The organism is Bacillota bacterium, from assembly GCA_009711825.1.
Classification (GTDB): Bacteria; Bacillota; Proteinivoracia; order UBA4975; family VEMY01; genus VEMY01.
Window position 1 is genome coordinate 57,278 of sequence record VEMY01000009.1, and the last position, 57,671, is coordinate 114,948.

Annotated in this window: 51 protein-coding genes and 1 pseudogene (2 of these 52 running past the window's edge); 36 read left to right on the top strand and 16 right to left on the bottom strand. The window is 48.4% G+C overall.

The genetic code is table 11. The features are described from left to right. The 4 genes from FH749_04265 to FH749_04280 all read right to left on the bottom strand — a co-directional run. Nucleotides 1-547, bottom strand: partial view of a hypothetical protein gene (locus FH749_04265; protein ID MTI94692.1) — the 5' end (the start) only. The gene continues 1,001 nt to the left of window position 1, outside the view; only the first 547 of its 1,548 coding nucleotides appear in the window; it begins with the start codon at nucleotides 545-547; its stop codon lies off the left edge, out of view. Between the two features lie 121 nt (nucleotides 548-668). Further along, nucleotides 669-2,084, bottom strand: a complete 1,416-nt coding sequence (locus tag FH749_04270) for a DUF1116 domain-containing protein (GenBank protein MTI94693.1) — start codon at nucleotides 2,082-2,084, stop codon at nucleotides 669-671. Next, a complete protein-coding gene (gene fdrA / locus FH749_04275) occupies nucleotides 2,080-3,636 on the bottom strand; it encodes an acyl-CoA synthetase FdrA (protein ID MTI94694.1) in 1,557 nt (518 codons plus the stop codon). The genes FH749_04270 and fdrA overlap by 5 nt, the downstream gene beginning before the upstream one ends. Nucleotides 3,637-3,796: 160 nt before the next feature. Next, nucleotides 3,797-5,410 carry a hypothetical protein gene (locus FH749_04280; GenBank protein ID MTI94695.1) on the bottom strand — a complete coding sequence of 538 codons (1,614 nt, stop codon included), beginning with the start codon at nucleotides 5,408-5,410 and terminating at the stop codon, nucleotides 3,797-3,799. A 232-nt stretch (nucleotides 5,411-5,642) separates the two neighbouring features. On the opposite strand from FH749_04280, the gene FH749_04285 reads away from it, so the two are divergent. From FH749_04285 to FH749_04300, 4 genes are all read left to right on the top strand, one after another. Further along, nucleotides 5,643-7,256 carry a hypothetical protein gene (locus tag FH749_04285; protein ID MTI94696.1) on the top strand — a complete coding sequence of 538 codons (1,614 nt, stop codon included), beginning with the start codon at nucleotides 5,643-5,645 and terminating at the stop codon, nucleotides 7,254-7,256. A gap of 272 nt (nucleotides 7,257-7,528) precedes the next feature. Continuing rightward, nucleotides 7,529-8,605, top strand: a complete 1,077-nt coding sequence (locus FH749_04290; protein ID MTI94697.1) for a beta-lactamase family protein — start codon at nucleotides 7,529-7,531, stop codon at nucleotides 8,603-8,605. 47 nt (nucleotides 8,606-8,652) lie between these two features. Then, nucleotides 8,653-9,519, top strand: a complete 867-nt coding sequence (locus tag FH749_04295; protein ID MTI94698.1) for an AraC family transcriptional regulator — start codon at nucleotides 8,653-8,655, stop codon at nucleotides 9,517-9,519. Nucleotides 9,520-9,723: 204 nt separating this feature from the next. Then, nucleotides 9,724-10,407 carry a class I SAM-dependent methyltransferase gene (locus FH749_04300; protein MTI94699.1) on the top strand — a complete coding sequence of 228 codons (684 nt, stop codon included), beginning with the start codon at nucleotides 9,724-9,726 and terminating at the stop codon, nucleotides 10,405-10,407. Nucleotides 10,408-10,471: 64 nt separating this feature from the next. Here the strand turns inward: FH749_04300 and FH749_04305 are convergent, their stop codons facing one another. Both FH749_04305 and FH749_04310 read right to left on the bottom strand, forming a co-directional pair. After that, complete coding sequence (locus FH749_04305) at nucleotides 10,472-11,086, bottom strand: TetR/AcrR family transcriptional regulator (protein MTI94700.1); 615 nt, start codon at nucleotides 11,084-11,086, stop codon at nucleotides 10,472-10,474. 12 nt (nucleotides 11,087-11,098) lie between these two features. Continuing rightward, nucleotides 11,099-12,094 (bottom strand): alpha/beta hydrolase, encoded by a 996-nt coding sequence (locus FH749_04310; GenBank protein ID MTI94701.1) that lies wholly within the window; start codon nucleotides 12,092-12,094, stop codon nucleotides 11,099-11,101. A gap of 183 nt (nucleotides 12,095-12,277) precedes the next feature. Between FH749_04310 and FH749_04315 the strand changes: the two genes are divergently transcribed. The 3 genes from FH749_04315 to FH749_04325 all read left to right on the top strand — a co-directional run bounded on the left by FH749_04315 (nucleotide 12,278) and on the right by FH749_04325 (nucleotide 15,713). Then, nucleotides 12,278-12,799: a hypothetical protein gene (locus FH749_04315; GenBank protein MTI94702.1), complete on the top strand. Its 522-nt coding sequence runs from the start codon at nucleotides 12,278-12,280 to the stop codon at nucleotides 12,797-12,799. Nucleotides 12,800-12,926: 127 nt separating this feature from the next. Beyond that, nucleotides 12,927-15,317, top strand: a complete 2,391-nt coding sequence (locus FH749_04320; GenBank protein ID MTI94703.1) for a restriction endonuclease subunit R — start codon at nucleotides 12,927-12,929, stop codon at nucleotides 15,315-15,317. Then, entirely contained in the window at nucleotides 15,318-15,713 is a 396-nt protein-coding gene (locus FH749_04325; protein ID MTI94704.1) for an HIT family protein, read from the top strand. 112 nt (nucleotides 15,714-15,825) lie between these two features. Here the strand turns inward: FH749_04325 and FH749_04330 are convergent, their stop codons facing one another. The 5 genes from FH749_04330 to FH749_04350 form a co-directional block, all read right to left on the bottom strand. After that, nucleotides 15,826-17,664 (bottom strand): DUF1998 domain-containing protein, encoded by a 1,839-nt coding sequence (locus tag FH749_04330; GenBank protein ID MTI94705.1) that lies wholly within the window; start codon nucleotides 17,662-17,664, stop codon nucleotides 15,826-15,828. 2 nt (nucleotides 17,665-17,666) lie between these two features. After that, a complete protein-coding gene (locus FH749_04335; protein ID MTI94706.1) occupies nucleotides 17,667-21,098 on the bottom strand; it encodes a hypothetical protein in 3,432 nt (1,143 codons plus the stop codon). Next, nucleotides 21,091-22,833 (bottom strand): DUF2075 domain-containing protein, encoded by a 1,743-nt coding sequence (locus FH749_04340; protein MTI94707.1) that lies wholly within the window; start codon nucleotides 22,831-22,833, stop codon nucleotides 21,091-21,093. The genes FH749_04335 and FH749_04340 overlap by 8 nt, the downstream gene beginning before the upstream one ends. A 10-nt stretch (nucleotides 22,834-22,843) precedes the next feature. Beyond that, nucleotides 22,844-25,429, bottom strand: coding sequence for a hypothetical protein (locus FH749_04345; protein ID MTI94708.1), 2,586 nt, complete (start codon nucleotides 25,427-25,429; stop codon nucleotides 22,844-22,846). 187 nt (nucleotides 25,430-25,616) lie between these two features. Beyond that, complete coding sequence (locus tag FH749_04350) at nucleotides 25,617-26,894, bottom strand: DNA cytosine methyltransferase (protein ID MTI94709.1); 1,278 nt, start codon at nucleotides 26,892-26,894, stop codon at nucleotides 25,617-25,619. Between the two features lie 1,458 nt (nucleotides 26,895-28,352). Here FH749_04350 and FH749_04355 point away from each other — a divergent pair. The 27 genes and pseudogenes from FH749_04355 (at nucleotide 28,353) to FH749_04485 (ending at nucleotide 50,983) form a co-directional block, all read left to right on the top strand. Continuing rightward, nucleotides 28,353-30,404, top strand: a complete 2,052-nt coding sequence (locus FH749_04355) for a BglG family transcription antiterminator (protein MTI94710.1) — start codon at nucleotides 28,353-28,355, stop codon at nucleotides 30,402-30,404. Further along, nucleotides 30,395-30,850 (top strand): PTS sugar transporter subunit IIA, encoded by a 456-nt coding sequence (locus FH749_04360; GenBank protein ID MTI94711.1) that lies wholly within the window; start codon nucleotides 30,395-30,397, stop codon nucleotides 30,848-30,850. The genes FH749_04355 and FH749_04360 overlap by 10 nt, the downstream gene beginning before the upstream one ends. Further along, the gene (locus tag FH749_04365) at nucleotides 30,847-31,113 is read left to right on the top strand and encodes a PTS sugar transporter subunit IIB (protein MTI94712.1); all 267 of its coding nucleotides are present in this window, start codon (nucleotides 30,847-30,849) and stop codon (nucleotides 31,111-31,113) included. The genes FH749_04360 and FH749_04365 overlap by 4 nt, the downstream gene beginning before the upstream one ends. Before the next feature lie 18 nt (nucleotides 31,114-31,131). After that, a complete protein-coding gene (locus tag FH749_04370; GenBank protein MTI94713.1) occupies nucleotides 31,132-32,418 on the top strand; it encodes a PTS ascorbate transporter subunit IIC in 1,287 nt (428 codons plus the stop codon). Then, complete coding sequence (gene trpA, locus FH749_04375) at nucleotides 32,418-33,137, top strand: tryptophan synthase subunit alpha (GenBank protein ID MTI94714.1); 720 nt, start codon at nucleotides 32,418-32,420, stop codon at nucleotides 33,135-33,137. Before FH749_04370 ends, trpA begins: the two co-directional genes overlap by 1 nt. Before the next feature lie 84 nt (nucleotides 33,138-33,221). Beyond that, complete coding sequence (locus FH749_04380; GenBank protein MTI94715.1) at nucleotides 33,222-33,404, top strand: hypothetical protein; 183 nt, start codon at nucleotides 33,222-33,224, stop codon at nucleotides 33,402-33,404. After that, a complete protein-coding gene (locus tag FH749_04385; protein ID MTI94716.1) occupies nucleotides 33,397-34,431 on the top strand; it encodes an aminoglycoside phosphotransferase family protein in 1,035 nt (344 codons plus the stop codon). The genes FH749_04380 and FH749_04385 overlap by 8 nt, the downstream gene beginning before the upstream one ends. Before the next feature lie 243 nt (nucleotides 34,432-34,674). Continuing rightward, nucleotides 34,675-35,406: a GntR family transcriptional regulator gene (locus tag FH749_04390; protein MTI94717.1), complete on the top strand. Its 732-nt coding sequence runs from the start codon at nucleotides 34,675-34,677 to the stop codon at nucleotides 35,404-35,406. A 93-nt stretch (nucleotides 35,407-35,499) separates the two neighbouring features. Beyond that, nucleotides 35,500-36,228 carry an SIS domain-containing protein gene (locus FH749_04395; GenBank protein MTI94718.1) on the top strand — a complete coding sequence of 243 codons (729 nt, stop codon included), beginning with the start codon at nucleotides 35,500-35,502 and terminating at the stop codon, nucleotides 36,226-36,228. 52 nt (nucleotides 36,229-36,280) lie between these two features. Beyond that, nucleotides 36,281-37,009 carry an SIS domain-containing protein gene (locus FH749_04400; protein ID MTI94719.1) on the top strand — a complete coding sequence of 243 codons (729 nt, stop codon included), beginning with the start codon at nucleotides 36,281-36,283 and terminating at the stop codon, nucleotides 37,007-37,009. Nucleotides 37,010-37,027: 18 nt separating this feature from the next. Next, entirely contained in the window at nucleotides 37,028-37,765 is a 738-nt protein-coding gene (locus FH749_04405; GenBank protein MTI94720.1) for a PIG-L family deacetylase, read from the top strand. A gap of 35 nt (nucleotides 37,766-37,800) precedes the next feature. Beyond that, nucleotides 37,801-39,165 (top strand): PTS sugar transporter subunit IIC, encoded by a 1,365-nt coding sequence (locus FH749_04410; GenBank protein MTI94721.1) that lies wholly within the window; start codon nucleotides 37,801-37,803, stop codon nucleotides 39,163-39,165. 58 nt (nucleotides 39,166-39,223) lie between these two features. Further along, on the top strand, nucleotides 39,224-40,354 hold the full coding sequence (locus FH749_04415) for a DUF871 domain-containing protein (GenBank protein ID MTI94722.1): 1,131 nt from the start codon (nucleotides 39,224-39,226) through the stop codon (nucleotides 40,352-40,354). Further along, nucleotides 40,351-40,821: a PTS glucose transporter subunit IIA gene (locus FH749_04420; protein MTI94723.1), complete on the top strand. Its 471-nt coding sequence runs from the start codon at nucleotides 40,351-40,353 to the stop codon at nucleotides 40,819-40,821. The genes FH749_04415 and FH749_04420 overlap by 4 nt, the downstream gene beginning before the upstream one ends. 219 nt (nucleotides 40,822-41,040) lie before the next feature. Further along, nucleotides 41,041-41,802 (top strand): creatininase family protein, encoded by a 762-nt coding sequence (locus FH749_04425; protein MTI94724.1) that lies wholly within the window; start codon nucleotides 41,041-41,043, stop codon nucleotides 41,800-41,802. 97 nt (nucleotides 41,803-41,899) lie between these two features. After that, nucleotides 41,900-42,169 (top strand): hypothetical protein, encoded by a 270-nt coding sequence (locus FH749_04430; GenBank protein MTI94725.1) that lies wholly within the window; start codon nucleotides 41,900-41,902, stop codon nucleotides 42,167-42,169. Next, nucleotides 42,126-43,649, top strand: a complete 1,524-nt coding sequence (locus FH749_04435) for a sodium:solute symporter family protein (GenBank protein MTI94726.1) — start codon at nucleotides 42,126-42,128, stop codon at nucleotides 43,647-43,649. Before FH749_04430 ends, FH749_04435 begins: the two co-directional genes overlap by 44 nt. 108 nt (nucleotides 43,650-43,757) lie before the next feature. Beyond that, nucleotides 43,758-44,420: a Crp/Fnr family transcriptional regulator gene (locus tag FH749_04440; GenBank protein ID MTI94727.1), complete on the top strand. Its 663-nt coding sequence runs from the start codon at nucleotides 43,758-43,760 to the stop codon at nucleotides 44,418-44,420. A gap of 210 nt (nucleotides 44,421-44,630) precedes the next feature. Further along, a pseudogene (locus FH749_04445) lies at nucleotides 44,631-44,780 on the top strand (integrase). A gap of 180 nt (nucleotides 44,781-44,960) precedes the next feature. Then, nucleotides 44,961-45,614, top strand: a complete 654-nt coding sequence (locus FH749_04450; GenBank protein ID MTI94728.1) for a helix-turn-helix transcriptional regulator — start codon at nucleotides 44,961-44,963, stop codon at nucleotides 45,612-45,614. Between the two features lie 244 nt (nucleotides 45,615-45,858). Next, nucleotides 45,859-46,194, top strand: coding sequence for a hypothetical protein (locus FH749_04455; protein MTI94729.1), 336 nt, complete (start codon nucleotides 45,859-45,861; stop codon nucleotides 46,192-46,194). A gap of 69 nt (nucleotides 46,195-46,263) precedes the next feature. Further along, nucleotides 46,264-47,127 carry a hypothetical protein gene (locus FH749_04460; GenBank protein MTI94730.1) on the top strand — a complete coding sequence of 288 codons (864 nt, stop codon included), beginning with the start codon at nucleotides 46,264-46,266 and terminating at the stop codon, nucleotides 47,125-47,127. A 31-nt stretch (nucleotides 47,128-47,158) separates the two neighbouring features. Continuing rightward, nucleotides 47,159-47,527: a hypothetical protein gene (locus FH749_04465; GenBank protein ID MTI94731.1), complete on the top strand. Its 369-nt coding sequence runs from the start codon at nucleotides 47,159-47,161 to the stop codon at nucleotides 47,525-47,527. 337 nt (nucleotides 47,528-47,864) lie between these two features. Continuing rightward, nucleotides 47,865-48,593, top strand: a complete 729-nt coding sequence (locus FH749_04470; GenBank protein ID MTI94732.1) for an ABC transporter ATP-binding protein — start codon at nucleotides 47,865-47,867, stop codon at nucleotides 48,591-48,593. Continuing rightward, nucleotides 48,593-50,173, top strand: coding sequence for a hypothetical protein (locus FH749_04475; protein ID MTI94733.1), 1,581 nt, complete (start codon nucleotides 48,593-48,595; stop codon nucleotides 50,171-50,173). The genes FH749_04470 and FH749_04475 overlap by 1 nt, the downstream gene beginning before the upstream one ends. Next, complete coding sequence (locus tag FH749_04480; protein ID MTI94734.1) at nucleotides 50,154-50,552, top strand: MGMT family protein; 399 nt, start codon at nucleotides 50,154-50,156, stop codon at nucleotides 50,550-50,552. Before FH749_04475 ends, FH749_04480 begins: the two co-directional genes overlap by 20 nt. A gap of 146 nt (nucleotides 50,553-50,698) precedes the next feature. Then, on the top strand, nucleotides 50,699-50,983 hold the full coding sequence (locus FH749_04485) for a type II toxin-antitoxin system Phd/YefM family antitoxin (GenBank protein MTI94735.1): 285 nt from the start codon (nucleotides 50,699-50,701) through the stop codon (nucleotides 50,981-50,983). A 60-nt stretch (nucleotides 50,984-51,043) separates the two neighbouring features. Here the strand turns inward: FH749_04485 and FH749_04490 are convergent, their stop codons facing one another. Continuing rightward, on the bottom strand, nucleotides 51,044-51,340 hold the full coding sequence (locus FH749_04490) for a hypothetical protein (protein MTI94736.1): 297 nt from the start codon (nucleotides 51,338-51,340) through the stop codon (nucleotides 51,044-51,046). Nucleotides 51,341-51,505: 165 nt separating this feature from the next. On the opposite strand from FH749_04490, the gene FH749_04495 reads away from it, so the two are divergent. Next, a complete protein-coding gene (locus FH749_04495) occupies nucleotides 51,506-52,042 on the top strand; it encodes a VanZ family protein (GenBank protein ID MTI94737.1) in 537 nt (178 codons plus the stop codon). Between the two features lie 567 nt (nucleotides 52,043-52,609). Next, the gene (locus FH749_04500; GenBank protein ID MTI94738.1) at nucleotides 52,610-53,266 is read left to right on the top strand and encodes a hypothetical protein; all 657 of its coding nucleotides are present in this window, start codon (nucleotides 52,610-52,612) and stop codon (nucleotides 53,264-53,266) included. Nucleotides 53,267-53,528: 262 nt separating this feature from the next. On the opposite strand, the gene FH749_04505 is transcribed toward FH749_04500, so the two are convergent. The 4 genes from FH749_04505 to FH749_04520 form a co-directional block, all read right to left on the bottom strand. Further along, complete coding sequence (locus FH749_04505; GenBank protein ID MTI94739.1) at nucleotides 53,529-54,740, bottom strand: DUF3798 domain-containing protein; 1,212 nt, start codon at nucleotides 54,738-54,740, stop codon at nucleotides 53,529-53,531. A gap of 31 nt (nucleotides 54,741-54,771) precedes the next feature. Beyond that, complete coding sequence (locus FH749_04510; protein ID MTI94740.1) at nucleotides 54,772-55,953, bottom strand: DUF3798 domain-containing protein; 1,182 nt, start codon at nucleotides 55,951-55,953, stop codon at nucleotides 54,772-54,774. Between the two features lie 36 nt (nucleotides 55,954-55,989). Next, on the bottom strand, nucleotides 55,990-57,147 hold the full coding sequence (locus tag FH749_04515) for a hypothetical protein (GenBank protein ID MTI94741.1): 1,158 nt from the start codon (nucleotides 57,145-57,147) through the stop codon (nucleotides 55,990-55,992). Between the two features lie 106 nt (nucleotides 57,148-57,253). Next, on the bottom strand, nucleotides 57,254-57,671 hold the 3' portion of the coding sequence (locus tag FH749_04520) for a hypothetical protein (protein ID MTI94742.1). It continues 128 nt past the right edge of the window; 418 of the gene's 546 nt are visible here — the last part of the coding sequence; its start codon lies beyond the right edge, outside the window; it ends in the stop codon at nucleotides 57,254-57,256.

The following is a 57,671-nucleotide window of genomic DNA, read 5'->3' on the forward strand; positions in this document are numbered from 1 at the left end:
CAAGGCCGAGACTGACAAAGGCGATGTAGGGAACTTCCCAAGTTTCAAAGGCTGGCCGCATTGCAATCAGGGTCAAAGATAACCCGGCTACAACACCAAGCATGGCAGCGCGAGGTGTGTGTTTGCGGACAAAAGGACCAATTGCGAAACCAAAAATCTCAATGAATGCTTCAATTACACACCAGGCAATACCCACCTGCCAGGCCAGAACCGGATTCCCGGTGCTCCAGAAAACAGGACCAATTATGAGGAAGGAAACGATAAACATGTGGCCAACAGTCGGGCCATAGGGCAGAGCGGTAACATCATCACGTTTTTCCTTGTGGGCCAGTCTACGGGCAGCAAATCCATAGTACACGTTACCAATGATTAGTGCGACACCGACTGCAGGCATTACCCGTCCAAATACGATGTTTGCGGGAATGCCTACGGCAAAGAGTAATAATCCGGACATAACCATCAGGTTGGTGATAATGTTGGTGAACAGGCCGAAAAATCCGTTCCAGTCACCTCGTGTCCACCAGGAGAAATACGTCTGTTCTTTCACAGCGATTTGCCTCCTTATTCCTATAATTTTGTATTACTTTTAATATTTGACACCATACCAGCCACTGAGTCAGCCGGGGTGATCAAGCCCGGCGCTGGTGGCCGTCGTCAAATAGAAAAGCCTAAACCGAACTGTGTAATGCCTTCAGGGCTGTGACAAAGCATTCCAAGGGGATTTCCGTAATTCCGGCCCCGACAATACCATGGCCCGGTTCGCGATGGGCGATGCCGGTATTGATTTTCGGGTGAATGCCCGTTTCCACAACCTTGCGGATATCTATACCGGTGGGGGCGCCGATAAAGTCCAGGGCAGGGATGGTGTACGCCTTATTTTCAGCATGAGTTATTTCCGCCATGGACTTTGTAAAGCCAATTGCTTCTGAGAGCTTACCGCCAACCAACTTGACCATTGCTGGCGCCGCTGCCATTGCGAAGGCGCCGATGCCGCATGTCTCGGTGATGGTGCTGTCTCCTATGTCTGGGTTGGCATCTTCCTTGGTAAATGGTGGGAACATTATCCCTCGAACGGGCGGGGCTGGTGCGGTAAACCATTGGTCACCCAATCCACTGACCCGGACACCTGCTTCCACCCCATTCCGCGCCATCGCAGTGACGATGGTGCTCATTGGGATTCCATGGCCCGCGTCTAGGGTTGCTTTGCAAGCGGCCATAGAAAAGTTGAGGAAAAACCAGTCATTATGCTGCATGTAGTCTGCCAACTGGGCCAAATGTTCGCCTGGTCTCTCCAGCCTAGTCAGGAAGGGCATAATCTCCCGCAGGAGCAGCGATGTTGAGGCGACATGCCTGTTATGGCATTCATCACCCATGTGCAAAGCGCGGGCTGTAATTGCTTTGAGATCGATGCCGCCGCTCTTGCGCACTGCTTCGCCCAGCATCGGCCCCATTACATCCCGCTGCCAGGCCAGGATATCCTGGACGTCAGAGTCAAAGGCGCCGAAGCTTAAGGCCTTACGGTTTTTCTCGCTATTGAAATTGCTATACGCCCGGTTGCCATCGGTGCGGTTCTCAACTACCATAATAGGCATTGATGCGGTAATTACACCGGACATAGGGCCAACGGTATTGAAATGGTGACAGGGAGAAAAGTTCAGCACACCGGAAGCCGCCAGGGCCATCGCTTCATCCTTGTCCTTGGCCCGGCCCTCAAAAATCAGGGCACCGATGACCGCACCCTTCATCGGGCCACACATATTCTCCCAGCTAACCGGCGGGCCGGCATGGAGGACTGTGTCCGGGGTAAACCCGGGTATTACATCCAGTGCTGGTCCCACATCAATCCAGACGGGCTGGGCGTTTAGTATTTTCTCCAGGGCTTTGTCATTGGCCTCCTGAATCGCCTCGTAGTGGTCCTCCAGGGCCAGCAGAATACTATTTAATTCCTGGTCTCCCTGGGCGGGTGGGCGCCAATCCACCTGAACACTGTCTGAACCGGCTGATTTCACTGTTTCCCCAAAGCTGTCCACACCGACGTTGACGACCTTTGGCTTGGACCCTAAAAGCTTGTCAGACATCTCAATCACTCCTTTCCAATATTTCGCTAATTATTCTCCCAGCTACTTGAGCAGCGTACGCGTTGGAAGGTAGCACCAGCACTCCAGCGTCAGTTAGCAAAGATTCTTGAGCAGAGAGCACCTGGGGATCTTTCTCGGTCCCACAGACTGATGCCACAACAGTCACACTTTCACCATACTGTTCCCGGGCCTTTTTAACTGCTTCAGCAAGAGGCGCGGCAGGATTTGGATGGGAGCCGTGGCCTAAGACAACATCGCAGAGAATTACCGCCACCTCGGGGTCTGCCCATTCTTGCAACAATTGCTCTGCCCGGAAACTGGGATCAATCATGGGGTGGGGCCGGCCAAGGGTATACTGGTCATCACCCAAATCTAATAGCACATGTCCAGATGTATTTTGAAAGTCAGTGATTCTCAGCTCGGGGTTATGATGAATATTGGAATATATGGGAGACAGGTTCTCGCCCAGTATCAGCAGGGCTTCGTCCGCCAAACTGCCGCCGGTGTAGAGCCCGCGGATATATCTTCTTTTTCCTGTAAGGTTTTTGGCGCTCGCCGCTAAAATTTTCGAAATGTTGTCACGGCTGAACGCATTCATTTCAGGCACTGCGTCCTTTCCTGACTCAAGAGCGACGGCCATCGCCGCGGCCTCTTCAAGGTTGGCTGCAGCATAGCTGGCGCCGGAAACGAGCTCAGGGTCACCGCCCAAGAAGGCCAGGACCACCGGTTTAGTGCAGGATTTAACTCGCTCGACGATCATTTTCCCGGTGTTGGCGCCAGGTGGCTTGGAAACCAGAACGATTACCTTGGTCTGTGGATCAGACTCTAGATAATCTAATCCCATGCCGACAGTAATCCCCCCTACCTCATCGGAGAGGTCGCGCCCACCGGTGCCGATTGCGTGAGATATACCTGAGCCAAGGCGATCAATCAAGACTGTTACTTGTTGGATCCCGGTCCCGGAGGCCCCGACAATCCCAATAGCTCCAGATGCTACTTCGTTGGCAAAACAAACTGGCACGCCACCGATGATCGATGTTCCGCAGTCCGGTCCCATTACCAAAAGTCCTAACCGTTGTCCAAGCTTTTTAAGCCGAACCTCCTGTTCAACAGGCACATTGTCACTAAAAATGTGGACATTCATGCCCGAGCGCAAGGCTTTAAAGGCTTCCAGGGCTGCATATTCACCCGGCACTGAAATCAGGGCCAGATTTGCCCCCGATAAAGTCTTTTCTGCCTCGCCAAGCGAGCGGAGGCCGACATCTTGAGCTCCTTCGGTTTGGCCGTGCTCGTCCAACAGGGCCTGGTAGCGGTCCAAAGCCGCATCCGCCTGCTCTTTAGTTTCAGCCTCGACCAGAAAAAGCACGTCGTTTGGACCGGCGGCTTCCAAATCTGCCAAGTTGAATCCGCCTCGCACCAGGGTCGCTTTGTTGTTTTCTGTACCCATGATTGCTGCTGCGCGGGAAATACCTGGCAAGTTTTTTACTTGCTCTGTCAGCTGCATTAACTTTACCGAATCCTGGTATGTGTTCTTTCGAACAACTACATGCATCGCCAAATTCAACACTCCTTTCCCAAGAATAAACCTGTTGCTAAAATTGTAACAAAAACTTAACTTGACAAGATATATCTCCCGGTGCCAAAAAAAGAACCGCTTTTTTGGCACATACAGACAAAAAAAGGGCGACTAGTGCCCAAGATTTTGTAACTATTATTCTCTATTTACGATTTAGTTGTTTAATCATCAAGGCTAATTGTAAGTTCAACCGACCTTCAGATGTGCCCAAGTCTTCACCGGTAATCTCCTGTATCTTGTTGACCCGGTAGCGCAGGGTGTTGTAATGAACATACATTGAACGGGATGCTTCCCGCAGATTGCCGTTATGGCTCAGCAGGGCTGACAGGGTTTTAATTAGGTCATCATGTAAGCTCAGCTCACCAAGCAATTCAGTTGCAAAACGCTCCAGCTCCGGGTTTTTCCGATTGGAGGCAAGCAATCTATAGGCACCCAGGTCATCAAAGAAAGTAATTCTGCCAGAACCCTTAATCATTTTCCCAAGCTCCAGGGCCTGGGAGGCTTGTTTGTAACTGCCCTTGAGGACCATAACATCTTCCGCTTGCCTGCCCACCCCGGCAGAAATAGTAACATTGTCTTTTAATCCCTGTTGCATCTTTAAAATCAGGTCCATTATCTGCTGTTTCGGGGAATCACTGGCGGGTTTAGTCAGCACCAACATGCGCGTGCCCATCTCCACCCCAATTGATCCGGGCGCATAAGACTTGATCGCTTCACTAACCAGGCCCCTGAGGTTTCCCAATATCCGGGCGGACTGGTGAGTGCCCTGAATCAGGGTGTCAAAATCATCGATTTCTATCAGTAGCGGGACAAAGCCTCCAGACAAGTCCCAGCCATACTTTTCCCCCCGGGACAGCACTTCTGTTTTTGACGCTAACCTGCCAAAAACAAGCTCCTCCATAAAATGGCTGCGAAACCGCCGCTCAACTTCATTAACTGCCCGCAGCTTGGCTGTTTCCAGGGCAACAATGGTTGCAGCCTGCTCTATAACGTTAAGCTCACATTCTGCTCCCGGCTGGAGCCAGATTCCGAGAATCGCATAATCCTCTCGGGCAACAGTGACCGGATGCGCCAAAAACTCCAATGCGCTCCCCTGATTATCAACTTTAAATCTGCCTCTCCTGTTCGCAGCTAAACGTTGCAGGTAATCAGGTTGGCCCGCCAGGTCAGAAGCTAACTCAACCCAGTCGTAACCGGCAAGTTCACCGCCATCAAAGGCCAGCAGGCGCCAACTGGTGGAGTGAACAGAAACCGGGGTCTCGAGGATAACTGCGAGCATATGGGCAACTTCACAGATGCTTCCTCCACCAAGCACTATGTCGGTAAATTTTTGATGAATTTCTTCGTTTCGTTGCAAAATCCGCGTTTGCCTGTTGAGGATTTCTCCGAGAACAGGGTTGAGGATATCATTAAACGACGCATCCCGAGGCAGGCAAATTATTGGAAAGTCCGCTTCATTTGCCTGCTCAATCATAAGTTTGGGAACAGCGTTATCATAGAACACAGGCTTAATTGCTAGGGCTGCCACGCCATGCTTAACCAATGTGGGAATCAAGGTTTCTTGGGCATCTTTATCAGTTCTAATTGGGTAGGTGGTGGTCACCAATAATTCGTCTCGCTTGATAAAGCGCTTAATATCTGGGACCTCCATAATATTAACAGACTTAATCAGCCGGTGCCTGCCGTTTTTGCCTGCCACGAGTGTAGCGTTTTTGAGGGCCTCCATCTGCATTGCTTCCGCAACTGTAATCCTCATTGCCTGCACCTCCTGAACATGTTAGGGTAAATATTCTAGCTAAATAGTGTTTATCCTGCCCGGCTTTTCGCACACATTTTGGAAGCCTACAAAATTAACGGATTAAATTTTTACATAAGCCAAGCTCTCCAAAGCTCTAGAACAATCTGAGTAAAGGGTTAGCGATAACTACGTTGAATAGTAATAATAGTGCAGAAACTTCGCGTAAAAAGAATACTCGGTGGAGGTGACAATGCTGAAGCGATTTCTTGGTGTAACTGTTTCCCTGTTGCTCCTATTTACAATGGTCGGCTGCAAGGGCTATGAAGGCAGCACAGATACTGTCAACAGTGTCCAGCTCACTGACGACGGCGGCTATATCCTCGCCGGAGATACTGTCTACCGCAATCAGGGGCGGGAGGCCCTAATTATTAAGACTGATGCGGATGGCAATGTGGAGTGGCGCCTTAATTTTGCGGGCCTTGGTCTCGCTATCGCCCGTGACGTTCAACAGGCGGACGATGGCGGCTACATCGTGGTGGGAACTACACAGCTTTCTGAAGCAAGCAATAATGATGTTCTGCTTGCCAAGGTGGACGCCCAGGGAGATAAGGAGTGGTTCCAGACCTATGGTGGCGACGGAGCTGACTATGCTTACTCTGTGCAACAAACCCCCGACGGGGGCTATGTTTTGGCTGGTAGCACCAATTCTTTGGGCACCGGCAATACTGATGCCTGGCTGATCAAGACCGACGCCGGGGGGGAAGAGGAGTGGTCCCAAACCTACGGTGGCCCAGAAAGAGATTACGCCAGCTCACTGCATATCTCTCCCGACGGCGGCTATATCCTGGCCGGAACTGCGACCAAGGATAGTGTCAACGGGTGGTTAGTCAAGACCGATGTCCGGGGCAATAAAGAGTGGGACCAAAGCTATGGCGGCGACGAAAATGACTATATCCTCTCCATGCAGGCTACCGCAGACGGCGGCTATGTCCTGGCAGGCAGCTCGTGGTCTCTGGGCGACGATTATTCTGCCGGCTGGTTAGTAAAGACTGACGCCCAGGGGAATGAAGAGTGGGGCCAAAGCTTTGGCGGAAATGCAGGGGATGTGTTCACCGATGTCCGCCAAACCCGAGATGGGGGATATATTATCTCGGGCGATACCCGCTCTTATGCAACTGAGGACGCATATGTCGTCGGTTGGTTGGTGAAGACCGATGCCGGAGGTAATGAGGAATGGTCGCGAACTTTCGAGGAACCCCTGCTGAGCTTTATTTATGCAGTCCGGGAACTTCCGGGAGATGGCTATATTCTCGTCGGTACAGACCACAGCACCAGCCTGGCGACCAGCTATTTGCTGAAGGTAGACCCTCAGGGGGATGTGGAATGGTTCCAGACCTTTGAAGGCGCCGCAGGTGTAGCCGATACAATTCTGTTGCTTGCCCTGCTCTTAACTGTGCTGTTGTTTAGCGCGCTCTACTTCCTTACTTACTATCGGGACATGGAACAGAGGGGGGAACGTAAACTAATCTGGCTGCTCAAATTCTTGTTCCTCGGCCCCATCGCCGCCGCCTGGTATAAGGTGTACCGCAAGCAGGAGGCGGAAACGGATCAGGGAAGCAATATTTATCGGTTGGCCAAGGGTTTTCTCTTGCCCTGGAGCTTGTATGTGTTGGCGCTACCGGCCTTGCTCTTTGGGATAATTGTGCTCTTTGACACCTCGGTGGGCGTGGAGCATATCGGCGAGTCGGCCTTCTGGGGCGTAGTAGTCTACATGCTTTATATCTTGCCATTCTGGGTGCTTTCGTTAATTGTCCCGATTGCTGTCATGATGTTTAGCAGGGGGCCAAAGAAAACAAAATTGTAGATGAAGACACCCCCAACCACAGCGGTTGGGGGTGTTTAGATGGTGGTACTAATGCCATGTAGCAACTAGCTTGCGGATGAACAAGACGCCCGTAGAACTATCATGCAATACAGCTTATGCTGCGAAGAAAGCGTAAAGAATTTGCTTGGCTGCCCGGGAAATGATGGGAAATAATCCCTGCAGCAAGACACCAATAATGAAATTCTGCTCATATAGCAAGAAAAGTATAACCTCCCGGTAGCCTGTGGGTCATAATATAAGCAGGCTTATCAATGGGGGGAGATATAATGTTATCAACAGATGAGGCGCTGTGGTTTATGGATGAACGGATGCATCACCACCATATCCCGGGGGTGAGTGTTGCTTTGCTCTCTGGGGGCCGGATGCAGTGGGTAAAGGCCTGGGGCCAGGCTGACAGCCGCACCAAGGCCCCGCTGACCGAGCAGCATCTTCTGTATGCTTGTTCCATGACCAAATTCATCACTGCTCTGACAACAGTTGCCCTTGCCCAGGCAGGAAAAGTAGATCTGGACGAAGATGTAAGCCGGCTTCTGAAGAGTTGGCAGCTGCCACTTGGCTCAAGCAGCCCGACTTTGCGGCAGCTTCTTGGCCATCAGGGCGGCATCATTGATGGGGAGGATTGTTTCCTGCCCCTAGAGGACGGCCAAAAAGTGCCTGCGCTTACTGAAATCCTGGCAGGAAGTAGCCCGGTAAACACCAAGGCTCTGACTGTGGAAAGACCGCCTGGCAGCACCTTCGCCTACTCAGACAACGGCTATTGTTTGGTGCAGCAGGTGCTGGAGGATGTAACGGCAAAATCCCTGGCCAGTCTAGTCCAGGAGTATGTATTTGCGCCGTTAGGCTTCGGGGCAAGTTTCCTTGAGCAACCCTTGAGCCGGGAGCGGCATCACTATGCCAGCTCCGGCCACAACCCTCATGGCAGTGTCATTGCCGGCAAGTTCCCAGTTTACCCTTTCCTAGCTTCGGCCGGTCTCTGGTGTGCAGCGGAGGAATATGCCCTGGCTGTTAACGAGCTGTATAATGCCCTGCAGGGCCGGGGTAAAATCCTCAGCACAGATAGCGCCAAGGCGATGATCATCCCTGATAATGTGGATTGTATTGGTCTTGGTAACTTCTCCGGTGGCAGTGGAGAAGATCGGCATATTTATCATCTTGGCTGGGGGGAGGGGTTCCAGTGCGCATTTGTAGCTTGGCCCTGGCTGGGTAATGGGGTTGTGGTGATGACCAATTCCCAGCCCGGTGTGCCCCAGGATCAGTCGCTTGTTGGCGCTATAATCAAGGCCCTGGCCCAGGAATATGATTGGGGATCAGTGAGCTGGCTACCATAAGCATAAAACATCACCCCGTGCTATAATTTACACGGGGTGATTAACGTATGGCAGATAATGAATACCTAAACCGGGTTCAATTAGCGATAGATTTTATCGAGGCGAATATTACCGAGCCCCTTACTTTTCAGGCTGTGGCCCGGCAGGTGGCGTTGTCTCCCTACCATTTTCACCGGCTATTTAGGGCGCTGGTAGGAGAAACCGTAACTGATTACATCCGAAAGCGTCAGCTTAGTGCAGCGGCCCAAGAGCTACTATCTGGTAGACGCCGTATTCTGGACATTGCTGTGGATTATCAGTTTGGCTCCCAGGCTGCCTTTACCCGGGCTTTCAAGCGGGTTTATAACACTACTCCCCATGCTTATCGCCGGCAGGGCCAAGCCCATATCCTGCTGGAGCGAAAAGTTCTCACGCCCCAGGTTTTGACCCATCGGGCAGGGCAGATAACCTTGGAGCCAAGGATTGTCCAGCTGGCGGGTTTTTCGGTTACAGGTATGGAATACAGGGGGAGGAACACCAACCAAGAGATCCCCGCTCTGTGGAGTGAGTTCGCAAAACGGGCCAACGATATCCCCGGGCGTATAGATCATCGTGTTACCCTGGGAGTGTGTGAGATCCTTATTCCCTTCACCGAGAGTAGTGTCTTCACTTACTTGACCGCTGTGAAAGTAGAAGAGGATAGTCCGGTGCCCACAGGTATGAGGAAGATTTATATTCCCGCCCAGTCCTACGCTGTGTTTACCCATACCGGCTCTCCAGAATTGCTGGGCCATACCTATGAGTATATACACGGCGCCTGGCTACTGAAGTCCGGGTACGAACTGGTAGAGGCGCATGATTTTGAGTGGTATGATCAGCGCTACTGCCCACAAGATAAGCACTCCCAACTGGATATCTATGTGCCAGTAAAATAAATAGGCCAAACTCAAACTCGGGCGCTGTCCTCAAACTAGGTTCCTTGGGTACAGTTTATGGCCTTAGATACGACAGGATTTAGGTTTTAATCGTCAGGGGGCCCCTTTGTTACTTAGGAGCAAAGGGGAAGTGGTACGTTTTTACAAGGAAGGAGTAGTTGGCCTATTTAGAGAACTTGTGATTCAGAAAGGGAGTGTTATAAAATGCCTCACGAGCAGTTAAGAACAATAGAAGGTGGAAGGGTTCTCGATCTTTGCACAGGGGATGGTGGTTTTGTCCACCATTATATAAAACAGTATATTAATTATACAGAGATAATTGGTATCGACACAGATGAGCAAATTCTACAGGCAGCAAGGGAAAAGTTTAAAGACGAGCAAATTTCCTTCGAGTTTGCCGACATATACAACTTGGCTTATCCGCAGGAGAGTTTTAACACTGTTTGTTTGTCCAATTCCCTGCACCACTTACCGGAACCCCAAAGGGTCTTAGAAATTATGCAGGGCCTTGTTCCCAAGGGGGGATACGTAATAATCAATGAGATGTTTAAAGATAACCAGACGCTGCAGCAACAGTCCCATGTGGATATACACCATTTCTTTGCCCAAATCGATGAGATTAGGGGGATGTATCACCAAGAGACTTACAGAAAACAGGATATCTTAGCTATGGTAAAGTCCTTGGAATGGGAATCCCTGACCTGGTATGAACATATGTGGCCCAAGACCTCTGACGATGTGGAACCCTTGTTGGAAAGTTGCTATAAGTTTCTGGAGCAGTTTCAGGAACACCAAGGATTAAAGGCAGAGTTTGACTCCATCGCTAGCCGGATAAGGAAGAACGGGTATGCCTTTGCTACCCAGCTAATGGTGATCGCAAAAAAGTAATCTCCGAACCAAGTCCTCACAGCCCTCTTCCATACAAAGCCCGGGAAAGGAAATAATGCGGTCGTCATTGCTCGGATTGCAACAGGCGGGCAAAAAAGTCAGCGTTTCGCAGCATCTTTTTCACGATCGGCGCCACATCATCAGCCAAGGCATATTCCTCGGTGAGGGCTGCCAGTACATAATTGTATTGCTCAGCATAGAGTTCGAAGTCCACAGGTCTAATCAGGCCAAGTTCAGCCATCAGCGCAAAGACATGGACATAATAGCCGGCTGGTTCCCTAAACACAGTTTCTATATACAGTTCCTTCGCCCGGGCATTGCGGTATTTCTCGCCGTAGATGACCCGGGCTGCTTTGTCCATGTCTTCACCCAATTGTTTGCCCACCTGCATCACCAGATACTTCAAAAACTCTTCCGGGGATAGATAGCTCAGCAGTTCCCGGGCCTCGGCCTGGGAAGGGCGGGCGCTCTGCACTCTTGCGACAAAGAATTGAAAAATCTGCTCCAGAATCTCTTCCTTGCTGGCATAGTGATTATAGATGGAACTCTCCTTGATGCCTACGGCGCCGGCAATCTCCCGGATCGAGACAGCATCATAGCCCCGTTGGGAAAAGAGCTCCAGGGCGGCTTGAAATATCGCTTCCTTTGTCTGTTGGCCACGCCGGGTTCTTGTTGTCATAAGCCCACTCCTCTATTCCACATATTCACGCAGAAAACGATCAATTTCTCTTTGCACAAGGTCTTCGCTGCCAAACATCAGGTGACCGCCTTTTTCAATCGTCACCAAGCGGGCATTTGGTATTCGTTGCTCCATTGCCACTGCAGCCTCATACTGGGCGGCCGGGTCATCCTTGGCGTTAATCAGCAGGGTGGGGACAGTAAGTTCCTCCAATTTATACTCCTCGCTGTTCTTAACAGTGTCTGTGTTGGAGACATAAAAGTCAAAGAGAAACCCTTCCCGGCGTGGGCGCATTGGCAGCAGACTGCCGATTATCTCCGCCGCCTGTTCGTCTTGTTCCGCAGACAATTCGTAGTTGGCCTGGATAAACATTCTCTGGGCCAGCGGGCGGAAGGGGTGGGTCATTAGCCAGAACATAAAGTCAGAACCGGCCACCCAACTCATCACTGCCTGGGGCGGCAGTGATATTTCTTCGCCCTCTGAGAGCGCGGTAGAAATGAGGATTAGGGCAGAGACTCGCTCTGGATAGCGATTAGCAAGCTGGAAGGCCGAGGCCCCGCCTGCAGAATATGCTATGACTGCCACCTGCTCCAGGCCAAGCTCATCCAGCAGGGCAATATAGGCATCTGCCTGCATTGCCACGGTTGCATCCTTCGGTAAAGATGTGCCCAGATAGCCGAAGCGAGAAGGGACAATTGCCTGAAAGGTAGCGGGGACATGGTCAGCGGCCAGGTTCAGGCCCTGGTCGAAGCCTCCGGCGGCTCCATGGAGCAAGAGGACCGGAGCACCGGAGCCACGGACACCATATTCGATTGGGCCATGTGGAGTGTCTACCACTTCACGCTCCAGGTTGTCTAGGCGTGAATAGGCCGTCTTGATTGCAGGGCCATAGAAAAAAAGGCGGATGAAGATGCCAGCAATGACAAGGGTGATGAGGACATAGAGAAGAATTTTGATACGGCAGGACCCCTTTCCTGGTGGGATTATAAGCGATAGTTTTATCCTCATATTAACTAACGTTTGTTAGTTTGTAAAGAGTGCCTGCTTGCTGTTGCGGATTTGTAATATAGTAGCCTTGTTAGGCTGTTTCTAGCATAGGGCCTCAGAAATGAAAGGATGTTCTGGGAAAATGTAGAATATCTTAGTATGTATACATCTATATTCGGATTACTGGTATGAGGGGGTATAGGGATGTCAGGGAAATTGGGTGCAGTACTGAAAAGGTTATTTATGGTCGCCTTGGTAGCTGTCATGGTGCTTTCGATTGTTTATTCAATTCAGTTCTACCGTGTAACCGATAATGTTCAGAGGCGTTTTGTCCTCAATAGTCAAGGTGCATATGCTCAACTATCAAATGCAATCCGAATGGTTGAGGCAGGAAGTCTTCATAGTGCTGTATGGTATTTGACTGATGCCAGAACATATGCGTTTTCCAATCATCAAGTTTTGTCCGAAAGTGGTATTTTCTCAGGAGTATGGTTCTTTAAGCCCGTTTCTCATGAGGCAATAATTCTAACAGATGACACTATACAGGCCGTTGATAGTGCTATGACGGGGTTTTATAATGGCAGCGGCGAACTGAACCCGGGGGATATGGCGCGGATTGAGCAAATCCGCGAAAAGTATAAAGCCTTTCTGGATTATATCGACATTTCATCAGAGCCATCTTACTTTACACTGAGGCGTAAGTTAAGAGATTATGCCAGTCCTTAAGCAGCGAAGGTGCCGACTCCGGGGGAGGGAGGTGGCACCTTTTTATTTGCCGTGCTGCAGGCAGTTTTTGCTACAGAGATTTTGGGAAATGAAAGGATATTCAGGCAAAATGTAGAATTATCTTACTATGTCACGGGTTTGGTTTAAAATTGATAGGGGTGGTTTAGTGCGTAACTCCATCGTTGGTCTTGATGACCACCTTATTTTGCATCTGAGTGATTCCATCAGGCGGGCAAGGCGCATCCGCTTTATTGTCGCGTTCTTAATGGAGTCTGGATCCAAATTGTTGGCAAGCTATCTGGCAGAAGCAGCCCAGAGGGGTGTACCCATCCAGATTCTCACTGGCAAGTATATGAGCATCACTGAGCCCTCAGCAATATACCACTTGTATAATGTGCTGGGTAACAATGTAGAAATCCGTTTCTTCGATGAGAAGGTTCGGTCTTTCCACCCCAAAGCTTATTTGTTCGATTACGACGATGACAGCGAAATTATAATTGGGTCATCGAACATATCCCACTCCGCGCTGACAACAGGTGTGGAATGGAATTACCGGTTTAAAAAGAGCATCGCTCCTGAAGACTATGAGATTTTTAGCAGAACATTTGATGATATGTTTGCCAACCGCTCTGTCCCCGCAACAGCTAAAGAGTTGACCGCATACTCCTTGAACTGGCGGAAGCCGAGATTAGTAGTAGTTGAGTCTCCTACTGCTTTACCTGAGGCCCCAGAGCCCTTTGGTGCCCAGGTAGAGGCTTTATACCACCTGAACCGAGCCCGAGAAGAGGGAATTGACAAGGGACTTGTTGTGGCTGCCACCGGGGTGGGTAAAACCTATCTTAGTGCATTCGACTCAGAGAAGTTTAAACGGGTTTTGTTTGTGGCTCACAGGGAAGAAATTCTACGCCAAACCGAAGCCACCTACAGAACTGTTAGACCAAATGCACACATCGGCTATTACACGGGTACCCAAAAAGACGAGCGTATGGATGTTTGCTTGGCTACGGTCCAGACCTTGGGCAGGGAGAATCATCTGCTCAACTTCCCACCGGATTACTTTGATTACATGGTTGTTGATGAATTCCATCATGCCGCAGCTGACAGTTATGTGCGGATAATAGAGCATTTTAAGCCTGAGTTTCTGCTGGGGCTTACTGCCACACCTTACCGAACTGACAACCGGGACATTTTCGCTCTCTGCGATGACAATGTTGTTTATGAACTGTACCTTAAAGATGCCATCAACAGGGACATGCTGGTACCGTTTCGATACTACGGCATTTATGATGCCACCGACTATTCGGGAATTGCTGTCAGAAACGGTCAGTATGTAGTAGAAGAGCTGGAGAAAGAGCTGTCCCAAAAAGAAAGGGCCAATTTGGTGTTGGAGAAATATAAGGCTCTGGCTGGCCAAAAGACCCTGGGTTTCTGCGCCAGTATTGCCCATGCAGAATACATGGCTAGATATTTTCAGGAACAGGGGATTGCTGCCTATGCTGTCCACAGCGGGGAGGATACGGAATATACGCTTGAACGCAAACAAGCTGTGAAGGCGCTGGAAGATGGGAAGATAAAGGTGATATTTGCTGTAGATATATTTAATGAAGGCGTTGATATCCCTGCTCTGGATACCGTCCTGTTTTTGCGACCGACAGAGTCTTTTGTAGTCTTTCTGCAGCAACTGGGACGGGGGTTACGGAAGTATGACGGCAAGGACTATCTGACTGTCTTGGACTTCATTGGCAATTACAAACGTGCCCATTATATTCCTGCCCTGTTGGCGGGGGAGAATCCCCAGGATGAAAGCGGGCGCAGAAGACGGCCCCAGGAGCAGGAGTATCCAGCAGAATGTCATGTGCAGTTTGATTTCCGTGTTCTGGATCTTTTCCGGGAGATGGTCAAACGGGACCCGCTCGCTCAACGCATGCGTGATGATTATTACCGGATTAAAGATGAACTGGGCAGGCGGCCTACGAGGGTGGATGTCTACCTGGGTTCTGACATACCGATGCGAGAATTCCTTAAACAAGGTTGGTTGGCTTTTCTCAACAGTGTTGAGGATTTAAGTTCTATTGAGCAAGCATGGATTGATACCGAAGCAGAGAAGTTTTTGATAAATATCGAGAAGACGTCAATGTCCAAGGCCTATAAGTTGCCTACCATCGGTGCTCTGCTGCAGGGCGGGACAATTAGAAAACAGGTCAGTATGGACGAGGTTGGTAAACGGTTCATGGATTTCTATGTGAATAAGAAACTGCACCAAAAGGATTTGCAGGATAAGAGCAATCGGAATTGGCCAAAGTGGAGCCAAGAGCAATTTACGAAACTGGCCCGGAAAAATCCGGTTCACTTCCTGTCCAAAGGCAAGTTCTTTAACTACGACGAGATAAACCGGACTTTCTATCTGGATTCCGAGCTGGAGGATTATTTATCGCCGGCGCTGGCTGAGCACGTGCAAGATATTCTGGAGTATAAGCGGATTGATTATTTCCGCAAACGTTACCGGGAGGATGATTAAATGAAGGAATGTATTTTCTGCAAGCTGCCGGAGACAGAGCTGCTTTGCGAGAACGATCTGGCCAGGGCTTTTTATGACAAGTTTCCGGTAAACGAGGGCCATGTTCTGATAACGCCCAAGCGGCATGTGGTTGATTATTTTGGTGCTACTCCGGAAGAGCTGGCGGCTATAAATGAATTGGTTGCCGAGGTTAAAGAGATTCTGGACAAAAAATATAACCCCGATGGCTATAACATCGGGGTAAATGTGGGACATGCCGGTGGGCAAACGATATTCCATTTGCACGTTCATGTGATTCCGAGGTTCGAGGGGGATGTTGAGGATCCTAGGGGTGGGGTCAGGAATTTGAAGCCGAATCTGGTTGAGTATGTCGCTAAAACCACTCAAGATTTATAAGCCTGTTCGATTACGATAGTGAGGACGGATAGTGGTATCTCTTGAACAGCTTGTCTGCGCACTCTAATTAAAACTCAATTCTTTGCGATAAAACTACAAGCATACCTCTACCTCACTGATTGCAGATTTCTTTAAAGAAGCCTATGTCTTTATCTTTAAGCGTTCCAACAACTACGCCTCGATCTAACAGACGGTTACCAGATTCGCAGCAGGTTTCCGGGAGCAAAGAACAATTGTGACAAGCAGCAAGATTACATGATTCTGGCCCCTGCCCAGCAGACTGAATACAAATGGGGTCAGACGTGCACCACTGCGCATTTTTCACAGCATCAACTATGGTATCCTCGATACGACCAGTCTCGCCCTGACGAACCAAGCCGCCAAGCGATCCTTCAGAATCACCAGAAGCCGTATAAATTAATACCCCATACATTTTGTGTTCATTGTGCGTCTTCTCGCAATAGATACGTTCGCGAAGCGCTGAGCTCCCATACCCGCAGTCAAAGCTAAATTGATTAACTAGCAAATGTGCAAAGGTATGAATTAATACAAATTCAGGGCGAAGATTACCTTCGGCTCTTTGCCCGAAATTGGATTCTTTGTGTGCGCGATTCAATGTTTCAATACGTTCCCGTACATTTCTTTTTTGCGCCCATCGCTGTAGCTCCTCCACATTAAATTCGAAGAAGATACCTTCGCCGTATATTTCAATAGCTGGTAACCAATTCTCGCTACCGGTTCGAAGCAATTTTTTCCTTTCGGACACAGCAGCATCATTTGGTTCCAATCGGGAGAATCCAACAAATGCACGTGTTTCACGAAGTTTCGGCACCAGTGATATGCTCTTAAAATATCTCCTTATTATCGGATTGTAGCGGTCAATGGGATAATTTTTCGAGTGAAAGTCCTGCGCATCGCTTCCGCTATCCTTGATTAGTACTTTATACTCCGCAAGGCGGTACTCGTCTTCTGACGTCTCTTCAGTAACATCTGATATACCTTTGATGTTTGCTTCACGATTAAGGAAAGCCATATAAAGAGTATCGCGCTCAATTCCGAAGTTGTCGGCAAGGTAATTTATTATCTCACGATTCCATTCTCCATTGACCCGATGGGTTCTCAGCTTGTTATAATGCAAATCAAGAATACCAACAACCTTACGGCTGGTCGATTCATCGTCCGTTGGGATATGAATGGAGCTGCGATTATCTGCGAACCAGACATTTGTAGCACCTCTCAGAAGAACTTTTATATCTTCATTGCCGCAAATGTGTTCATCATCACCCTCAATACCGAGCCAAGGTTTTGCACCTTTACATATGTAAGCAATTCTTTGAAGGGCGCCTGGGCGGGTTGCGCCGGCAATGGACTTTCTGGCTCCACAAGAACACTCGTAAAACACACCTGTGAGGGCAGCTGACGTGCCGCCTGTACTCCTGCGGATTTTGCAGGTGTCCGGGCTATATGGATGATCCTCTCCATTGTGCAGCCATTCGGCCACGGGAAAATCATCAATATGCCCCTCGGGACATACTACTACAAAACGTTCTGGCACCAGCTTTTTCTTCCTGTACTTCGGGTTACATTTTCTACCATTCGGCCATTGGTGACCATCACATTCTGGGTGTGGTTCATAGTAGGTGGTTTTGCGCATGGTTCCACAAAAGGGGCAATAATGCCAAGTTGGGAATCTAACAGCAGGTATCTTAAGGTGACAATTTTCCGGATCTGCGTTGTGTTCTCTGAAATCTGGTGGCCAGCGCAACTCTTTTACGCCAAGTCTTTTTTGCAAACGCTCATCCTCAATAAGGAAAGGATGAATGTTATTATATCGCCACATATCAAGTCCGGCAATCATCAACGACTCATCGTTTGGGAATGGGACAATGGCACCTACTCCCCACGGACCAATTAAGGCACTTCGCCGAATAGGTCTGTTTGAATATGCCATTTCTAGTCCTCCTTTGTCGTATATCGGTTGGCGAGCACATCTGCTTCGCAAGATGCATCTACACTGCGCATGGATGACGGGGTTTCCATACCACGTTGCCCCCAAGCTTCATTCCTGTGACCTCCAGCAAAATACATCAACGGCACAACATTACCATAAGACCAGTCCCTGTTACGCTCTGGCTCCCATTTCTGAGGATTCCAATCCTCCCAACGCTGGATGATGTGTTCCATTTGTGTAAGAGTGGCTTCCAACTCGTCAGGGTCAATAGCCTCGATTCGGTTTTCAATAACTTGGCGTATATGATTGTAAAGAGCCTCATCTGGCAGGTGTGGAGGGTCAGCATTGAAAGCTGCATCGCCCTTCAATCGCATCATACCAATCATTATTGCATGGAGGGCCCGCTCCCGAACCGGAGCAGAGAATGGGGTAACACTGGTCGGCTCTACATTGCAATATACACGAGAATGATATCCCTTAAAATGCTCATAGTGTGATTTATCTCTCGGCCTGCCTGGACGATACAGGACAAACACAATACCTGGAGCTTTTGCAGGATTTCGGCCTACGCGGCTGGTCGCCTGTATATATTCAGACGTGGTCTTTGGCTGACCTGCAACCGTCATTAGACCTAATCTCGGAACATCTAGGCCAACAGAAATCATGTTGGTTGCCAGACAGATGTCAATAGGATGTTCTCTGACCTTTCCGTTTTCATCAAGCTCTGCCGGGTATCGAGTGTTCAGATTCGCTAGGCTGGCTGTAACTTTATCTCCAGCGATCCGACTGGTCAGTTCTTCGTCGCAATAAATGTATCTCCTACGCTTATTATATTCCTCTTTGGAGTACCGCTTATTGTAATATCTGCGCTTGTACATCACGTCAAGATGCTGATCGATGTCTGCGCGAATCCAGGTGGCGGCTTGTCCGAGCTCGCGAATACTGTTGAAGTAGCCCACGTTGGTCCAATAAGGATCTCTGTGGGTTTCGTCGCCAACATCCATTGCTTTGGCACCATACAACAAAGCCGAAAACAGACGTATGGCCGTCGTGGTGTCCGAGGGGGAGCCAGTGGCCAAGATTCCAACATATTGACGACCATTTTGCTTCCGATCTTCCTTAGCAAAAAAGGAATTCCCTGCATCAAGGCCGGAAGGAGGGAACTGGAATACCTTACTGGTCCCACAACCATACAGTGAATGACACTGCTCCTTTGCACGACTGATTGTAGCCGTAGAGGCGATCACCTTCGGACGAATTTCCCTGCCGTTCGCTCTTGTTGTGCACAACTCGCTTATCAATGTCTCATAATGACCAACCATAGAGCCTAACGGGCCTGCAATCAGATGCAGCTCGTCCTGAATGATAAGGTCAGGAGATGTCACCTTTATCCCGTCCTTATATCCAAAGAGGCCCTGTGCCTGAGGACGAAAAGGGAGCATAGCAAACTTATCCACAGTCCCCAAAAGCAATGTGGGTGTGGATTCATAAATGCTATCATCTATAACATACATAGGAAGAGCATAGCTGCCTGTAGAGAAATCACAAGCATTTTCTGTATTTCTGCACTGAAAAATGATCCTGTATTTGCCTTGTTGTCCTCTGGCTTTTCTATATCCAGGAGTCTCATAGATACCATGCTTTCGCTCAACAACTCCCATTTGCGCACCGCACCAAGGGCATTTGAGCACGACAAAAGGGTTGCTGCCGCCACTGTTTTTCATTTTATTGTATTTCTTCACGGCATCATCCATTTTGTTAGGGGTCGTCGTGCCACCAACCCATAATCCAATACTGATCCTCGCCTTCCCATACAAATCTTCGTGATCTCTCCGAATCAGGTCGCAGGCGCAAATCATAGCAGCTGCACGTTCGTACTGTTGTGCTGTCAATAATCGCAACGTATATCTCATCAGGATGGCCGTTCCGGAATCATTCTTGTCCATAAGCCTTCTGATAAAAATCGCATAGGCCGACAGCCCAAGATAGGCCTCGGTTTTTCCTCCGCCGGTGGGAAACCAGATTAAATCAACAATCTCGCGTTCATCGCAGCTGCGGTCATACATAGAATGTAAATTCATTAGAATAAACGCGAGCTGAAATGGCCTCCATTTACCGTATTTATCCTTTTCTCCATACCACGTGTTTTTATCGGTCACAGAAGGCAAGGTTTTTATAGGATCTACAAGGCGAATATCTCGAACTCCGTCATCCTCCCATTTTTGCAGAGGAAGATTATAGTGCAACTGCTGCATGAGCATGGCGAGATTCATGTGCTGAAAAGCCGTGCGAATCAACTTGTTTTCTTCCAAGAGCTTCACTCCGCTGCGCATACGGTTTAGGCAGGATTTGCAGTTTTCAATATGCCTTTCGGCCGTGCGGACATATCTGCCCTCCAGCTTTGACTTTTCGATCTCGAGACGGTTAATCCACTTCCCGTACTCGGTGCACATGAGTTCCAGTTCGCGGACTGTATCCTCGAAGTCACCATGGGGACTCATTCCACGCATATCAAGTGTTACACCGGGAATAGTGCTCGGAACAATAGGCTTTATCTCGTATGAGGGGAACACAGCGGATGAAATCCAGGATACTTTTTCAGCCGATTCGTCCCAATCGGCCGCACATCCATGCCCGATAGCATAATTGTGTACGTTGCGATAGAGCAGTTGGTTTGAGTCATAATCATTGTCCTGTGTATTGATACGCTGACTATTGGGTAGCGGGCAAAATCCCAGCTCCGAGTAGAGTTTAAACTTCACCTGAAAGAAACAATCGTCGTCCTTTACGGCATTTCCATCGTTCCTGTTTGTGTTTTCCAAGGTGAAAGTATAAATGGAGTAATCACCTCTGTTGTAGCGGTACGTCATGTCAAATTGCAGTCCCCGTGTGCCTGAAGGTATTTTGACTATGCCGTCCTGGGGTGATGGTAAATCAATGGGTTTTCCCTCATTATTCCAGAAGATTGCCCTTCGAGGGTATCGAACAATATCATTACCAGTAACCTTATCGGCCAATTTCAAAGTAGTATATACGCCTGCAGAGACCTCAATGTGAATTGTATCATTCTTTTTGAGAGCAGCGGTTAGGCTGATTGCCGACTGTCTATATGCATTGGAACGATTAATCAGCTCTTCGGCATCCTCAAGATACTCTGTGCCATCTCCCGACCCTTTAGTCCAAGAATCAGGCTCTCCGGGATCTTCACGATCGTCTCCTCCGGCTTCTATTCCTTCTTCTTCCCGCGTTTCGGCATCACTATCAGTTGTCTTATGAGGAAATAGTACTCCTGCAATATAGCGAGTACGTGGCGGGTCAGTCATAAGAACTTCTTCACCATTATCCTGCGTAAGGCCTTCCCAATCTATAGGATCCGGGCCAATAAGTTCGCGCTCGACAAAACTAAGCAATTGATTACGTCTGTTATCACTCACGAAAAAGCCTCCTTTGTAATAAGGTCAGATACTCTTTGGAAGCTGGCTTAGACTGCATAATGTACAACCCGGATCTCGCCCTGCTCAACCCAACGTACATTAGCTTATCCATGCTAAAGTCCTCGATATCAGTCAAAATAACCACGGTATTCTCCAAGCCTTTATAGGCCTGGATGGTACAAAAAGTAATGCTGTTATTCTCTTTGATACTGAAGTCCCTGATGTCAAATCTGTTAAGAAGAGAGACAACCGAATTCTCCCTTCTGTGTGGGGAGAGGATAGTAATACGCCCGGGCTCAATGCTCATATCTGTCAGTTGATTTAGCAAATCAGCTAACTTATCCCGCTGGTCTTCAGAAGAGGTATAAGTGATATAGTCAACTGGGGGGCCATCCACCTTTGTCCACAATCCGGTAGGAGCTTCAAAACCGGTTACTGTTTGGATTTCTTCACAAATCGGCTTTGTGTTCCTACAATTAAGAGTCAGCCTAAAGCGGCTAAAAGAAGTATAGTCTTCCAAGAGTTCCTTCATTTTCGCACCAGATTGTCCATTTGCGTAAATAGCCTGCATGGAAAAGTCACCAAACATGGTCCAGTGCCCCCGTACTATGCCTTTTCGCAGGCAAGCATTAATGACACTCAGATAGTCGACACAAATCAGATCCTGAGCCTCATCAATAACAATCTTATCAAAATGCTCTTCAGCTTTGCACAGAGCTTTCAGTGTAGCACGAGGCAGATCCTTTTGATAGAATTCCTGTACTCCAACCTTTCCTTGAGGAGTTTGTAGGCTGACACCACGCTCTTTGACAGTCTGGATCATAAATTTATGTAATGTCCCTACGTACTTTGGGCGCAAGGTTTCCGGCATATCATCGAAATAGCTTTTCAGCCATTCAGCAAGATTCGAGTTAAAGCAGAACAGCGCTGTTTGCTCACCCTTTGCAGCGGATTTCTTGACTTCCTCAACAGCCAGAAGAGTTTTCCCTGTTCCCGCCGGCCCATGAATCAGGCAACGGGGATTATCGTCAAGCTGATCCAGACAACGGTACTGCTCTTTTGTAAGAGTAACTAATGCTTCGTCCGCAGTGCGAAGCTGAGCAATCATGGAAATAGCATAATCAAAGTCCCCTCTAAGAAGTGATGCTAGATAACGAACGTCTTCAGCTGTTGGAAGCCTTGATTCATCAAAGTTGCCATATACACTTTCCCATTTCCGGCGCGCTCCATCTGCCAACCGTTCAATAAAACTCTTTACATGATTCGCGTCACGGGAATCAAAGACTTGCCATTGTTCTTCATCTATGCCTGCTGCTTCATATTCTATATCCGGGAACATGACGCCAAAGCCAAAAAACACATTTGAGAGATAACGATGGTCGCTATTGAGCCGCTTTTTCAGGGCAGACACAATACTGAAGACACCATCTTTTGCCTGGTCAAACGGGCCGCGCACCTTTGAGTTCGTCTCTCCATACTTATTGGTAAAAAGCCATATCCCGTTTTCACGTCTTACTCGGCCACCTTTGACCTCAAGAGCGAACAGTCCCATCCGAGGGACTAGAATGAAAAAATCAATTTCCCCGTAGATGACTTTGTTGTGCGTAGAGATTCCCAATGAGTGCAGGACAATCCAATTATCGGTCTGAGGTGAATTCTGAAACCATTTAAATACCCGACGTTCTGCAGAACTTTTTACTTCCGGAGAGATTACCGAAGGAATCATTATAGCCATATTCTGCCTCCTATTCTTCAATCAAGCGGTTGGTATCAGAGACTCCAACGACAATCGGCGAACCTACATCAATAATCTTTAGAACCTTGACCAGTCCAATTCCCTCGATGGCCATCTCAATCGGCTCCCAAATATTAGATGGGTTAATCTCTCCATATTTTTCTAGGGCTTCCACAATCCTGCTTCGCAACAGCATAGATAGGGCTCGCCCGGCCTGTACATGTGCAGATCTAACTTCCCTTGCAGCATCAAATATCTGATCTATAAGTCCGTTTATCACGCTGTTTTCTGTTATAGCAGCTATGTGCTGGAGATCCTGCTTTTGTTGCGGCGCAATGACGTCTTCATCCATCAGCCAACCGCGTACCGTCGGGTATTCTTTCGTACATCCGGCATCCACAAGCTTCTGGTAAATCTCTTCTGGCGTCGATGACTGCTGCTCAATCTCAAGTGCTTCTTTCCATTTTGTTGCTAGCTCTCGAAGTCCGGGCTTTCCACTATTGGACAGCATAATATCAGCCATTTCTTTGATGAGGTCGCGATCCGCCTCTCGAACTACAACAAAATCTCCGACACGAAGTTTATCCGGTAAAATAGAATCAATTTTTTCTGCATCCTGCATGATAACTCCTGTTGCAGAAATAACCTTGTGCCCTGTCTTGTAGAATGCCAGAAACCCGCCCACATAGTTTACAGGTATCACCTCAGCTGTTCCCTCCATGGATTTCATACCGCTGTTGGCGGCATATTGCCTGAACTTGTTTTCACGTAAAACGAGCTCAATTTCACTGAGTTCATCGATTTCGGTAGGCTCTACGGACTTTGGGTTGTAACTTGCCACAAAACGACGGGTGGAAATACTAACCTGATCATTGCTGAAAGAGCGGGTAATTATTGCTTTATTGTCGGAGCTTTTTAACGCTGTATTCCATTTAGCCATCCCATAACTTTTCCAACGGTATTCATAGTCATACAGCAGGACAATGTATCGTGGCGTGTTGAAACTGTACAAAATCTTCCTCATAATCGCACGTTTTAGCCATCCGACGACAACTGTTGCTGAAAATGCTGTACAGCTTGCAGAATAATATTCTGCAGGGTGTAGCACATGGACCATGGTGTGCAAATCATTCTGGCTGCACAATTCCTGCCAATAACTCCGAACGTGCTCTTTTTCGGACCTTTCCGGCACAACGATGCAAACATCTTTATAGTTTTCAACCTGCAGATGATCCGATAAAGCCTCCTGTTTAAGAAGACGGTAATCGGGAGAATATATTTTTTTCAAACAGGTGATGGCTTCCTTGTAGTCCTCATATGTCCCGGGTGCCAGAAATGGCTTTTCGGATGTTAACGTCTGAAGAGAGTCGTCAAGTAGAAGACCTGCTCTTTCGATCTCACTACTCTCAAATGGGATAGTCTCCCGAAGTGCAGCAAAGGCAAGCGCATTCAAGCTGTCGATTATTCGCATCAACTGAGCAGACTGTCCTTTTGATTCGTTTCTGCGGGAGGCAAGTCTGCGGATTGCATCACTTATTTCAGGCCCGTCAACTTCCAGATACTCAACCTGTCGAGTCGAGCAGTTTCTAATTTTTCGATCCATGGGCAGAGGGGAGACATCGTACAACTTCGGCGTAATACTCGTTTCGTCCCATCTCCAAATATTGAATCCCCGCATTTCAAAAGGCTGCAAATCGAAAGAGTTCACAACATCGGTGACACAGGTAATAGGAACGTTCACCCGCATCAAATCATCCAATGCATCTACCTGCGTCACAATGCTATTCGAATCAGACGCATCAATAATAATCGACTGGACAGGATGTTCATTTTCAGAAGCTGCTACAATAGAATACATATCAGGAGCCAATACGATTGAAGGGATACCAGCCATCTGGCCCGCCCCAACATTTTGGATGGAACCGTTGTAATCAACCTGCCCAATGAGGAGAAGATCGTTGATCTTTTTTCCGCCAAGGCGGCAGCCAGCAAACGTCTCTTTCGCACGGATAATTGAAGTCATATTGAAGATGGAGCTGTTCATATGAGTCCTGTAGTCGGCGAGGTCATCCAGTAGTTGTCTATTAGGTGAAACATGCGTAATCTGACTCTCTACTTTTCCCTTGGCTGCAACAAATCGCTTATACTTGCTTAATCTGCGCTGTGTACTTGTGCGTTGAAAAAGCGGAAAAAACTCGATGGGCGCACTGCTAATCAAATCAGCGAGTCGTATTTTTAGACAAGTCTTCCCATCACGTTCTTCAAGACCAAGAAATTCCACCACCGCATTGCCCAACTTCAATTTTTCCCCAGATTGGAAATTGGAAAGACCATACGTCTTTTCAATTTTGCCTTGGGCAATATTATGCAGCAGTTTCATTAGGGTAAAAATAAAGATTGACTGCACTCTTTCCGGGAAAACCATTATGTTGTATTGCCCTTGATGTTGAATCATTTTATCAAGCATCAGGATGCTTGATTTTATAATTGGAGGAACACCGGTGATTTTTGGATCCCCGTCAAATGACAAGCTGATGCCATCAAATGCGCTCTCCCTTAGCAGCAATTGCTCCACATACTCATGCCATTCAAGCATTGGTATCCCTCCTAAATTTTCAGCACCTGATTTGATTGCTTGTAACTCGGACGCTGGTATACTGATGCCTTTACACGATCTTCAATCCGCCCTAAAAAGTGAAAGCTTTTAACAAACCGATCTTGTAGTAGGTCAAAGCCCCAAAGGGCAGCGTAGGAACTTCAATGAATCAACAGGAGACTTATGTCTAGACATTTCTGTCTGCCTTGCAGAGTTGCTTATATATCTCTTCAGCTATAACCTTTGCCATCAATGGAGGTACTGCATTTCCTACTTGAACGAACTGAGCTGTGCGGGAGCCTTCAAAAAAATAATTGTCAGGAAAAGACTGTATTCTTGCAGCTTCACGAACTGTAATGGAACGATGCTGGTGGATATCCGGATGAATAAAGTAATGTCCGTCCTTAGATAGATGGGCCAGAATAGTGTGGCAACTATCCAGATCACCACCCACGACCTTATACCTGTCCGTGAAAGAGGTCCTATTACGGTGTGTTTTTAGTTCATCTGGTAGCTGGTTATAGTTTAATCGTTGACGACGATCTTCCCAAAGTTCAATAGCCCTTTTATAGATCATAATGTCACGTTCAATGTGTGGTCGACTTTGATGAAGAGTCAATACATCGTCTGGAGTTCTTATAGCATTGTCTCGAATATAATTACTGTATCGGGTAGTTCGGTAATGTTTCCTCTCCTGACCAGGAGTCATTTTTGGGAGGTCTTGTAACAAGTCGTACACAGTTCCATTAATCTCAACGGACTTAAACTTGGGATAGTGTAAACCGCTCCCACGCCTCCATCCGATAATAATCATTCTGCGTCGATTTTGCATTACCCCAAAGTCACGTGCGTTTTGCTCGTGGCATTGAATGTCATATCCAACCCGCTTGAGTTCAAATTGAAGGCTCGTCCATGTCCGCCCACCGTTAGCACTTTCAATGCCCATGACATTTTCAAAAACAAACATGGTTGGCTTATACCGTTCTAAAAAGCGGGAGTACAATAAATACAGGTTGTTTCTTGGATCCTGCTCCATAGGTGTTTCCATACGGCTACTTTGAGCCCTTCCCACTAGAGAGTATGCTTGGCATGGGGGGCCACCGACAATAACATCAACTTGAGTAGAATCATTTTCATCAAGGATCCCATCAATTCTGTTAAAAATATCCTTCATCGTACGCTCTGATATCTCAACGCACATGACAGCCTTTAGTACATTCTCGGGTATATGGTCCAAAAACTCCACCCGTGTCATATAACCGCGTAGGTAATCATAATAAACATTCAGATTACCTTTGTTCTTCAAGTAATAATAACAACTTCTTGTTTCAAGTGTTCTGCATGCTATGGCATTCATTTCAATGTGTGCAATCGGATTGAATCCGGACTGAATAAATCCTTCAGAGAGACCTCCGGCCCCCGCAAACAAATCAATGAAGCATAGTTTTGCATTCTTTACAAACATAAAAATTCCCCTGCCTTTTGAGACTCCTTTTTGAGAGAGCTGAGCGCTTAAAAAGATCGCCAAGTATCAGCTTATTCCTAAAGTTAATCCCGTATGATTGTCTTGTGTTTTTCTGCATCCTAAGACTTTTATTTCGGGGCAAAGAGGCTCATCTATTTGGGTGTATCTCCGCCCATCTTTCGGCTTCTAATCACTTTGGGATGACCCAGACCTTGCCGAGAGATTCAAGGCCGGGAATACGGCCCTTGCTATAGAGCACATGCACATGTCGTCGTGTGTGCCCCATTTCTCTGTGGCCTCCGCAATGGAATTATAATCTATAAACGCTCCCCTCGTGTTTATATACAAAAACAGCCCTACATTTTGCAGGGCCTTCCTTGGCGGGCGCAGCTGGTTGCCAAAGTGCAGGCCCTTAAGCTTTGCGTCGCCAACTTTGCTGATATTTCGCATTATATATATCCAGTATATACCTTTTTGTGAACAATTGCAATATGCATTAAGCATTTTGCTGGATCGGTTGGACATCTGCGCCACCTGGTCGCGGATTACAGCGACATGCGTTCCTTCTCTAGCTAGGTCGGCGAAGAGGGCGGCGATTTAGTCTTGATGAGGCAGTAGATCATGATGGCCAAGAGGGCTATAGTTATGAGCGGGTACCATAGACAGGTGACATACCTATCACCTATCTATAGTGTCGATCAAACTGATTTTGCCGATCTTGATACTCTTCACTAGCTGATTTGCCAATAAACCCTTGAGGTCGTCAGCGGCACCAATAACCACCATACATCTACAACCAAGCTATATTGGCTTCATGGCTAGACTAGGCTGCAAACTCATTACTGCGTTTGATTAAAGATTTAGCTGTTACTGGCCACAAATCGGTGGTTGCCAACATAAATTTGCTATAATGTAGATGCGCATTGTGCTAATTTTAGTTTAAGGCTGTCAATAGCTATGACAAAGATCAACTCTTTGAGCAAGGACGTCGATGTCCTGCGTCTTTTTCATCGAACAACAGCAGGCCGGGATGAGCTGTTAGACGGTATTGGCAAACTGACTCTCTTGGGGGAACACTTGACCCCAGAGGAGTGGCGATGTTTGTTAACCTGGTCGGGGAAAGTGGTGGTTTAGGATCTGCTGATTCTGATCGGTAAGGTGTACTGAGTAGGTGCTACTGTACTTAGGGCATTACATTGGGCAAGAATGATTTGACTAAGCAAAACCTAACGCACGATTAGATCGCTCGGCTCTATATGGCTAGGGGACGTTATTATCTCAAAATGACTCTGGAAGTAACCGCCTGCATAGGAGGCTTTTTGTCCCCGTTAAAGTATTTGCCACAACGGTTTGCCAAATAATGATACGCCCAATCCCTTGATTGTCAGGGGGTTGGGCGTTAATGTATGGGTAGAGGAAATAGTAACGGTAAAAATTTGCCACAGGGGAGGTGGTAACATGTTGAATGCACGGCTTGCGGAAATGACTCGTCAACTGATGGCCATAGCGGACTTTCTGACCATAACTGAACTTGCCGACCAGCTCCAGGTTAGTCCAAGAACGGTTAGATATGACCTGGACAAGCTGGACGATTGGCTGGCTGCCAACGACCTGCCCGGTCTTGACCGGCTGAGTGGCAAGGGGATTCGGTTGCGTTTGTCTGACTCTGAGCGCCAGCGTGTTTTGGCGGCTTTGCGCGAGGCTGGTTCTTACGACTATGTGCTTTCTCCTGGCGAGCGCCGACAACAGATCTTTGCCGCGCTTGTGGGGGGAGGGGGCAGGGTTACCCTTTCTAAACTGAGCAAAGACCTGAGCGTGAGCAAGGTGACTCTGGTAAATGACCTGAAACAAGTCCGCAGGCGGTTACAGCCGCTGGGTGTCGTTGTCAGTTCGGATAATAAAGGACTGAGGATCAGTGGCAAGGAGACTGACATTCGAGACGCATTTTACAAGCATGTGTTAACCGCTTTGGATGAACAACAGCTGTTTGAGTTGTTGTACGGCGAATGTGAGAACTGGCAATTGTACCTGAGGCGGGTGTTGCCCGGCAGCCTGGTTTCGTCGGTTGAGAAGGCGCTGCGGCAGTCTGTGCCCGGGAAGTGGTCTTCCGAGCACTTTGCCGGCTTGCTGCTGCTTGCCAGGCTGACCTTTGTGGTTCAGCGGATGCTTCAAGGCCATGTGGTCGCCCGGTTTTCGGCCCAGGTGGACGATGCGTGGCTGGATTGTGGCCAGCTGATGCTAGATAGCCTGGTTGAGTTTGACCTGGATTGCAAGCAAGAAGTCCGGTATCTGGGTTGGTGTTTGCAGGTTGGCATTGTTGGCGATTCTCAGTTTGTGCGCGAATATGTGCGGGCGATGATTGATGCCATCAGTGAGAAGACAGATTTGCAGCTCCGGTTGGATTTGGAATTGGCAGAAGGGTTATATAACCATTTACTAAACTCAGGGATCCAGGCCGGCGCTGCAGTGGAGAACCCGCTCTTGTCGCAGATTCAAGCTAATCATGCGGATATCTATACCGAAATCGAGGAATGGTGCCAAGACAATGATTTTGGCGGTGTGATTCCCAGTCCGGGCGAAGTTGGTTACATTGCCCTGCATTTCGCCGCCGCCCTAGAGCGTCTGTCCGGGCAAACGGTTAAGCGCAAGGCCCTGGTGGTGTGCAGTAACGGGATCGGGACTGCGCGGATGCTGGCAGTGAAGGTGCAAAACAACTTCCCCGCTTTGGAATTGGTCGAGGTGGCTTCATACAGCAACTTTCGTGAGCGCCAGGATTTTGAGGATATCGACTTGATAATTTCCACGCTGCCCCTGCCGGAAGTTCCCAAACCCGTGGTTGTTGTCTCACCATTTTTGTCCACTCAGGACATTAATCGCCTGGCCAGGTTCCTTGGCGACTCGGCTCCAGGTTGGCGAAATCAGGAGAAGCTCGTCGCGGATGTTCTGGACATTGTTGGCAAGCACAGTGACAAGGTCGACTATCTGCTGCTGCGGGCAGAGCTGAACCACTATTTCAGACGTACTCATGCAAGCGAGGATAAGTCAGCACTGACCCGCCTGCTTAAGTTTGAGCATATACAGGTGTTGGCGGGCGGGGGGACCTGGCAGGAGGCGGTTAGTATGGCGGCAGCGCCCTTGCTGGCAGATGACTATATTCGGCAGCAATATGTGGATGCGATGCTCGCTCAGATTCAGACCCTGGGGCCGCATATTGTGATTGCTCCGGGGGTGGCGATGCCCCATGCCAAATGGGAGGAAGGCGCCTTGCGCCCCGGGATTAGCCTCGCGGTACTCAGGGAGCCCGTGCGTTTTGGTCACAAGGCTAATGACCCGGTCAGATTGGTGTTTGTCCTGGTTCCTGGGAAGAAAAATGAACATTTATCTGCTTTGGAGGAGCTCTTTGATCTAGTGGCGTCTGAACGTAATGTCTGCGCGCTGGCGGAGTCCGATAACCCAACTGCTGTTTGGAAGATAATTACTCAATCAAAGGTGGAAGAACAATGCGACTAAAAGATCTAATACTACCGGAGTACATTTCGCTGTCCGTGGAAGCCAGGGATTGGCGGCAGGCAATCGAGATAAGTTGCGCCCCGCTCTTGGGCAAGGCGATTAGCGAGAACTATGTTAAGGCAATCATTAAGAACTTCGAAGAGCTGGGCCCCTATATGGTTATTGGGCCGGGGATAGCGATGCCCCATGCCCGCCCGGAGGAAGGGGTTTTGCAGACTGCAATGTCCTTGACGGTGTTAAAAACCCCGGTGGCATTCGGGCATAAGGCAAATGACCCAGTGCGACTGCTGATAACCCTGTGCGCTCTGGACAGTGAGATGCACCTGCAGGCTGTTGCTGAATTGATGGGTGTTTTGGAAAACAAACAAAGGGTAAATGCGTTAATGTCCGCTCAAAGCGTTATCGATGTCTTAAGGGTTATTGAAATGAATGGAGGTGATGTGTGATGAAGATTCTTACTGTTTGTGGCGCCGGAGTGGGCAGCAGCCTGATGCTGAAACTTTATGTTCAACAAGTATTGGATCAGGAGGGGATTGCCGGAGAGGTGGAATCCACAGATATTGGCTCAGTCAGTGACATGGGTGTAGATATTATCATTACGACCACAGACTTGGCTAACACTCTTCGCAATACCAAAGCCAAGGTTATCGCCCTGGACAACCTGACCGACAAGCAGTTGCTGCGGGACAAGTTGTTAAGTGCAATATAATTAAAGGAGTGTAGTTTGATGGATTTAATCCGGACTGTTTTTTTGTTCATAGTCGAAAACATTCTCAGTGAAGCAGCTTTTTTGGTTGGCCTAGTCGTTTTGATTGGTATGTTGGCCCAGAAAAAGCCGGCCAAAACGCTGGTAGGCTCGACAGTCAAGGCCACGGTTGGATTTCTATTAATTGACGCAGGCGCCAAGAGTATGGGAATTACTCTGCTGCCAGTGCAGCCGTTGCTCCAAAGTATCTTTAACATGGACATAACCGAGGTCAATTTGGATGCCGCAATTGGTTCTGGCATGGCTGCATTCGGCGCAACAGCTACTTTAATTTTCGCCTTTGGGTTTCTGGTCAATGTTTTGTTGGCTCGGATCACGAAGTATAAGTACATCCACCTATCTGCCCATGTGTCCTTCTTCTATGCCGGTCTGATTGCAGCGCTGCTGACTGTTAATACTGGTCTGTCCACGCTGTGGATAACAATTGTTGGCTCGCTGATGCTAGGTGTCTATCTGACAGCTAGCTGTGCAATGGTCGCTCCGTTGATGAAGCATGTCCCCGGCGGTGAAGGGTTTACTCTCGGACACTCCAGTTCCATCGGTATTGTTATCTCGGGGCATCTGGGTAAATTGTTTGCCAAAGGCAAGCGCAGTCTGGAAGAGATTAAGCTTCCCGACAGTCTCAGTTTCCTGCGGGAGACCACCATTGCCCTCAGTGTCATAATGACTCTCTTCTTTGTCCTGCTGGTTCTTCTGGCTGGAGGCAGCTTTGTCCATGGTGAAGTCAGTGGCGGCCAGAACATGTTTATCTTTGCAATCATGCAGGGTCTGCAATTTGGTGTTGGCATCACAATCATCATTACCGGTGTGCGGATGATGCTCGGCGAGGTAGTTGCAGCGTTCCACGGTATTTCTCAGAAAATCGTGCCCAATGCGATGCCTGGCTTGGATGTGCCGCTTTTATTCCCCAATCATCCAACCTGTGTTATCGTTGGCTTCCTTTCCAGCTTGGTAGCAGCCACCCTGGGGATGGTAATCTTAGCTGCCACACATTATCCGATAGTTGTGTTCCCGCCCCTGATTCCCGTATTCTTTACTGGCGCGATTACTGCTATCTTTGGTAACGCGACTGGTGGCCGCGTAGGCGCAATTGCCGGCTCATTCGTCAATGGTCTGATACTGATCTTTGGACAGGCACTTCTGTTGCCTTCCATTGGCGCATATGAGTCTGTGATGCGGGTGCTGTCTGAGACCGACTACGCATTCTTCGGCCCGATAATTGCCTGGATTCTGCAGCTGTTTGGCTAATGGATCGCTTTGAGGGGTTGCGGACAAGGAAAAGTCTTATTGGCTATCTTACACTCGGATATCCGGACAGGACACGGTTCTTTCAGGCCGTGGCCGCCGTTGGCAATGCTGGTATAGACGCACTGGAGGTCGGGCTTCCTTCCCGGGATCCGTACATGGACGGCAAGGTTATCGCGGACAGTCATGCTCATGCCCTGGAAAACGGATGGACGTCTGAAGACTTGCAGGATGATTTGCACAAGGTTCGGGAAATTATGGGAAATATTCCGCTGTTGTTGATGGGGTATCGGCAGGATATTCAGGCGGTAATTCACGGTGATTTGAACGCTGTTGACGGGATTATCTGTCCCGACGGCCAGGAGTTGTCACTGCCGGAGTCGCTGGCATCAATACAGATTTGCGACGAGACCATGGACGACGTGCTCTTGAAGGATAAGGTCTCCAGAGCCAGTGGTTTTATCTATGTCCTGTCTGCTAGGGGCAAGACCGGGGCAAAACAGGAAGTCCCATCTGCCTATGTGCAAACAATCCAACGGCTGAAGAATCTCACAGATCTGCCGATGCTTGTTGGCTTTGGGGTTAACTCTCCAGATGCGGCCCGGACGGTGGTAAACAATAACGCCGATGGAGTAATCATTGGCAGTGGAATTGTGCAGCGCCTGGATGACTTGGACAATCTAATTAGATATTTAGTAGAAATAAAGTCGGCGCTTAGTTAGCGCCGACTTTATTTGTAAAGTGCGGCAGGGATTATCTAAGCGGGGGCGTATTACTTCTTAGAGCCATTTGGGGGGGGGATAATCATGAACTATACCCGTTTTGCCAATGCCGGGTTGCGGCCAGCTGCTGGCGGAGAAGAAGCAGAAGCTTATACTGCGCCCCTGGAACCGGTTTGCTCCGGATTATACCGTATGGTGGATAGTGCCTGGCGCCGCCTGGCCTGCCTATCGTCACGGCAAGAAGAAATGAGGAGAACATATGTCTGAGATAAGTAGATTACCGCTTCTACAAGCCCTGTCAAACATGCTTGGTGTTCAGGTGAGTGACGTGGCTTATGAAAGCGAGTTGCTTCAGGGGGGAGATGTGGGGGAAGTAAGCAAGATATCAGGACAGGCTTTTTCAAACGAGGGTTCCTACCCATTTTCACTCGTGCTAAAAAAGCAGCAGAAATGGGACCGGCACGGGGATCCTGAGTGTTGGCGGCGGGAATACGAAATATATCGCCACGGGCTTGACCAGAAGCTACTTCAAACCATCAAGCTGCCCCGTTGTTATCTGCTTCAGGAAAGCGGGGATTTGACTCAAATCTGGATGGAGTACATTGAGGGTAAAACAGGTGATGACTTAATACACGCTCCGGAATTGGCACTTGCTGCTGAAAGACTTGGAAAGCTGCAAGCAGATTTTCATAAAAACGGTAAGCATGATTTGCCGTTTCTTAGAAGCTATCCAGCAGTTCGTTCCAGCTTTGATCTTTGGTGGGGGGACATAAAAAAAGAGCTCGGCACAGAGATTGAGGATTTCCCCGAGGAATTGAGGCATACACTGAATGACTTTGCCGCTAGAGCTGAATCGCTGTTGGATGCTATGGACAAGCTGCCACTTACCATATGTCAAGGAGACTTCTATCACGATAATATCATATTCAAGCCCGGACTTGATGGAACAGATATTTATGTGATTGACTGGGACTGTGCCGGATACGGCAGAATGGGCGAAGATGCAGTAGATATCCTAATGGAGGCCTTTGTCTATTCTGACAGGGATGTATCTCTTATGCCCGATTTCAAAAAGTGTATCATCGACGGATACCTTCGTGGGGTGCAAAGCGGTGGCATGGATTTTACGATGAATGAAGCCTTAGTGCGGGACATATTCGCACTTGCGTGGGGATTCCGTATTACAGACCAATATCTATACCATCTACATTACAAAGACGAACAGGCAAAAGAGCGTTGTATCGCAATTTTACGGACAATGTTTATGGGGTCGGAGTGTGAACCACGAGTGTAATGAGACTGTCGGAACAATCTCATTTGTTACGTCCTGATGATATACTTCCTTAGTGAAACAAATGATAATTGGGGTTAGTGGTGCTAAAAAGTATCATATTGCAGGAAGGATAACAGGGTGTGGCGTCCATAGGCGGCACGTTAAATCAATAAATTTTTTTGCTAAAAAAGAAGGAATACAAAAAGTAGTGACGAATAACTTAGTATAAGAACATGTTAACATGAGCTGTATGGGAGGGATTTTATGATTGATAGAACAAAACCAGAGCCATTGTATTATCAAGTCAAAAACCAACTTTTGCGTAAAATAGAGAATGGCGACTATAAGGTTAATGAGCGTATTCCAAGTGAAAACGAATTGGTAAAAGTTTATGACGTGAGCATGATTACTGTTCGTAAAGCATTATTAGAACTTGTCCAAGAAGGTATTCTCTATCGTATACAAGGGAAAGGCACTTATGTAGCAGAGCCAAAGGTTAAACGGTTCGTGAACTTGCTTAGTTTTACTCAAGAGATGAAGGAGAAAGGTATGTCTCCTTCAGCGAAGCTGGTTCGCTTCGCTAAAGAAACAGCGGATGAGAAAATCTCTGGGATTCTTGGTCTGCCTCTAGATAGCCCGGTATGGGTTTATGAGAGAATCCGGCTTGCTGACCAGCAACCGATGGCGTTTCAGAAAAGCATACTGCCGTGCAAGATGTTTCCTGGTCTAAGTGGCCAGTTACTAGAAGAAAGTCAGTCTTTATACAAGGTTCTTTTTGAACACTATGATACGGAAATTTATCGTGCAGATGAAGAATACAACGCAATAAGTATTAAAGATCAGATGATCGCTGATGAGTTGGGGGTAAGGGTTGGCGCAACTGCGTTCTTGGTGAAGCGTACATCGTATACAAAGCATGAAGAAGCTTTCGAGTATGCAGTAACGATGCTTCGCGGCGACCGTTATTCCATCAAGGTAAACCTGATAGCTGAGTAGGAAGCAAGGGGACAGTCGGTAGTATTAAATAACTTATAATAAATTCTGAAGGAGTGGTTGATTGTGTCAGCAGGAGTTTTTCAAAGTAAATCGATGGAAGTGCTAGAAAAGATTCAATCTACTCAAATGGATAACATTAAGAAGGCCAGTGAGTTAATGGCGAAAAGTATTTACGACGGAAAGCTGGTTCATACTTTCGGTAGTGGGCACTCTGCGCTGCCAGCATTGGATATTTTCCCTCGCTATGGCAGCTACGTTGGCTTTCATCCAGTTGTAGATCCACGCTTAATTTGGCATACTGCCATCGGTCCCGGTGGTGCGCGGGAATTGTTATGGATAGAGCGGCAGGAAGGCTATATAAAGAACTTTTTGCAGAGTTATTCATTCTCAGTGGGAAGCACGTTTATCGTCTATTCCCATGGAGGGGCAAATGCTGCGCCCATAGAGGCAGGATTGTATGCCCGGGAGCAAAAAATGAATGTTGTGGCCATTACTTCAATGGATAACTATCGCAACACAGAGAGCAAACATTCGAGCGGCAAGTGTCTTGCGGACACTGCCGATGTAGTAATAGATAATTGTGTCCCTCTTGAGGACTCTATGGTTGAAGTTGAGGGTCAAATAGCTAAGGTGGCTGCATGCTCATCAATTACTGCAATTTTTATCTCCATGTCTCTGGTAGCGGAAACGGCACAGTTGTTGAGAAAAATGGGTGTAAATATGCCAACATTCGTATCTCCCAATGTTGAGGGGATTGCTTCCAGCCATAATGATGAAGTTTATGCTGAGTACACTCAGTATGTTAAGAATCAGAAGATATAGTAGGTGCTCTTGAATCTTCGTACACCAATTGAATGCACAGGGAGAGTTGCAGATGATTACCCAATATTTTAAGTTGGTTCAACGATTGCTGGATGACGTCCTGCTTTCCGAGAAGGACGAAATTGCAGAATCTGCTGCTATTGTAGCCAAGGCAGTGATAGATGGCGGCGTAATTCATGTGTTTGGCTGTGGCCATTCCCATATGTTCTGCGAAGAGTTATTCTACCGGGCTGGGGGATTGGTGCCTGTTAAGCCGGTGTTTAACACTGGATTGATGCTACATGAGGGACCTCGGAAGAGCTCAAGTTTGGAACGCTTTCAAGGTTATGGGGCTATTGTAGCCCAGGATCATGATTTTCGCTCTGAGGATGTCATGATTGTGGTGTCGAACTCGGGGCGGAATCCTGTGCCGATAGAAGTTGCGTGTGCAGCCAAGGAGCAGGGACTGAAGGTAATTGTTCTGACATCATTACAATTCAGCAAATCGCAACCGTCCCGGCATGATAGTGGCAAACACCTATGTGATTTTGGAGATGTCGTAATTGACAACAAAACTGTCCCGGGGGATGCCTCTCTCCGTTCTGAAGGGATAACGGAGGCTTTTGGGCCAGTATCTACAGTGGTTGGCGCTACAATCTTAAACGCTGTAATTGCTGACTCGATTCGGATTATGCAGGAGCAGGGCCATGAACCGCCAATATTCGTTAGCGGCAACCTGGAAGGTGCTGATGACCGAAACCAGGCGCTAATGGAGCAGTACGGGCACAGGATAAACTTTTAGCTTTTACGTCAACTTAGTATGAGAATATGTTGGCATATATGCGAAGGTTTATTAAAAGGAGGTGAAGCTTTGCCAACTTTAGCGGTCTTTGGGGCGCATGCCATGGATGCGGAAGTAATGGGCGGCGCCATTGCCCGGGATCTTAGCTTGAAAAACTGGGACACCTGGCTAATTCATATGACAAGGGGTGAAAGGGGGAAAGGCCCTCATAAGTCAATTGAGTATGCAAAACAGCTGGAAGCGGAAATGGAGAACAGCGCAGCAAAGTTGAAATCTAAGTGTATTTGGATGGGCTACAAGGCGGGAGAAATTCCGGAGGGAGAAGCGGGAATTATGGATATCGGGAATGTGTTAAAGAAAGTAAAGCCTGATGTCGTCATTACCCACTGGAAGGGAAGTTATCATCCTCGCCATGTGCAAACCCATGAGAGCGTGATCAATGGACTTAAATATATGGCAGATAACTTTAAGATGGAAGCCAGTCTGTATTTTGGCGAGAACTTGGAAGATTTAGAGGGTTTTCATCCCACAGCCTATTATGATATCTCAGAATCTTACTCCGCCTGGGTTGAGGCGCTAAACTGCTATGAGATGTTCAGGGAAAGTGTCAAGTTTCCTTACAGAGATTTTTATTCATCCAATTCAATCTCTAGGGGGGTGGAATCGGGGTTTAAATATAGCAAAGCTTTAATGCTTCCCAGAGTGAAAATCGCTGACCTGCGTCAAGACTGGAGTTTATGTGCTCCGAGGTATTAGCATCGTTGAATGGTATCGCAGAACACTTCATTTAAATGGGAGGGAATAGAATGGATTTATCCACTATTGCGAACAAAATTATTGAAGGTCTGGGTGGAACAAGTAACATCAACCATATTGAGTATTGTATGACAAGGTTAAGAGTTGATGTTGTTGACTCCAAAAAGGTTAATTTTGACGAGATAAAGGGCATTGAAGGCGTACTAGGGTCTACCACAAAAGGGGGAGATATTCAGATAATCCTTGGACCCGGTACAGCTCAAGAGATTGCTCAAGCTCTCAATGAAATTCCCGAACTTAATATGGAGATTATCGATGAAGAAGAAGCTGGGGATGAAGATTCGGGAGGAAAACCAAAAAAATTGGCTGTAAGCATGCTCAGTCAAATCTTTACCCCGCTTATTCCAGCGCTGATCGGCTCCGGTCTGGTGGCCGGGTTCGCTAAGTTTTTGCAGAGTCTTGGGGTAAGTATGGATCTTGGTTTTATGCAAGCACTTAATGCAATTGGGTTTGCCTTCTTCGGCTATATAATCATAATGGTTGCAATGAACACCGCAAAAGTATTCGGAGGGTCGCCAATTTTGGGTGCAGTCGCAGGTTCAATCCTCATTACTCCGGCGATAGGCAATCTCGGTCTTACTCCTGGCCGGGGCGGAGTTATTGGCGCAATGCTTGCGGGAATTTTAATGGCATTGGTAGAGAGGTACCTGAGAAAGATTAGCCCGAATGCTATAAAAGTTCATTTCCCACCGACTTTCGCCGTTTTAATATCGGGTTTCCTGATCCTTTACGTCTTGCAGCCAGTTGCCGGTTTCCTTGCCGATGGTCTAGTTAATGCTGTGCTCTCACTGTTGGATGTTGGCGGGGCATTGGCCGGGGCAGCCATTTCCTTCTTGTTCCTGCCACTGGTTATGACGGGCCTACATCACGGGCTTACCCCAATCCACTTGGAACTGATTAATGAAATTGGCTATACCCAGCTACAGGTAATGAATAGTATGGCTGGTGCGGGGCAAGTAGGTGCTGGTATTGCTTTGCTGTTAAGGTATAGAAGTAATCTGGGTCTGAAAAACACAATTAAGGGTGCATTGCCGGTCGGAATCTTGGGTATCGGTGAACCGTTAATCTTCGGTGTAACATTACCGTTGGGCAGACCGTTTATAACTGCTTGTTTGGGAGCCGCGATTGGCGGGGCTTTTGTCGGGGCAGTTGGTTTGGGTGCAACAGGGGTCTATGTTTCCGGTATCCTTGGCATAGCCATTGCCACCAACCCCCTCCACTATGTAATTGCATATACCCTTGCTGCAGTTGCAGGATTCGTGCTTACCTATATGGTTGCAGTTCCGAAGAACCTGCTAGATAGTTTGGAGGCCTCTTCGAAGAGCTCAATGAAAGCTTAAGTGTTATACTGGGAATAAAGGGGCCCTGCCAAAGGGCCCCTAACTTACAAAGAAAGGGGTGAGTAAGGTAGCACGCAAGATTGATTTAGGCATTTCTGTGTATCCCGAGGCAAATGATAGATTTTGCGAGCAAAAAAACTATATCGCCCTTGCCAAACTCCAAGGCTATAGCCAGATATTTTCCACCTTGCACTTACCGGAGTTGCCTCTAGAATCAATGCTTGAATATGCAAGGAATTTATCTTCAGTTGTAACCGAGCATCAGATGCAGCTAACCCTAGATGTTTCCGCAACAAAGGTCCGGGAGATTGCTCAGGCTGAAAGCTACATCAATAAGATTAAAGATACTTCAATTGACTACATTCGTTTAGACTATGGCTTTACTGAGCATGACCTCAAACTGCTCAAAGATTGTTTAAACGTTAATGGGCTGGTTTTAAACGCGTCAACACTCTCTGCCAGTGAAATTGATGACTTCCTCGAGATTATTACCAAGGCTGGATTCGACATGAGGAACTTAAAGGCTTGTCATAATTTTTACCCCAGGGAAGAGACCGGGTTGAGTATGGAATTTTTAATTCAAAAGTGTCAGCTGTATAAGAAATACAATATACCGGTTACCACATGTATTGCGTCGCATACCAAACCGCGAGGGCCTTTGTATGCTGGATTGCCAAGTGTCGAAAAACAGCGTTATTCATCTCCTGGGAGAGCAGCCGCTGAGTTGATGGCCACAGGAGTGGTTGATGAAATATTATTCGGCGATTCATTTGTGTCAGCAGAAGAACTATCTGAAGTTGCTGCTGTAATTGATTCCGGATGCGTGGAGTTAAGAATTAAAATGCTTAGCAATAAAATAACTGAAATGGAACGGGCGATTATTGTGGAGCAACTTCATCTTGCCCGCCCTGATCAGGCTGAATTTTCGATTCGGTCACAATCTTCAAGGGAAATGGCTTCATTTGCAGCTCGCGTAGAAGCAAGGTCACCTGAGCCAAGAATCAAATATGCTGTAACTATAGATAATGAAAAGTATTTGCGGTACTCAGGGGAGTTGCAAATTCTGTTAGCAGACCTACCCGAGGATGAAAGGATAAATGTTGTTGGGCATATTGTCTCTGAAGATCACGATTTGGTTCATATGATTAAACCCGGCACAACTTTTAGATTTCAGGTGGTGGATGAATGATGTTTAGAAAATCCGCCGAGCATATATATGCACCTGCAACTGGCACTACTATGAATCTGCAAAATGTAGATGATGAGGTGTTCGCAAATGGAATGATGGGGCCGGGTTTAGTAATTAATATAGCCCCCTCGGAGTTATGTATCTATGCGCCAGCTGCGGGCACTGTTGATGCTCTGTATCCTACCGGCCACGCCCTAGGGCTCAAAACGAAAACCGGCACAGCACTCCTACTTCATGTTGGTTTGGAGTCATTTAAAAAAAAGGGTCTGATAAAAAAGTATATTAGTAAAGGAGATATGGTGCGGAAGGGACAACTGCTTCTAGAGATTGACCCATCTATCGCGGACCCAACCGATTTAATTATACTTTTGACTTTTCCAGAGCTATCGAAGACTTTGACCCCTCTATATGAGGAAGGAGAATCGGTTCAGTCCCGCAAACAGCGGATCTTCAGAGTAGATCCCTGATCTAATCATCTTTCTAAGCATCGGGTCATCGCTTTGTTGGAGTGATGTCCCGATTTAAAGTGTTGGCCCTCAGAGGCTGCGTATATCGTCAGAGGACGGAATTGTAACCAACACCCTTCATCCCATTAAAGTTGTGTCGCAGGACACAGCTTTATTTTTTGTTCCAAGTAAAATAAGGTTAAAGGAAAAGACGGAGGAGGTGAGTTCTTGGTTAATAAAGTGTGGCTGCATCACAACAGTTGGGATGAGGCTTCGGAGTATCTGAAGCGGTCACAGACAATTATTATCCCTGTAGGCAGTATTGAGCAGCATGGTGAGCACTTGCCCCTGGGCACAGACACAATGGTCGCGGAGGCAATTGCCGAGTCTGTTGCTGAGGAGGCAGGTGTGCTGGTGGCGCCAGCGGTCAGTTACGGCTGGAGCCCGCACCACATGGTCTTGACTGGCACTGTTACCATCCGCCCGGAAATTCTTATTGAGTATCTGTATGATGTAATCGAGAGTCTTTCTAAGCACGGGTTTAAGAAGTTTCTGCTGTTGAACGGGCATCGAATTGTCAACATCAGCTGGATGCAGATTGCCGGTGAGCGAGCAAAGCGGCAGCTGGAGGTTGATGTCTTGATTGCCGACCCGGCGTTTTTGTCCAAGGAGTTGGCAAGGAAGGAAGGTATGGGGCTTCTAGGCCATGCCGACGAGCTTGAGACATCCCACATGCTCTACGTTCGCGGCGATTTTGTGCAATTGGAAAAGGCCCGAGATTTTACCCACCAGCGCCCCGACTACAAACAGGTAGACCCCCGGGTGGAAAATGACATGCTCTGCTATATTCCCAGCACCGAAGAAGAGATGGAAGAGTCTGTTCAGGCCGCTGGAGGAACCTCGGGACGGCCTACCAAGTCTACTGTTGAGTTCGGCAACAAGTATCATGACTGGGTAGTATCGAAGCTGGTCACAATCATTAATGAGTGGCAGGACAAATAAAAATAGATATCTAATCTGTATCTAATCCGTGATCTAATCTGTCTGACTATCTAATCATTTTGTCCTGCCGCTCCAAAAAAATGAAGGGGGATAAAGGATGTCTTTAGCGAAGAAAGAAAATCTGATTGTCGCGGTCTTTTTCATCTTTACCCTGCTTATGACCAATCCGCCTGTAGTGAACTGGGTTAGCGCCTACGCCGAAACCAACCCCTTGATCTTCGGTTGGCCGACCTTGTGGGTCTGGCTTCAGTTCTGGTACATGGCCATGATCGGTGGCCTGATCTGGTTCGGCCTCAAGTTCAAGACCTGGAATGTAGATTATATTGAAGAAACATTTGACCAGCATGTGGACGGGGGTGACAAGTAGTGGAAACTTGGATGATTGGTTTAACAATTATCAGTTTGTATCTTGTCATGGTCCTGTATTTTGGTTACCGGAGCTGGAAGTAGGCCAGAACAGTATTGAAGACTTTGCTGTCGCCAGCGGTTCCTTCGGAGTTCTGGTGCTCACCCTTACTTTTGCCGCTACTTTTCACAGCGCTTACGCCTTCACCGGCATAGTTGGCTTTGTCTATAATGACGGTGTCGGCTTCTGGGTGAACGGCCTCTGGCTGGTGCCGCCGGCCTTGTTGTTCTGGATCTTTGGGCGCAGGCTGTGGATTTTGGGCAAGAAGCATAAGTTCTTCTCTCTGGCCGAATATATGGGCAAGTTTTATGACTCGAATCTGATAGGGTTGCTTACAGTTTTCATTCATGCCGTATTCATTACACCTTATATCGGGATTCAGTTGACTGGCTCGGGCTATATTTTCCAAACAGTAACAGAAGGTAAGATACCCTTTGCCTTGGGCGCTACGGTGATGATGATCATACTCGTGGCATATGTCTGGGCTGGGGGGATCCGGGCAGTGGCCTGGACCGATACCTTCCAGGGAATCTTCATGTTTGTCGGGATCTTGCTTGGCAGCTGGCTGATAGTGCGGAACGTAGCTGGGTCCTCGGCAGCTGCCTTCCAGGATGCAGTCCGGTCAATTCCAGAGTTCTTTTCACTGCCAGGACCCTCGGGGGCAATAACTACGTGGAATTATATCTCCCGCTGGGTGGTTATCTGTCTTGGAATGGCCATGGGACCGCATATCATTATTCGGATGTTTACAGCCAAGTCGTTGAAGGTCCTGAAGTGGGCCAGCATCTTTGGCGCCCTTTACCTGACGATTATCTACTGGTTCACACCGGCCGTTGGCGCCCTTGCTAGAGTTATTTCTCCCGGCGCTGGCAGCCCTGACCAGCTCATGGTTGACTACTTGTGGCAATACACTCCGGTAGTGTTTGCGGCGGTTCTTCTTGGCGGCGGGTTTGCAGCGGCCATGTCCACGGCGGATTCCCAGGCCCACGCGGTCAGCACAACCCTGGCTGTTGATGTCTATAAGAAGCATATTAAACCGGATGCTTCCTCTAGGCAGTTGACCATGGTCTCCCGCTGGATGATTGTTGTTTTGTCTTTGGTCAGTCTCTACATCGCCATCAGTCAGCCGACGATGCTGGTCAACTTGTTGGCAATCTCCACTGGTGGAATTGCCCAGCTGACCCCGGCTTTTGTCGGTAGCCTCTACTGGAAGAAGTCCACCAAGGCGGGAGCCCTGGCCAGCCTGTTTGGCGGTATGGGTGTGCTGATTCTCACCCAGTTCTTCTGGACAAACCCGTTCGGGCTTGGCATCCTGCCACCTTTCTGGGGCCTGGTTGCTGGCAGTATCTTGTTTGTTGTAGTTAGTCTCGTCACTACGCCGGTGGATGACAAGACTATTCAGGAGACTCAGGTGTTCACGGATAATATTATCAACGGATAGAAGTACAGCTGCGGCCCCGCTTTTGCGGGGCCGCTTTTACGTTTTAGCAGGATTCAGAGCCTGAGTGCAGTATTAATACGGTATAGATCAATAAGGGGGAGTCTGCAGGTGGATAGGTTGTTTTTAGAGCTTCTGGGCGATTGCGGAGTGTTGCGAACCTATGAAACAAACGAGATTATTCACTTGGACCAGATTCCGCCGGAGTCAGTTTATCTTATTCATGAGGGCAAGGTTAAACACCTTGTTTATGATGAAAACGGCGAAGAGAAGACTTTGTTGATCTTGAAAAAAGGAGATATTTTCGGCGAGGTTACTTATTTTCAGCAGGATATTAACGCCGTGGTGACTCAAGCCATCAGTCCATGCCAGATTGCCTCAATTCCAGTTGCCGAGTTTGAGCGCATGCTTAAAGAGCATCCCGAGCTCTATGCAGAGATTGTCCGGTTGGTTACGTACAAAATGCGGATAGTTATGTCCCAGGTCAAAGATATGGCATTTCAGACTGTCGAAGGGCGTCTCGCCAACTTGCTTCTGCGTCTCGCCGACCAGCAGGGTGTGCAGACGGAAATGGGCTACGTGATGATTGATTTTGATGTCACCCATCAGGAGTTGGCGAATATGATTGCCGCCTACCGATCCACTGTTTCCAGGATAATGGGGCGCTTGTGCAAGCACCGGGTGATTGAAGTGGTGAACAAGCGAATTGTGATTCTGGATTATCTGGGGTTGCAGCAGATGGCTAATTCAGACTGTGGTAATCGCCAGAGATAAAACTTCTCTCTGCATGCCTATGAGTTATTCAGTCGCATAGGTTGTGGGTAACTATATTTTACGAAAGAGGTTCTTGAAGTGCTTGATACTTCAATTCAATACTATAACCTGATCATGATGCGTCGGGCAGGCACCCCTGTACCTGCAGTCGTCTTGCGAGAAGGATTTTCCTTTGTTAATTATGTTCCTGGTGATGAACAGGCCTAGTTGCTGCAAAAGGCAATTGAACTACGTCAGGAACGACCCGAGCGGAGCGTGGAACAAATAATCTTTATGCTAGAGGAGCATGGCGTTGTTGAAAACGGGGCCCTCACTTACAGCACTTTGGCTAGGCAATTGCGCCTGGCGGGCGCAACTCGCCGGGAGCTAGAGGCAAAGCGGATTCCTGACCCTCAAAACCCGAAACGTAAGAAGAGGAGAGCCCAAGGGCTTTTTTTTGTTTGTCACTAGTACACGATGACTATTGATCTCAACTCAAGCAATTTAATAAGCAATAAATATTGACAGCAATCCCCAAGTGCTATACTCTAAAAGCGAATCATGATTCGCTTTTACCTTAGGAGGAGCACACAAATGGCCCAGTACAAAAAGCATGAAGTCCTCAATACCATCAAAGAAGTTGCAATGAATTTATTCCTGGAGAAGGGTTTCGAGCAGACACATATCAAGGACATTGCCCAAGGGGCAGAAATATCTGTTGGCAATTTATACAGATACTTCGCAAACAAGCAGGAAATCCTCTCTGCTCTGGTTCCTCCCAGTCAGATTCAAGCCCTGCAAGACTTGCTCATCACCCGCACCCATATTCTTCATAAAATGCAATTGCAGATTCCCTTAAGCAGTGAGGAGCAAAATTGGTACAGCAATGAATACTTCGATTTCCTGATTGCCAACCGAAAAACCCTTGCCTTAATTTTTAAGTGCCGCCATGAAACTGTCTTTGCCAATGCCATCTCTAGCATTGTGGCAGAAATGCTCAAGCTTAAGTACCAACTTCTTGGTGAGCAAAAGCCGATTGAGGTTCCCGATGACCTAAACACTACCATGCAGATAATAATTGCCAAGACCATCGAACTAAACGCCGAGGTATTGAGCCTGGAAATTAAGCCTGCCGCCATGAAAAGATTGTTAGTTAACCTGGACCATTTCTACCAAAAGGGGACAGCAGCCCTGTGGAACAAGCTCATCACCTGATTACATCGGGCATTCCTGAGCACTCAATGCTACTGGAATAAGTTGTAATCAGAGGAGGATTAACCATGGTAATACATAGTCCGCAGTACAAGGGGCACTGGTTCATAAAAGGTTTTTCTATCCTAATGGCACTGCTCCTGGCTAGCGCTCTATTACAAGTTTCTGAAGCCTCCCCGGGGACAAGTCCCCCAGAGGCGGACTTCACCGCCGATCCCCCTCTGGGGCGTTTCCCACTATTGTGCTTATGGGCGGCGGTGATTGGGGGACCAAAGCAAATGATGTATGGCGCTCCACCAATAACGGCGCCACTTGGACACTGATGACCGACGCTGCCCCCTGGTCGGCCCGGATGTGGCACACCAGCGTTGTCCTGCCTGATGGCAGTATTGTCCTGATGGGTGGCTGGGATGGCCAGCGTCGAAATGATATTTGGCGCTCCACAGACAAAGGCGCCACTTGGACTGAAATAACAGGAGCTGCCACATGGTCAGCAAGATATGCCCACACCAGCGTTGCCCTACCCGATGGGAGCATTGTGCTAATTGGGGGCGGGGATGGCGTATATACAAATGATGTTTGACGGTGGCAGACGGCGGGATCCAATGAGCAGAATCCCAGCCACACCTACAATCTGCCAGGAAACTATCATGTGAAGCTGTATGCTTACAATCATAGTAGTGCCAGCTCCATAAGCAAGGAGTTTTCATTTCCCGGGGTAGATGTAGAGCTAAAGGCTTACCCAGCTGAGGGAGGCAATCCCAGCGGCAGCGGTGTTTATGTCTTGGGAATTGACATTAACATATCTGCCGGAACCAACTCCGGCTACAGCTTTTTAGGCTGGTACATGGGCGATGACCTACTCAGCATTAATGAAAACTACACCTTTACTACAAGCATTGAAGAATACAACCTGGAAGCCCGGTTCGAATTAAACAGCTACATCATCGATGTTGCTACAGTGCCCACGGCAAGTGGCTCTGTGACTGGAACTGGCACCTATGATCACGGCAACATAGTTACTCTAATGGCCACTGCCAATACCGGCTATACCTTCCTGGGCTGGTATGAAGAAGACGAACTAGTTGCTGCCACAGCAGAATACCAGTTTACTGCTGAAGGGGCGAGGTCCTTAGAAGCCCGCTTTATCAGGAACTACGGCATCGGAATAATTGCTCTTCCGACAGAAGGTGGCACCGTTACCGGATCCGGCACCTATACGGAAGGCTCGGTGGCAGAACTTGAAGCTATCCCTGCTGAAGGATATCGGTTTGTGCAATGGCTTGAAGACGGTAAGGAAATCGGCACCGAGGCAAAGCTTGACTACACAGCCATAGCAGATGCAACCATCACCGCCGTATTTTGGCCCTATGATTCTGTGCGAACTGACTCAAAAACTGGCATCGACATCCCCGAGGAACCAGTTGTACTGCACTTCCATGGCAACAGGGTCACCATGATCGTCACCTCGCCCGAGGAAATTACCGGGGGGGCAAATCGACGTAACCCTCTATGATGAGGATGCAAAAAAGGGTAATCCCCCGGGAATGGTTCCTGGCGGGATATACCTGAGACTTCTGCGCACCGACAACTTTGCCGACAGCACAGTGCGAATACAGGTTAGCTTTAATCCCGAAAACCTACCCCTTGGAGTCAAGACAGACAGCTTAAAACTCTACCGCTACACCTTTAACGAGGACACCGACAGCTGGGAGTGGGTGGAACTGCCCCGCCAGGGCGTAAACCTGGAAGAGCATTATGTCTGGGCCGAGCTCAGCGAATTTAGCACCTTTGGCATCTTTGGCGAGACTGAAGAGCTGCCGAAAACCAGCGGACAATTATTCTCCTACCTGTTAGCAATGCTGATTGTGGCAATGACTTACTTCTTGTTGAGGCGTAGGCTCATCAGCAACTAAATTCAACGACGGCAAAGCTCTCACTACGGTGGCGTAATGACGGTTAAGCTACCAGTGGCGGTGAGAGTTACGCCGTCAAACTTCGTGAGCGACGATACAATGGCCTGGATTTTATCTGGATGATCTAACTTATATATTAAAGGGTAATAAAAGGAGCCAGATAGTTCAGGTATTTTTTCCACTTCCACAACAGGGATTAGAATGCAGAACTAGTAAACTGACCTCCGGTCTGAACTGAGGTCAGTTTTTTACTACAGATACACGAAAAATCTTGATGCAGATAGAAGGGATGTGTATTATCTAGGTAATTCAGTTTATCTGGTGGGGAGGAAATTAGATGCTTAAGGTGACAAACCTTTTTCGTGATTACGGGAAGACCCGGGCTGTAAATGATGTTAGTTTTGAGGTGAAGCCGGGAGAGATTTTTGGCTTTTTGGGCCCAAATGGTGCGGGCAAGACCAGCACTATCAAAGTGTGCACAGGTCTTCTTAAGCCTACCGCTGGCAGTGTGAGTATCAATGGATATGATATTGTGCAGGAGCCGGTTGCAGCTAAAGGTCAGTTCGGGTATGTTCCCGACAACCCGTTTCTGTACAATAAGCTGACCGGGTGGGAGTTCCTTCGCTTTGTTGGTTCCGTTTACCTGCGGGACAGTGAAGTTATCGATGAGCGCATCAAGGATGCCCTGGAGATGTTGGAGCTAACGGATAAGGCTGATGAGCTGCTGGGCAGTTACTCGATGGGGATGCGCAGGAAAACGGCAATTGCAGCGGCAATCTTGCACCGACCCCCGGTTTTGTTCCTTGATGAGCCAACCTCGGGTTTGGACGCAGTGAGCGCTAAACGGGTTAAGGATTTGCTCAGGACATTGGCCAATGAAGGGAGCGCGATCCTGCTGACGACTCATATAATGGAGATTGCGGAGCTGATTTCTGATCGGATTGGTGTTATTAACAAAGGGCGGTTGATTGCCACAGGTACCATGGATGAGCTTCGGGCACAGGCACCCGGAGCAACCCTGGAAGAAGTTTTCATGGCCCTAACTACCGAAGGGAGCAACCAATAATGTCCGGATTCAGGATGCTCCTGGGTTTACACTTGAAAATGCTTCGAAACGGGAGCAAGGAAAAAGGATTGGCTGTAGTTTTAATGCAGGTAATTCTAATTGGCGCTGGCCTAATGGGATTTACCTGGCTACTACAGCGTTATGTATTTTCCCGCTTTGCTGAAGGTTTTACCGGACCCGGGGCATGGATAATTTATACCTTTATATTGCTGTGGGTGTTTTTAGTTGTTTTGGTGCAGGGGTTAAGGAATTTAGTCCCTCACTATTATAAGTCTGCGGATCTGACTTGGCTCGTGACTACACCGTTACCGGGCGATCACGTATTCGCCTTTAAGTTTTTGACTAGTATCCTTAAAGGCTTTAAAGATACCATCTTTCTGTCGCTGCCTTTATTGTTAGCTGCCTGCTGGGTCGGGGGAATGCATTGGTCTTACTTTCCACTGCTGTTGGTAGTCATATTCGCCTTTACCATCGTCCCCTCGGCACTAGCCGTAGTTTTTGGTATGGCGGCTTTGCGGGTTGTATCTGTTAAAGTGTTTGGCGGGTTGGTAACGGCCCTGAATCTACTCCTCACAGCAGCCTTTTGGGTGGGAGTGTGGAATGCGGACGTAATTGAGGGCCTGGCATTGTTTCTGTTTGAAGGCAGCGCCAACCTGATTCCGATGGTTTCCGCAGGTAAAATTGTAGATGCTCTTGTAATAGGTGCGATTGGGGAAGCTATCGTTCCTGCAGGGATTTTGTTGGCTACTGGCGTTGTAACATTGTTTCTCACATTTATGGTTTCCCGGTTGCTGTTTTACCAGGGCTGGCTCAACGTTCAGGATACGACGGATGCCAAAACCAGTTTCCGTAGGGGCAAGGGGACTTCTGGGTTGATCCCTTCCCTGTTATTTACCGAGTGGAAGTTCGCTCTGCGCAATCAGGAGATGCTTCCGGGCTTTATCATGATGCTGGGGATTTTTGTGGTTTCTGTGTTTCCATTTGCCCGGGGCAATTGGTTGGGCGGCAGTGTTGAAGCTGCTCTGGTGGTTGCAATGCTGGCTGCAGCCGTGCTGCCTGCCCTGGGCGTGATAGTCATGTTTGTGCCGATTGAAACAGCGACAAACAAGGGACTTCTCAAGGGCAGATTTCAACTAATCAAGACCCTGGCCCTAGGGGCAAATACTGTTTTTGCCTACAGGATGCTACGAGTTTTTGTGCCCGCTGCTTTGCTGGGGGGAATCGGAGTTTTCCTGTTCAGTTTATTGTTAGATACCAGTCCCGTGTTAACATTGATGGCGGTGTTTGTCCTTCAGTTAGGATTTGTCGCTGTCCACGAAGCCACGGAATTGTTTTACTATGCCAAGCTTGATAAGCGTTATCCCATATTGGGTGAAGTGTTTTGCTGGGTGGCCCTGCTGCTTTATATAATTGGTGCCGGTGGCCCCTTGCTGTTATGGGCGCTTCGGGATGTGTTCACCATCTTCTTCACGCCAGCGTTTCTGCCAAGTGCAGTGATTTTGGTTGTAGCATCTATTTTGACGGTGTGGGCAGCTAGAAAATTAGCTGTATATGCCTGGGATGAGATGGAGTTTGAGTAATAGATCAATAAGACATTCAGCCTATTCCACGGATGAGTTTAACAGGCGTGTTTATGAGCTGGTTCGTCAAATACCTGCAGGTAGCGTGATTGCCTACGGCCAAATAGCCGCTATGCTCGGCCGGCCTCGGGGTGCGCGGATGGTGGGCAGGGCGATGCGCTTGGTCCCGAAAGAGCTAAATCTTCCTTGCCATCGCGTGGTGAATAGCAAAGGCGAGTTGGCGCCGCCCCATATCTTTGGCGGCAAGGGTGTCCAGCGGCAGAAGCTTGAAGCCGAAGGAGTAATCTTTAAGGATAGTGGCCGCATTGATATGGAAAGCTGCACGTGGGAGGCAGTCGAGCTACATTATTTTGGTGTTGATGTAGAAGAACGGCCCTGAATCGTAAGGGATTCAGGGCCGTAATGTCGTTTTATGCGAGTAATGTGCATGGGCGCGATGATCTCTCTTTATTTACACTCTTTGCGTCAAGGGGCATAATTAGCATACAATAAGGATACAAATCGATTATATTTTGGAGGTGAGTGATAATGAATATACGACCTTCTGCTGCAATACGAAAGAATTACAAGGAGATTTCTGAGCTCTGTAAGCGCACAGGTGAACCGGTTTACCTGACGAAAAACGGCAGTGGCGATCTTGTGGTAATGGATATAGAGGCGTTTGCTCGGCGTGAAAGTATGTTGAAGCTCAGGGAGAAGCTGCTGCAATCAGAAATTGACATTCAAAAGGGGCGGACCTATTCCATAGATGAGACAGTCTCCGCTATGCGCCAGGCTGTCGCAGAGGGTGCCAATGACAGCAAAGAATAAATATTATACTGTTAATTAATGCGAGCGGCTCCGGAGAAATGTTCCGGAGCCGCTTATTGTCTACGAATCGTAATGGGCCAGGGGCGGGATATCTCCTGTGGTATGCTCATAGTTTGAGTTCTGGGAGTTATCTTGGTTGACATGTTGATAGGTGTTTAGCTTGTGGCCGTTGGACATCTTCGCTACTTGGTCGCGAATTACAGCGATATGCTTTTCCTCTGCCTTGGCCAGATCGGCAAAGAGTGCGGCGATATCTGTGTTCTTGCTGTCCTGGGCCTCCCGCATGTAGCGGACATATTGGACCAGGGCCTGTTCCTTTTGATTCAGTGCTTCGTCTAAATGGCTAAGGGTGTGCATTACCTGCCTCCTATTGAATTGCTACCGATAGTTTTCCCAGAAGCGGTTATATATACTTTGACAGGATTACTTGCCTGATGCGCGTAATAAAGGAATAGGTAGCATTGCTGTCGGAAAGGGGTTAAGTTTTTGCATTATAACTATATTGAATTTCTCTGGCCGGGAATGTTGCTGCTGACCGTCTACATTTTGATCGACTTTTACCGTAAGCGTAAAGACAACCTGCTGCGGCGCCTGGTGTTTTATAGCTTTCTGTTTTATGTGCTTAATGTTCTGCATCAGGCCTTAGGCGGCATCTTTATTCCGCCTTTGCCGACTGATGGCTACCAAGGACCGCTTCGCTTATTCCAGCCGTATCCATTTTATTTCGTTTGGGATTTTGTGCGGATGCTGGACTACGGCTTGGGACCAGCCTTTAGGATTGTCCGTCCTTCATTCTATAATCTGCTGTTTCTAGCGCCCTTGGGTTTTTACCTGCCCTGCTTGTTTCGGGTTAAATCCGTAATGCAGGTGGCACTGATTGCTTTCTTGGTCTCGCTTATGATTGAATCGGCCCAGTTACTTACGACCGTTACTGGCTTGGTAATGCGTCGGAGCTTTAATGTCGATGATTTGCTGCTCAACACCCTGGGGGCGGTGCTGGTGTTTGTTTTCTACCCCCGAGTCAGCGAGTGGATATTTGGCGATCACTGGCGTCTATAGGCATGTGTTTGTGCTGGAACCGCCTGCTGATATTGACACCTGGAATGTCTCAGTACTCATGGTGCAAGCATATCTTGATTCACCTTTGAGTTTGACGCTCATAGATTGCCAGTAGATTAGGTCGTAGGGATTCGGATGCTTCCGAACCCTGTTTAATTTAGTTCTACTTCATTTGGAGCTTTGTAAATGGAATTATTGCAGAAGAAGTTGTGGCTGCCTGAAAGCAGCCACTTTTTTAATGCTATTCTTGTTATCCGGTTACCTGGTGGCTGAGATTTAACCGCTTTACTCTCCTGAAGATCACTACCGGTGAAGGCGCCTGGGGGCAGACTCCATGTGGTTGAGAATGTGCATAATCTGCTCCTCCCTTGATGTTCTGATACTGTATTGCCCCAGAAACAGTTGGAAGTACTAGGACGTGTCTCGATTGCAAGAATAGTTGTAAAATTATTTATATTTCTAACGATACGTGTTACCATTTATTAACTGGGTTTTTGTTACACTTGCTGTCGTAAAATTCTTGGTGAGTAACTACCAGCAGGATTCGTATCATTGAGGGTGATATAAATGGGACTTCAAACAATAGCCCGGGGAAAAATTAATATTCTCCATATTTTGATGGTGGTAATCCTCGTTTTCACAGGATATTTTCTCTATACTTCCCGAACGGAGATTAGGGAGCGCTACCTAAACAGGGGCTTAATTACCGAGGTGAAAAAGGAGCACGGAGATTATCTAAAGTTGGATTATATCAGAATGGATGATGAACAAAAGCTTTGCAGTTTCACCTACGTAAGAAGAAAGGTGCACCCTGATGAGCCAGAACTATATAATCGGGTCCGAGAAACTGTAAACAGCTATCTTAAATCCAATCCCGATTTCTTCCTGAACGAGGGCTTTAAGATTGAGTTCATCATTAGGTATACAGGGAATAGCCCCCATATCGTATCTTTTGTAAACCACAACTATTCTGAAGATGCCCTGCTTTATGACGGATTGCATGGTGTTACGACTGAGGGCGAAGAGCCGTTCTACTATTTAACTGATCTTGCTCCCTTTAGTAAGGTCAAGACATTAAGGATTTACAGAGTGAGTATTGACGACCTATCAATTCTCAGTAATTTTGATGACCTTGAGCGGCTCATCTTATATGACGGCTTCAGTGAAAAAGACATTTTAGAAATAAGACAGATATTGCCTGACAGTATTATCGAGGTTAAATGAACTAAGTTCTAGAGTAACGTAATAAGTGCATTATAAAAACGGAGTGGCTTATCGACACTCCGTTTTTTCTCTCAGTGAAAGAATAATGCCAGAAATTGTTCAGTCGGATACAGATAACTGAGCGATCTGGTTGTGATTAACAAGCTGGTTAAATAAAGGCCAACGATCAGGCTAAGGACTGCCGCATAGGAAAAGTCCATATCCAGCAGGAGGTTGCCCAGGGTCATTCCGAGGGCGGCCAGCAGGGAGAGATAGCGTGTCGCTATCTGCCAAAGATAATGGGCTCAGACAGGTAGAGGTAATAATTATCGGTGCCGGGGTATTCGCTCAGTCCAACCGGGACACCGGAAATTTCTTCCATGATATTCAGCAGCGCCGCTTTGTTGTTGCGGTCTTCGATCTTGCCGTCAATCCAGTCGATGGCATAATAGGTGCCGGCCTGGACAAACAGCATGTTTGGCGGGATTGGCCAGGTTGCAATCCGGCCACCCCAGCCGTTTTCAAGCACCAGTTGGTTGACCTCCTGATGAATCCAGGGGATCTCGGCTTGCTTGTTCTCCGGGACTTCGATGCCCAGCGCTTCCGGCAGCCAGTAACTATAGCCAAAACCGGTGTCATGAGTCTGGGCCGGGAAGATGCCGCCATGTTCCATGGTTTGGGTTAGCATCGCTTCCAGCATAAAGAATCCGTTCCCAATTATCGCTGTGCTAGGTCCATAGTCGGCGATTTTTTTGGGAACATCCTCGCTGACAAAGCTCTGTATTTCCGTATATAGCCGGTCATGAGCTTGGGGTGTGCGTTCGGGACTGTCTACCGAGCCGGAGGCAGGGGTGGTTACTTCCACGAACTGTAAGCCCTGCGCTTCGGCGTTAAGTTTAAGCGCCTCAACCGAGTCCGGACTAACCCAGCTCGCGGGACGGGTGTAATGGACAATCGTCTCGGCGCCCATGGCGCGGGCGTTTTCAATGATTTTGGGCACGCGTCCCGAGTAATCTGTGGCGAGGGCGATGTCGCTGATGTGAGCTATACTTTGTTGGGTTTCTCCGGGAGAGCCGACGATAAACAGAAGGTCCGGGCGGATTTCTCTGGCGGTGCTAATAGCCAAGTACGTACCTGGTATACCCGGCGCGATGATAATTGCCTTGACCGCAGGATCCTCTGCCATCTCCGTGACCAGGTTCATGGTTGTTTCTTGTTCAGCCATATAGCGATTGGGCGGGCTGACGATGATGATATGTTCTTCACCAAACTCCGCCTGCATTTGTTTTGCCATAAAATAGGCCTGGCCGTCACTGCCTGCTTGCGTAAACGGGTTTTCGGCAATCATTTCCGGGCTGGTGGCCATGATGCCTAGCTTCCAATCGCCAGCCTGGTTCTGGTTAGTAGATGAACCACAGGCGACCAGTGGGAGTAACAGGACGGCAAATAGAAGAAACCCGAAGGATTTAAAGAGCCACTTTTTACGCTTTGACAATTCACTCACCTTTTTTCTGTTTAGTTTCTCTTTATTCACTCAAGATGACAGAGTCGAATAGGTACAAGTAGCAGTTGTCGGTGCCGGGATAATCTTGCATTTGGAGCGGCGCGCCGGCCACGTCTGTCATGATTGCCTGCAGCGCTTCCTTGTCGTTGCGGTCTTCGATTTTGCCGTCTAGCCAGTCCATGGCGTAGTATGTGCCGGCCTGGATGGACATAAGGTTTGGCGAAACCGGGCTGGTAGCGATGCGGCCGGCCATGCCCATTTCTGTTGCTTTGTCATTCACCTGGTCGAGAATCCAGGGTAAGTCGGCCTTTTGGCTCTCGGGCACGTCAACACCGAAAACGTCCGCAAGGATATGATATGTGGGCGAAAAATAGCCGGAGTCGTTGAGTCCCGGGAAGATGCCACCATTTATAATTACCTGGGTAAGCATTGGTTCCATCATCGCTTCGCTGGTGCCAAAAAACGCGGTGTCGGGGCCATACTCGGCAATTTTTTGTGGAACATCCTCGATGATAAAAGCCTGTAAGCCGTCTACTGTAATGTCTACAGGGTCGGCCGTTACTACTTCCACAAAATCCAGGCCCAGTTCTTCGGCCGTTTGCTTCATTAGCTTCAGGCGCTCCTCAATAATATCAACTGACATGTGACGGTCGAAGGAGTAGTGGACAAAGGTCCCTGCGCCCATTTTATGGGCTTGTTCTACTAGTTTAGGGCCGCGGGCAACTTCGTCGGGGTGGATGACAATATCGCTGGCGGCGACATCGTCAGGGTTATACATAGGGGAGGCGACGAAGAAGAATATATCTGGGTGCACAGCTCGTACTGCACTGATATAGTGATTTACGCCCACTATCCCGGGGGTGACGATAATCGCTTTAACACTGGGGTCTTCGACAATTTCCAGCAGCATTACCGTAGTGTCGGTGTAACTGGATTGCCACGACTCGTGGGGACTGGTGACAATAACTCTGTCGCCAAACTCGGCCTTCATTTGCTCGGCAATCGTGTGTTCCTCCCCCTCGCCTCTTCCGAAATCTACATGCGTGCTGGTGGCGAGGATGACAACTTTCGCTTCTTCGTCCTGGTCGCCGTTGTCATCTGGGAGTCGGTCCGGGTCATCTCCATCCTGGGGACTGCATGCCAGTAATGCTGTAAGGAAGATACAGAGGAGAACAGTTAGCGTCGTTTTGCCTTTAGGCAACATGTTCGATAACACTCCTTTTCAAGCCGAAGTAGTGGTTCACTCCTTATATTTATACTGAGAGTTGTAAGTAGAGAAGTTTGTTCCCGAACCCAGGGGCAGGGAGGGGCGAGGGGGTGCTGCTTCATTGGCGTAGATTAGTAGCTCGTCGCCCGCAATGAACAGGGCATCACGTGCGCCGTTCCCGGTGATATTCCCGGTCTGGAACAGATAGAAGTCGGTGTTGATGGCAATTAACGCGCTCTCTGCCTTTGCGTCCGTCTCTTGCTTGGGTACAAACAGCAGCTGATCTCGCCCGTTGTCAAGCCAGTTTGCCGGATGGGCGCGGTGACTGCCCCGCAGGGTGGCCAGGTGGACGCCTGTTTCGCTAAGGATCCAGCACTCCCCTGGCTCATCCATGGCAAGATGGGAAACATCTACCACAAGTTGCAGCTCATTCCGGTCAGGGAGCAATCTTGCCGCAGAAACTGTTTCGAAATGGCGCCCAGTTATTTCCCAGAGCTGCTTGCCGTTTCCGTCCAACATGGCAATACCGCCGGCATCACAGTAAGTAATGACAATGCGGGTGTTTTCCGGGTATTCTTGGTCCAGGCGCAGAACCTGGGCGCTGTCCAGATGGCCGCCAAACCAGAGCTTTACTGTATTTGACTCATACACCCAGCGAGTGCTGCCATCGTGATTGAGCAGGGCAAAGCCGGCAAGGATTTCGTCCCGGCCGTCGCCGTCCAGGTCAAAGGCCAGGGGCTGGTGGGCCAGCATATAGCCGCCCGGGTCCCGGACGGACCAGAGCAAATTGCCATCCTCGTCATAGACCCAGAGCCGGTGGTAGCGGTCCTTAATTAGTATATCTGTGGCCCGCTCTTTGCCGCTGACATTGACAAACATCAGCATGTCGCTGGCATGCTTGGGGATTGGCCAGCGGCGCAAAACTGTCCCCTGCCGGCCGTCCAGTTCAATCAGTTCCCGGTCGGTGAGCAAAATGACATTGTTTTCTTTGGTCCCCCGCCAGTCATAAATCTGGCAGGCCACGTCAAAGCTGCGGCCCTTCTTGCCCGCATTTGGGTCGCCCCAGCGCCAGAGGACAGTGCCGTCCAGCCGTTGGGCGCAGACGGTGGTCGTATGGTGATTGTCGAAGCGGTCGGCGTTCTGGGCGGTGACAAGCTCCACCTGGCCGTCACCGGTGAGATCTCCGGCCACAAGCCAATTGCCCCCGTATTCCGGGTCCAGCCGAATTCGTTTCCAGGGTGGGGGGTAAGGGGTGGATTTCCGGGTATGAAAGTCGTAAATGCCCGTTGCCCGGTCCTCAAAGTAATCCGGGGATTTGGGGGGGAGGGGTCCTCCATTTGGCTGTGCGGACTATGCGCAGCAGCCCAAGGGCAAGGAGCAGGGTTGTCAATGTTATGGTGTTTAAGGCTGCTAAGGTGTAGCCGCTCAGCTGCGGGCTTACAGTCAGGGTGTGGTAGAGGATGAGGGTGCCGGCAACCATGAGTAGAGAGAGCAGCCAGACGGCAGGTCTTCTTAGCAGTCGGCGCATAGGAATGCGCCAGTACATGTTATATGTCTCCAGGCCAAGAAATACATAGAGCGCGGTCCAAAGCAAAAATATTGGGAGAGGCAATACGCGCAGGAGCGTATTTAGTGCCGGAAGATCAAGCACTGCGGTTGTTACCACAAGTGCCGCCAGTATTGCTGCAACTAAAGATGTGATCAACAGGCTGATG

Coding starts and splice junctions, on each gene's coding strand:
- FH749_04325 (MTI94704.1), top strand. CDS start 15,318: ATGAAGGAATGTATTTTCTGCAAGCTGCCGGAGACAGAGCTGCTTTGC.
- FH749_04400 (MTI94719.1), top strand. CDS start 36,281: ATGATTACCCAATATTTTAAGTTGGTTCAACGATTGCTGGATGACGTC.
- FH749_04355 (MTI94710.1), top strand. CDS start 28,353: ATGTTGAATGCACGGCTTGCGGAAATGACTCGTCAACTGATGGCCATA.
- FH749_04330 (MTI94705.1), bottom strand. CDS start 17,664: ATGGCATATTCAAACAGACCTATTCGGCGAAGTGCCTTAATTGGTCCG.
- FH749_04370 (MTI94713.1), top strand. CDS start 31,132: ATGGATTTAATCCGGACTGTTTTTTTGTTCATAGTCGAAAACATTCTC.
- FH749_04350 (MTI94709.1), bottom strand. CDS start 26,894: ATGTTTGTAAAGAATGCAAAACTATGCTTCATTGATTTGTTTGCGGGG.
- FH749_04345 (MTI94708.1), bottom strand. CDS start 25,429: ATGCTTGAATGGCATGAGTATGTGGAGCAATTGCTGCTAAGGGAGAGC.
- FH749_04385 (MTI94716.1), top strand. CDS start 33,397: ATGTCTGAGATAAGTAGATTACCGCTTCTACAAGCCCTGTCAAACATG.
- FH749_04410 (MTI94721.1), top strand. CDS start 37,801: ATGGGAGGGAATAGAATGGATTTATCCACTATTGCGAACAAAATTATT.
- trpA (MTI94714.1), top strand. CDS start 32,418: ATGGATCGCTTTGAGGGGTTGCGGACAAGGAAAAGTCTTATTGGCTAT.
- FH749_04290 (MTI94697.1), top strand. CDS start 7,529: ATGGGGGGAGATATAATGTTATCAACAGATGAGGCGCTGTGGTTTATG.
- FH749_04495 (MTI94737.1), top strand. CDS start 51,506: ATGTTGCTGCTGACCGTCTACATTTTGATCGACTTTTACCGTAAGCGT.
- FH749_04420 (MTI94723.1), top strand. CDS start 40,351: ATGATGTTTAGAAAATCCGCCGAGCATATATATGCACCTGCAACTGGC.
- FH749_04310 (MTI94701.1), bottom strand. CDS start 12,094: ATGAGGATAAAACTATCGCTTATAATCCCACCAGGAAAGGGGTCCTGC.
- FH749_04320 (MTI94703.1), top strand. CDS start 12,927: ATGTCACGGGTTTGGTTTAAAATTGATAGGGGTGGTTTAGTGCGTAAC.
- FH749_04300 (MTI94699.1), top strand. CDS start 9,724: ATGCCTCACGAGCAGTTAAGAACAATAGAAGGTGGAAGGGTTCTCGAT.
- FH749_04360 (MTI94711.1), top strand. CDS start 30,395: ATGCGACTAAAAGATCTAATACTACCGGAGTACATTTCGCTGTCCGTG.
- FH749_04465 (MTI94731.1), top strand. CDS start 47,159: ATGGTTCCTGGCGGGATATACCTGAGACTTCTGCGCACCGACAACTTT.
- FH749_04395 (MTI94718.1), top strand. CDS start 35,500: ATGGAAGTGCTAGAAAAGATTCAATCTACTCAAATGGATAACATTAAG.
- FH749_04295 (MTI94698.1), top strand. CDS start 8,653: ATGGCAGATAATGAATACCTAAACCGGGTTCAATTAGCGATAGATTTT.
- FH749_04430 (MTI94725.1), top strand. CDS start 41,900: ATGTCTTTAGCGAAGAAAGAAAATCTGATTGTCGCGGTCTTTTTCATC.
- FH749_04390 (MTI94717.1), top strand. CDS start 34,675: ATGATTGATAGAACAAAACCAGAGCCATTGTATTATCAAGTCAAAAAC.
- FH749_04405 (MTI94720.1), top strand. CDS start 37,028: ATGAGAATATGTTGGCATATATGCGAAGGTTTATTAAAAGGAGGTGAA.
- FH749_04510 (MTI94740.1), bottom strand. CDS start 55,953: ATGTTGCCTAAAGGCAAAACGACGCTAACTGTTCTCCTCTGTATCTTC.
- FH749_04500 (MTI94738.1), top strand. CDS start 52,610: ATGGGACTTCAAACAATAGCCCGGGGAAAAATTAATATTCTCCATATT.
- FH749_04340 (MTI94707.1), bottom strand. CDS start 22,833: ATGGCTATAATGATTCCTTCGGTAATCTCTCCGGAAGTAAAAAGTTCT.
- FH749_04470 (MTI94732.1), top strand. CDS start 47,865: ATGCTTAAGGTGACAAACCTTTTTCGTGATTACGGGAAGACCCGGGCT.
- FH749_04475 (MTI94733.1), top strand. CDS start 48,593: ATGTCCGGATTCAGGATGCTCCTGGGTTTACACTTGAAAATGCTTCGA.
- FH749_04380 (MTI94715.1), top strand. CDS start 33,222: ATGAACTATACCCGTTTTGCCAATGCCGGGTTGCGGCCAGCTGCTGGC.
- FH749_04285 (MTI94696.1), top strand. CDS start 5,643: ATGCTGAAGCGATTTCTTGGTGTAACTGTTTCCCTGTTGCTCCTATTT.
- FH749_04305 (MTI94700.1), bottom strand. CDS start 11,086: ATGACAACAAGAACCCGGCGTGGCCAACAGACAAAGGAAGCGATATTT.
- FH749_04455 (MTI94729.1), top strand. CDS start 45,859: ATGGGCGGCGGTGATTGGGGGACCAAAGCAAATGATGTATGGCGCTCC.
- FH749_04315 (MTI94702.1), top strand. CDS start 12,278: ATGTCAGGGAAATTGGGTGCAGTACTGAAAAGGTTATTTATGGTCGCC.
- FH749_04490 (MTI94736.1), bottom strand. CDS start 51,340: ATGCACACCCTTAGCCATTTAGACGAAGCACTGAATCAAAAGGAACAG.
- FH749_04480 (MTI94734.1), top strand. CDS start 50,154: ATGAGATGGAGTTTGAGTAATAGATCAATAAGACATTCAGCCTATTCC.
- FH749_04280 (MTI94695.1), bottom strand. CDS start 5,410: ATGAGGATTACAGTTGCGGAAGCAATGCAGATGGAGGCCCTCAAAAAC.
- FH749_04450 (MTI94728.1), top strand. CDS start 44,961: ATGATTCGCTTTTACCTTAGGAGGAGCACACAAATGGCCCAGTACAAA.